This window comes from Pseudomonas sp. N040, assembly GCF_015637705.1.
Taxonomy (GTDB): Bacteria; Pseudomonadota; Gammaproteobacteria; order Pseudomonadales; family Pseudomonadaceae; genus Aquipseudomonas.
Map to the genome: position 1 here is coordinate 1 of NZ_JADOBE010000002.1, position 57,061 is coordinate 57,061.

55 protein-coding genes and 1 pseudogene are annotated in these 57,061 nt (G+C 64.6%); 50 read left to right on the plus strand and 6 right to left on the minus strand.

Features of this window, described 5'->3' with window-relative positions:
- The 13 genes from ISX93_RS02860 to ISX93_RS02920 all read left to right on the plus strand — a co-directional run.
- Positions 1 to 1,008 (plus strand): cbb3-type cytochrome c oxidase subunit I (locus ISX93_RS02860; protein WP_195777204.1); only part of this gene is annotated, 1,008 nt, incomplete at its 5' end.
- Positions 1,008 to 1,619 (plus strand): cytochrome-c oxidase, cbb3-type subunit II, encoded by a 612-nt coding sequence (ccoO, locus tag ISX93_RS02865; protein WP_195777205.1) that lies wholly within the window; start codon positions 1,008 to 1,010, stop codon positions 1,617 to 1,619. The genes ISX93_RS02860 and ccoO, both read left to right, overlap by 1 nt.
- Before the next feature lie 5 nt (positions 1,620 to 1,624).
- Entirely contained in the window at positions 1,625 to 1,810 is a 186-nt protein-coding gene (locus ISX93_RS02870) for a cbb3-type cytochrome oxidase subunit 3 (protein WP_195777206.1), read from the plus strand.
- A complete protein-coding gene (gene ccoP, locus ISX93_RS02875; protein ID WP_195777207.1) occupies positions 1,807 to 2,736 on the plus strand; it encodes a cytochrome-c oxidase, cbb3-type subunit III in 930 nt (309 codons plus the stop codon). The genes ISX93_RS02870 and ccoP overlap by 4 nt, the downstream gene beginning before the upstream one ends.
- Before the next feature lie 207 nt (positions 2,737 to 2,943).
- A complete protein-coding gene (gene ccoG, locus ISX93_RS02880; RefSeq protein WP_195777208.1) occupies positions 2,944 to 4,359 on the plus strand; it encodes a cytochrome c oxidase accessory protein CcoG in 1,416 nt (471 codons plus the stop codon).
- A 14-nt stretch (positions 4,360 to 4,373) separates the two neighbouring features.
- Positions 4,374 to 4,874 (plus strand): FixH family protein, encoded by a 501-nt coding sequence (locus tag ISX93_RS02885; protein WP_195777209.1) that lies wholly within the window; start codon positions 4,374 to 4,376, stop codon positions 4,872 to 4,874.
- 7 nt (positions 4,875 to 4,881) lie between these two features.
- Complete coding sequence (locus tag ISX93_RS02890; protein ID WP_195777210.1) at positions 4,882 to 7,290, plus strand: heavy metal translocating P-type ATPase; 2,409 nt, start codon at positions 4,882 to 4,884, stop codon at positions 7,288 to 7,290.
- A 16-nt stretch (positions 7,291 to 7,306) separates the two neighbouring features.
- On the plus strand, positions 7,307 to 7,513 hold the full coding sequence (ccoS, locus tag ISX93_RS02895) for a cbb3-type cytochrome oxidase assembly protein CcoS (RefSeq protein WP_195777211.1): 207 nt from the start codon (positions 7,307 to 7,309) through the stop codon (positions 7,511 to 7,513).
- Positions 7,506 to 8,189, plus strand: coding sequence for a sulfite exporter TauE/SafE family protein (locus tag ISX93_RS02900; protein WP_195777212.1), 684 nt, complete (start codon positions 7,506 to 7,508; stop codon positions 8,187 to 8,189). Before ccoS ends, ISX93_RS02900 begins: the two co-directional genes overlap by 8 nt.
- 147 nt (positions 8,190 to 8,336) lie before the next feature.
- Positions 8,337 to 9,719 carry an oxygen-independent coproporphyrinogen III oxidase gene (gene hemN, locus ISX93_RS02905; RefSeq protein WP_195777213.1) on the plus strand — a complete coding sequence of 461 codons (1,383 nt, stop codon included), beginning with the start codon at positions 8,337 to 8,339 and terminating at the stop codon, positions 9,717 to 9,719.
- Positions 9,720 to 9,858: 139 nt separating this feature from the next.
- Positions 9,859 to 10,593, plus strand: a complete 735-nt coding sequence (gene fnr / locus ISX93_RS02910) for a fumarate/nitrate reduction transcriptional regulator Fnr (RefSeq protein ID WP_195777214.1) — start codon at positions 9,859 to 9,861, stop codon at positions 10,591 to 10,593.
- A 31-nt stretch (positions 10,594 to 10,624) separates the two neighbouring features.
- Positions 10,625 to 11,173, plus strand: a complete 549-nt coding sequence (locus ISX93_RS02915) for an adenine phosphoribosyltransferase (RefSeq protein WP_195777215.1) — start codon at positions 10,625 to 10,627, stop codon at positions 11,171 to 11,173.
- Positions 11,174 to 11,330: 157 nt separating this feature from the next.
- Entirely contained in the window at positions 11,331 to 11,885 is a 555-nt protein-coding gene (locus ISX93_RS02920; RefSeq protein ID WP_308705281.1) for an RBBP9/YdeN family alpha/beta hydrolase, read from the plus strand.
- 800 nt (positions 11,886 to 12,685) lie between these two features.
- Here the strand turns inward: ISX93_RS02920 and ISX93_RS02925 are convergent.
- A complete protein-coding gene (locus tag ISX93_RS02925) occupies positions 12,686 to 13,714 on the minus strand; it encodes an AraC family transcriptional regulator (protein ID WP_195777217.1) in 1,029 nt (342 codons plus the stop codon).
- Between the two features lie 257 nt (positions 13,715 to 13,971).
- Between ISX93_RS02925 and ISX93_RS02930 the strand changes: the two genes are divergently transcribed.
- The 21 genes from ISX93_RS02930 (at position 13,972) to ISX93_RS03030 (ending at position 34,556) form a co-directional block, all read left to right on the plus strand.
- Positions 13,972 to 14,820, plus strand: coding sequence for a TauD/TfdA dioxygenase family protein (locus ISX93_RS02930; RefSeq protein ID WP_195777218.1), 849 nt, complete (start codon positions 13,972 to 13,974; stop codon positions 14,818 to 14,820).
- A gap of 47 nt (positions 14,821 to 14,867) precedes the next feature.
- A complete protein-coding gene (locus tag ISX93_RS02935) occupies positions 14,868 to 15,923 on the plus strand; it encodes a 3-keto-5-aminohexanoate cleavage protein (RefSeq protein WP_195777219.1) in 1,056 nt (351 codons plus the stop codon).
- 285 nt (positions 15,924 to 16,208) lie between these two features.
- Complete coding sequence (locus ISX93_RS02940) at positions 16,209 to 17,189, plus strand: quinone oxidoreductase family protein (RefSeq protein ID WP_195777220.1); 981 nt, start codon at positions 16,209 to 16,211, stop codon at positions 17,187 to 17,189.
- A gap of 11 nt (positions 17,190 to 17,200) precedes the next feature.
- The gene (locus tag ISX93_RS02945) at positions 17,201 to 18,049 is read left to right on the plus strand and encodes a TauD/TfdA dioxygenase family protein (protein ID WP_195777221.1); all 849 of its coding nucleotides are present in this window, start codon (positions 17,201 to 17,203) and stop codon (positions 18,047 to 18,049) included.
- A gap of 52 nt (positions 18,050 to 18,101) precedes the next feature.
- Positions 18,102 to 19,151, plus strand: a complete 1,050-nt coding sequence (locus tag ISX93_RS02950; protein WP_195777222.1) for a 3-keto-5-aminohexanoate cleavage protein — start codon at positions 18,102 to 18,104, stop codon at positions 19,149 to 19,151.
- 128 nt (positions 19,152 to 19,279) lie between these two features.
- The gene (locus ISX93_RS02955) at positions 19,280 to 20,611 is read left to right on the plus strand and encodes an MFS transporter (RefSeq protein ID WP_195777223.1); all 1,332 of its coding nucleotides are present in this window, start codon (positions 19,280 to 19,282) and stop codon (positions 20,609 to 20,611) included.
- On the plus strand, positions 20,608 to 21,270 hold the full coding sequence (locus ISX93_RS02960; protein WP_195777224.1) for a DsbA family oxidoreductase: 663 nt from the start codon (positions 20,608 to 20,610) through the stop codon (positions 21,268 to 21,270). Before ISX93_RS02955 ends, ISX93_RS02960 begins: the two co-directional genes overlap by 4 nt.
- Positions 21,267 to 21,602: a Rieske (2Fe-2S) protein gene (locus tag ISX93_RS02965; RefSeq protein ID WP_195777225.1), complete on the plus strand. Its 336-nt coding sequence runs from the start codon at positions 21,267 to 21,269 to the stop codon at positions 21,600 to 21,602. The genes ISX93_RS02960 and ISX93_RS02965 overlap by 4 nt, the downstream gene beginning before the upstream one ends.
- Positions 21,603 to 21,806: 204 nt before the next feature.
- Entirely contained in the window at positions 21,807 to 22,817 is a 1,011-nt protein-coding gene (locus ISX93_RS02970) for a YeiH family protein (protein WP_195777226.1), read from the plus strand.
- A gap of 215 nt (positions 22,818 to 23,032) precedes the next feature.
- On the plus strand, positions 23,033 to 23,815 hold the full coding sequence (gene phaZ, locus ISX93_RS02975; protein WP_374987650.1) for a poly(3-hydroxyalkanoate) depolymerase: 783 nt from the start codon (positions 23,033 to 23,035) through the stop codon (positions 23,813 to 23,815).
- Positions 23,816 to 23,822: 7 nt separating this feature from the next.
- Positions 23,823 to 24,305, plus strand: a complete 483-nt coding sequence (locus tag ISX93_RS02980; protein WP_229732030.1) for a MaoC family dehydratase — start codon at positions 23,823 to 23,825, stop codon at positions 24,303 to 24,305.
- Between the two features lie 13 nt (positions 24,306 to 24,318).
- The gene (locus ISX93_RS02985) at positions 24,319 to 26,223 is read left to right on the plus strand and encodes an alpha/beta fold hydrolase (RefSeq protein ID WP_195777228.1); all 1,905 of its coding nucleotides are present in this window, start codon (positions 24,319 to 24,321) and stop codon (positions 26,221 to 26,223) included.
- 231 nt (positions 26,224 to 26,454) lie between these two features.
- Positions 26,455 to 27,447 (plus strand): quinone oxidoreductase family protein, encoded by a 993-nt coding sequence (locus tag ISX93_RS02990; protein WP_195777229.1) that lies wholly within the window; start codon positions 26,455 to 26,457, stop codon positions 27,445 to 27,447.
- Positions 27,448 to 27,567: 120 nt separating this feature from the next.
- Positions 27,568 to 28,263, plus strand: a complete 696-nt coding sequence (locus tag ISX93_RS02995; RefSeq protein WP_195777230.1) for a CoA transferase subunit A — start codon at positions 27,568 to 27,570, stop codon at positions 28,261 to 28,263.
- A 2-nt stretch (positions 28,264 to 28,265) separates the two neighbouring features.
- Entirely contained in the window at positions 28,266 to 28,598 is a 333-nt protein-coding gene (locus ISX93_RS03000; protein ID WP_195777231.1) for a hypothetical protein, read from the plus strand.
- Positions 28,599 to 28,600: 2 nt separating this feature from the next.
- Positions 28,601 to 29,230, plus strand: a complete 630-nt coding sequence (locus tag ISX93_RS03005; RefSeq protein ID WP_195777232.1) for a CoA transferase subunit B — start codon at positions 28,601 to 28,603, stop codon at positions 29,228 to 29,230.
- A 147-nt stretch (positions 29,231 to 29,377) separates the two neighbouring features.
- Positions 29,378 to 30,616, plus strand: a complete 1,239-nt coding sequence (locus ISX93_RS03010) for a multidrug effflux MFS transporter (protein WP_219840981.1) — start codon at positions 29,378 to 29,380, stop codon at positions 30,614 to 30,616.
- The gene (locus tag ISX93_RS03015; protein ID WP_195777233.1) at positions 30,613 to 31,452 is read left to right on the plus strand and encodes an SDR family NAD(P)-dependent oxidoreductase; all 840 of its coding nucleotides are present in this window, start codon (positions 30,613 to 30,615) and stop codon (positions 31,450 to 31,452) included. Before ISX93_RS03010 ends, ISX93_RS03015 begins: the two co-directional genes overlap by 4 nt.
- 222 nt (positions 31,453 to 31,674) lie before the next feature.
- Positions 31,675 to 32,511 (plus strand): SDR family NAD(P)-dependent oxidoreductase, encoded by an 837-nt coding sequence (locus ISX93_RS03020; RefSeq protein ID WP_195777234.1) that lies wholly within the window; start codon positions 31,675 to 31,677, stop codon positions 32,509 to 32,511.
- 101 nt (positions 32,512 to 32,612) lie between these two features.
- On the plus strand, positions 32,613 to 33,092 hold the full coding sequence (locus ISX93_RS03025) for a DUF1499 domain-containing protein (protein ID WP_195777235.1): 480 nt from the start codon (positions 32,613 to 32,615) through the stop codon (positions 33,090 to 33,092).
- A gap of 171 nt (positions 33,093 to 33,263) precedes the next feature.
- Positions 33,264 to 34,556 carry a serine hydrolase domain-containing protein gene (locus ISX93_RS03030; RefSeq protein ID WP_195777236.1) on the plus strand — a complete coding sequence of 431 codons (1,293 nt, stop codon included), beginning with the start codon at positions 33,264 to 33,266 and terminating at the stop codon, positions 34,554 to 34,556.
- Positions 34,557 to 34,966: 410 nt separating this feature from the next.
- Here ISX93_RS03030 and ISX93_RS03035 read toward each other — a convergent pair whose 3' ends face one another.
- Positions 34,967 to 35,785, minus strand: a complete 819-nt coding sequence (locus ISX93_RS03035; protein ID WP_195777237.1) for a sigma-54-dependent transcriptional regulator — start codon at positions 35,783 to 35,785, stop codon at positions 34,967 to 34,969.
- A 46-nt stretch (positions 35,786 to 35,831) separates the two neighbouring features.
- Positions 35,832 to 36,413: an RBBP9/YdeN family alpha/beta hydrolase gene (locus tag ISX93_RS03040; protein WP_195777238.1), complete on the minus strand. Its 582-nt coding sequence runs from the start codon at positions 36,411 to 36,413 to the stop codon at positions 35,832 to 35,834.
- Positions 36,414 to 36,657: 244 nt separating this feature from the next.
- Between ISX93_RS03040 and oscA the strand changes: the two genes are divergently transcribed.
- The 7 genes from oscA (at position 36,658) to ISX93_RS03075 (ending at position 43,156) form a co-directional block, all read left to right on the plus strand.
- Positions 36,658 to 36,843, plus strand: coding sequence for a sulfur starvation response protein OscA (gene oscA, locus ISX93_RS03045; RefSeq protein ID WP_195777239.1), 186 nt, complete (start codon positions 36,658 to 36,660; stop codon positions 36,841 to 36,843).
- A gap of 205 nt (positions 36,844 to 37,048) precedes the next feature.
- A complete protein-coding gene (locus ISX93_RS03050) occupies positions 37,049 to 38,047 on the plus strand; it encodes a sulfate ABC transporter substrate-binding protein (RefSeq protein ID WP_195777240.1) in 999 nt (332 codons plus the stop codon).
- 162 nt (positions 38,048 to 38,209) lie between these two features.
- Positions 38,210 to 39,028, plus strand: a complete 819-nt coding sequence (gene cysT, locus ISX93_RS03055; RefSeq protein ID WP_195777241.1) for a sulfate ABC transporter permease subunit CysT — start codon at positions 38,210 to 38,212, stop codon at positions 39,026 to 39,028.
- Positions 39,029 to 39,038: 10 nt separating this feature from the next.
- The gene (gene cysW / locus ISX93_RS03060; protein WP_195777242.1) at positions 39,039 to 39,911 is read left to right on the plus strand and encodes a sulfate ABC transporter permease subunit CysW; all 873 of its coding nucleotides are present in this window, start codon (positions 39,039 to 39,041) and stop codon (positions 39,909 to 39,911) included.
- 270 nt (positions 39,912 to 40,181) lie between these two features.
- Positions 40,182 to 41,171 (plus strand): sulfate/molybdate ABC transporter ATP-binding protein, encoded by a 990-nt coding sequence (locus tag ISX93_RS03065; RefSeq protein WP_195777243.1) that lies wholly within the window; start codon positions 40,182 to 40,184, stop codon positions 41,169 to 41,171.
- A 94-nt stretch (positions 41,172 to 41,265) separates the two neighbouring features.
- On the plus strand, positions 41,266 to 41,640 hold the full coding sequence (locus tag ISX93_RS03070; protein ID WP_195777244.1) for a DUF2784 domain-containing protein: 375 nt from the start codon (positions 41,266 to 41,268) through the stop codon (positions 41,638 to 41,640).
- 298 nt (positions 41,641 to 41,938) lie between these two features.
- A complete protein-coding gene (locus ISX93_RS03075) occupies positions 41,939 to 43,156 on the plus strand; it encodes an MFS transporter (RefSeq protein ID WP_195777245.1) in 1,218 nt (405 codons plus the stop codon).
- A gap of 20 nt (positions 43,157 to 43,176) precedes the next feature.
- Here ISX93_RS03075 and ISX93_RS03080 read toward each other — a convergent pair whose 3' ends face one another.
- Positions 43,177 to 45,795 carry a LuxR C-terminal-related transcriptional regulator gene (locus ISX93_RS03080; protein WP_195777246.1) on the minus strand — a complete coding sequence of 873 codons (2,619 nt, stop codon included), beginning with the start codon at positions 45,793 to 45,795 and terminating at the stop codon, positions 43,177 to 43,179.
- A gap of 400 nt (positions 45,796 to 46,195) precedes the next feature.
- On the opposite strand from ISX93_RS03080, the gene ISX93_RS03085 reads away from it, so the two are divergent.
- The 8 genes and pseudogenes from ISX93_RS03085 to ISX93_RS17275 all read left to right on the plus strand — a co-directional run.
- Positions 46,196 to 47,137 carry a TauD/TfdA dioxygenase family protein gene (locus ISX93_RS03085; RefSeq protein ID WP_195777247.1) on the plus strand — a complete coding sequence of 314 codons (942 nt, stop codon included), beginning with the start codon at positions 46,196 to 46,198 and terminating at the stop codon, positions 47,135 to 47,137.
- An 86-nt stretch (positions 47,138 to 47,223) separates the two neighbouring features.
- A complete protein-coding gene (locus tag ISX93_RS03090; protein WP_195777248.1) occupies positions 47,224 to 48,096 on the plus strand; it encodes a sulfurtransferase in 873 nt (290 codons plus the stop codon).
- Between the two features lie 98 nt (positions 48,097 to 48,194).
- Positions 48,195 to 49,133: a glutathione S-transferase family protein gene (locus ISX93_RS03095; RefSeq protein ID WP_195777249.1), complete on the plus strand. Its 939-nt coding sequence runs from the start codon at positions 48,195 to 48,197 to the stop codon at positions 49,131 to 49,133.
- 114 nt (positions 49,134 to 49,247) lie between these two features.
- Positions 49,248 to 49,865, plus strand: a complete 618-nt coding sequence (locus tag ISX93_RS03100) for a glutathione S-transferase N-terminal domain-containing protein (RefSeq protein ID WP_195777250.1) — start codon at positions 49,248 to 49,250, stop codon at positions 49,863 to 49,865.
- 86 nt (positions 49,866 to 49,951) lie between these two features.
- The gene (gorA, locus tag ISX93_RS03105; RefSeq protein WP_195777251.1) at positions 49,952 to 51,310 is read left to right on the plus strand and encodes a glutathione-disulfide reductase; all 1,359 of its coding nucleotides are present in this window, start codon (positions 49,952 to 49,954) and stop codon (positions 51,308 to 51,310) included.
- A 268-nt stretch (positions 51,311 to 51,578) separates the two neighbouring features.
- Positions 51,579 to 52,967 (plus strand): oxygen-independent coproporphyrinogen III oxidase, encoded by a 1,389-nt coding sequence (gene hemN / locus ISX93_RS03110; RefSeq protein WP_195777252.1) that lies wholly within the window; start codon positions 51,579 to 51,581, stop codon positions 52,965 to 52,967.
- Positions 52,968 to 52,977: 10 nt separating this feature from the next.
- Positions 52,978 to 53,421 (plus strand): hypothetical protein, encoded by a 444-nt coding sequence (locus tag ISX93_RS03115; RefSeq protein WP_195777253.1) that lies wholly within the window; start codon positions 52,978 to 52,980, stop codon positions 53,419 to 53,421.
- Between the two features lie 147 nt (positions 53,422 to 53,568).
- Positions 53,569 to 53,861: pseudogene (locus tag ISX93_RS17275) on the plus strand (acyl-CoA dehydrogenase family protein); the annotation flags it as partial.
- Between the two features lie 60 nt (positions 53,862 to 53,921).
- Here the strand turns inward: ISX93_RS17275 and ISX93_RS03125 are convergent.
- Entirely contained in the window at positions 53,922 to 54,818 is an 897-nt protein-coding gene (locus tag ISX93_RS03125; protein WP_195777254.1) for a LysR family transcriptional regulator, read from the minus strand.
- A 105-nt stretch (positions 54,819 to 54,923) separates the two neighbouring features.
- Between ISX93_RS03125 and ISX93_RS03130 the strand changes: the two genes are divergently transcribed.
- Entirely contained in the window at positions 54,924 to 55,880 is a 957-nt protein-coding gene (locus ISX93_RS03130) for a DMT family transporter (protein ID WP_195777255.1), read from the plus strand.
- Here the strand turns inward: ISX93_RS03130 and ISX93_RS17280 are convergent.
- Positions 55,856 to 56,851, minus strand: a complete 996-nt coding sequence (locus tag ISX93_RS17280) for a GlxA family transcriptional regulator (protein ID WP_195777256.1) — start codon at positions 56,849 to 56,851, stop codon at positions 55,856 to 55,858. The genes ISX93_RS03130 and ISX93_RS17280 overlap by 25 nt on opposite strands.
- Positions 56,852 to 57,061: the final 210 nt, after the last annotated feature.

A 57,061-nucleotide genomic window follows, 5' to 3' on the forward strand; every position in this document is an offset into this window, starting at 1 on the left:
GTCTTCTTCGGCACCGTGATGCAGCGCAAGACCAAGCACATTTATGTGGGCAACTGGTTCTTCGGCGGCTTCATCCTGACCGTGGCGCTGCTGCACATCGTCAACAACATCGAACTGCCGGTCAGCCTGACCAAGTCCTACTCGGTCTATGCCGGCGCCACCGACGCGATGATCCAGTGGTGGTACGGCCACAACGCCGTGGGCTTCTTCCTGACCGCCGGCTTCCTCGGCATGATGTACTACTTCGTGCCCAAGCAGGCCGGACGCCCGGTGTACTCCTATCGCCTGTCGATCGTGCACTTCTGGGCCCTGATCGCCGTGTACATCTGGGCCGGTCCGCACCACCTGCACTACACCGCGCTGCCGGACTGGGCGCAGTCGCTGGGCATGGTGATGTCGCTGATCCTGCTGGCACCCAGCTGGGGCGGCATGATCAACGGCATGATGACCCTCTCCGGCGCCTGGCATAAGCTGCGTACCGACCCGATCCTGCGCTTCCTGGTGGTCTCGCTGGCCTTCTACGGCATGTCCACCTTCGAAGGCCCGATGATGGCGATCAAGACCGTCAACGCCCTGTCCCACTACACCGACTGGACCATCGGCCACGTACACGCCGGCGCCCTCGGCTGGGTCGCCATGGTCTCGATGGGCGCGCTCTACCACCTGATTCCGAAGGTCTTCGGTCGCGAGCAGATGTACAGCGTCGGCCTGATCAACACGCACTTCTGGATGGCCACCATCGGCACCGTGCTCTACATCGCCTCGATGTGGGTCAACGGCATCGCCCAGGGCCTGATGTGGCGTGCAGTCAACACCGACGGCACCCTCACCTACTCCTTTGTCGAGGCACTGGAAGCCAGTCACCCGGGCTTCGTGGTGCGCATGATCGGCGGTGCCATCTTCTTCACCGGCATGCTGGTCATGGCCTACAACACCTACCGCACCGTGCGCGCAGCCAATCCTGCCGAATATGAAGCCGATGCGCGGATTCCCGAGGTAGCTCACTGATGAAAAAGCACGAAATCCTTGAGAAGAACATCGGCCTGATGGCCCTGTTCATGGTTCTGGCAGTGAGCATCGGCGGTCTGGTACAGATCGTCCCGCTGTTCTTCCAGGACGTCACCAACACCCCGGTCGAGGGCATGAAGCCGCGCACCGCCCTGGAAATGGAAGGCCGCGACATCTTCATCCGCGAGGGCTGCGTCGGTTGCCACTCGCAGATGATCCGTCCGTTCCGCGCCGAGACCGAGCGTTATGGTCACTACTCGGTCGCCGGTGAAAGCGTCTGGGATCACCCGTTCCTGTGGGGCTCCAAGCGTACCGGCCCGGACCTGGCCCGCGTCGGTGGCCGTTACTCGGATGACTGGCACCGCGCGCACCTGTACAACCCGCGCAACGTGGTGCCCGAGTCGATCATGCCGGCTTATCCGTGGCTGGTGGAGAACACCCTCGACGGCAAGCTGACCGGCGCCAAGCTGCAGGCCATGCAGACGCTCGGGGTGCCGTATACCGACGCCGACATCGCCGGTGCCGGCGATGCCGTCAAGGGCAAGACCGAAATGGATGCACTGGTCGCCTACCTGCAGGGGCTGGGTACCAGCCTCAAGAACAAGCGGTAAGCGCGATGGACATCGGAACCCTGCGCGGACTCGGCACCTTGCTGGTGCTGGTCGCCTTCGTCAGCGTGACCCTCTGGGCCTACAGCGGCAGGAACAAGGCGCGCTTCGACGAAGCGGCCAACCTGCCCTTCGCCGATGAAGCCGCGCACGGACAGCACGTCGAACAATTCTCTAGGAGTAACAACCAATGACCACGTTCTGGAGTTGGTACATCACCATCCTGACACTGGGCACCATTGTCGCGCTGGTTTGGCTGATCATGGCAACCCGCAAGGGCCAGCGTAGCGACACGACCGAGCAGACCGTCGGTCATGCGTTCGATGGCATCGAGGAGTTCGACAACCCGCTGCCCAAGTGGTGGTTCATGCTGTTTGTCAGCACCATCGTGTTCGGCCTTGGCTACCTGGCGCTCTACCCCGGGCTGGGTACCTGGACTGGCGTGCTGCCTGGCTATGAAGGTGGCTGGACGCAAAACAAGCAGTACGACAAGGAAATGCAGAAGGCGCAGAGCGAATACGGTCCGATCTTTGCCAAATATGCGGCAATGCCCATCGAGGAAGTCGCCAAGGATCCGCAGGCACTCAAGATCGGCGGTCGCCTGTTCGCTTCCAACTGCTCGGTATGCCACGGTTCGGATGCCAAGGGCACCCACGGCTTCCCCAACCTGACCGACCACATCTGGCGCTGGGGCGGCGAGCCTGAAGCGATTCAGGCCACCCTCCTCAACGGTCGCCAGGCTGCCATGCCCGCCTGGGGCACGATTCTTGGCAGCACCGGGGTGAAGAACGTTGCCGCCTATGTGCTGAATGACCTGGCCGGGCGCAAGCTGCCGGAAAATGCCAAGGTTGACCTGGCTGCTGGCAAAGCGACTTTCGCCACCAACTGCGCTGCCTGCCACGGCGCGCAGGGTCAGGGCAATGTCGCCATGGGGGCACCGGACCTGACCCAGCCAGCCGGCTACATCTACGGCACCAGCCTGGCGCAAGTCGAGCAGACCCTCAACTATGGCCGCAACGGCAAGATGCCGGCACAGGAAGCGTTCCTCGGCAAGGACAAGGTACATGTCCTGGCTGCATACGTGTACAGCCTGTCGCAAGGCAAGCCAGCTGCAGAATAAGCCTATTGCGTGCAGTTCTATTGAGCGGCGTCAGGGGAAACCCGGCGCCGTTTTGCTTTAATCCTGTCTGGATCGGTCAGTAGCCGGCGACCAAAGGTCGCAGACTGGCAGATGGTCTGACGGCGTATCATTGGGCCGCAGTCTCCTTGCGCAGACCCTGGTCGTTGATATCGCCGGGGTCATCCCTCACTGACGTGGTAAGCAGTAATGAGCGAACAGATACCAGTAAAGGATGTAACCCCGGTTAAAGCCAAAGCAACCGAGTACACCGACCTCTATGCCAGCCGGGAAAAGATCTACACCCGCTCGTTCACTGGCCTGTTCCGCAACCTGCGCATTTCCGGTGGAGCGCTGCTCTTCGTCCTCTATTTCGGCACGCTGTGGCTGAACTGGGGTGAGCGTCAGGCCGTCCTGTGGGATCTGCCCGGCCGCAAGTTCTACATTTTCGGCGCGACCTTCTGGCCGCAGGACTTTGTCCTGCTGTCCTGGAGCCTGATCATCTGCGCCTTCGGCCTGTTCTTCATCACGGTGTTCGCGGGCCGCGTCTGGTGCGGCTATACCTGCCCGCAAAGCGTCTTCACCTGGGTGTTCATGTGGTGTGAACGGATCACCGAGGGTGACCGCAACCAGCGCATGAAACTCGACAAGCAGCCCATGAGCGGTGCCAAGTTTCTGCGCAAATTTGCCAAGCACGGCCTGTGGCTGTCGATCGGACTGGTGACCGGCCTGACCTTCGTCGGCTACTTCACCCCGATCCGCGAGTTGCTTCCCAGCTTGGTCAATGGCACTGCCGATGCCTGGGCATATTTCTGGATCGGCTTCTTTACCCTGGCCACCTATGGCAATGCCGGCTGGCTGCGGGAAAACGTCTGCATCTACATGTGTCCTTATGCTCGCTTCCAGAGCGTGATGTTCGACAAAGACACGCTGATCGTCTCCTACGACCCGCGGCGCGGCGAAAAGCGCGGCCCGCGCAAGCGTGATGCCGACTACAAGGCTGAGGGCCTGGGCGATTGCATCGACTGCAAGATGTGCGTGCATGTCTGCCCGACCGGCATCGATATCCGCGACGGCCTGCAAATCGAGTGCATCGGCTGCGCCGCCTGTGTCGATGCCTGCGACAGCATCATGGATAAAATGGGCTATCCGAAAGGGCTGATCAGCTACACCACCGAACACAACCTCTCGGGCCAGCAGACCCACCTGGTGCGACCGCGCCTGATCGGTTACGCGATCGCCCTGGTGACAATGGCCGGCCTGCTGGCCTACGCCATCTCCATCCGTTCGTTGGCAGAGCTGGACGTACTCAAGGACCGCGTGCTCTACCGCGAGAATGATGAAGGGCGGATTGAAAACGTCTATGTCCTGAAAATCATGAACAAGGCGCAGCGCGACCTCACCTTCACGATCAAGGCCGATGGCTTGGAAGGCCTTGTTTACGAGGGCAAGCCAGAGATAGTCGCCGCCGAAGGGGAAATCCTCACCGTACCGGTCGAACTGTCGATCGATCCGGAGAAGCTGCCGTCCAGCACCAATGACGTGCGTTTCAGCATTCAGGCGATCGAAGACCCGAGTATAAAATCCGAATCCGAAAGCCGCTTCATCGGCCCGGCAGTCCGCTAATCCAAAGGAACTCCATGCACAGCGATAGCCCTGTTCAACCCTGGTACAAAGAGTTCTGGGTCTGGTTCATCCTCGCCATCCTGGCGATGGCTGTGGTACTGGGCCTGTCGCTCGCCTTCATCGCCGTGCAGACAGCCGACACGCTGGTGGTGAGCAATTACTACGACGCCGGCAAGGGCATCAACCAGAGTCTTGAGCGCGAGCGTCTGGCGGAGCGCCTGAGCATTCGTGGCCAGTTGACCCTCGACAACCAGACCGGCACGGCTGAGCTGCGGCTAAGCGGCAACAGTGCCCCACAGTTACTGACCCTCAACCTGATTTCGCCCACCCAGGCCGAGAAGGATCGCCGCATCGTGCTGCAACCGGGCGTCGGCCAGGTCTATCGCGGGTTGTTGCCGGACGCGATTGGCGGCCGTCGCTTCGTCGAGGTTCTCGGCATGGAAGGCGGTCAGGAATGGCGCCTGTTCGAAGAGGAAGAACTGGTCTCCGGCCAGGTGATCCTCCTCGGTAACTGAACCAGCCGTGGCGACGCCCCAGCCCTGCTTCCACTGCGGCCTGCCGGTTCCACCCGGCGCGCCGTTCCGCACTCTCGTGCTCGGCGAGATGCGCGAGATGTGCTGCCCCGGCTGCCAGGCCGTTGCCGAGGCCATCGTCAGTGGCGGTCTGGAAGGCTACTACCGGTACCGCAGCGAAAGTGCCGCCAATCCAGACTCGCTGACCCGTGCCCTGCCGGACGAGCTTGAGCTGCTGGATCGGCAGGACGTGCAACAACCCTTTGTCCAGCACCAGGGCGAACTGGCCGAAACCTGCCTGCTGATCGAAGGCATCAGTTGCGCCGCCTGTGGCTGGCTGATCGAGAAGCACTTGCGCAGCCTGCCGGCCGTCGCCGAGGCCAGCCTCAATCTGTCCAGCCATCGCCTGCAGGTCCGCTGGCTCGACAGCCAGCTACCACTCAGCCAGCTACTCGCCAGCCTGCGCCGGATCGGCTATGCCGCGCACCCTTACCAGGCGGATCGCGCCGCCGCGCAATTGCAGCGGGAGAACCGCCGGGCCATCCGCCAGCTGGGCGTGGCCGGCCTGCTGTGGATGCAGGTAATGATGGCCAGCATGGCCACCTGGCCAGAGTTCAACCTCGACCTGTCTGCGGAGCTCGACCAGATCCTGCGCTGGGTCAGCCTGTTCCTCACCACACCGATTGTCTTCTACTGCTGCACCGACTTCTTCAAGGGCGCATTGCGCGACCTGCGCAGCCGCCACCTGACCATGGACGTCTCGGTGTCGCTGGCCATCGGCGGTGCCTATCTGGCCGGTATCTGGTCTACCGTCAGCCGCAGTGGCGAACTGTATTTCGATGCGGTCGGCATGTTTGCCCTGTTCCTGCTGGCCGGCCGCTACCTGGAACGCCGGGCCCGTGAGCGCACGGCCGCTGCCACCGCGCAGCTGGTACAACTGCTGCCGGCGTCCTGCCTGCGCCTGCAGGCGGACGGGCACAGCGAACGCATCCTGCTCAGCGAACTGGCCCTGGGGGATCGGGTGCTGGTACCGCCGGGCGCCTTGCTACCGGCCGATGGGCGGATCATCCAGGGCCAGTCGAGCATCGACGAGTCCCTGCTTACCGGCGAATACCTGCCACTGCCGCGGGCTGCCGGGGATGCCGTCACCGCCGGGACCCTGAATGTCGAGGGTCCGCTGACCGTCGAAGTCCTCGCGTTGGGCCAGGACACCCGGCTGTCCGCCATCGTGCGCCTGCTCGAGCGCGCCCAGAGCGAAAAACCCCGGCTGGCCGAGCTGGCCGATCGCGTGGCCCAGTGGTTCCTGCTGGTGGTGCTGCTCACTGCTGCGGGGGTGGGCCTGGTCTGGTGGCAGCTCGACGCCTCACGCGCCTTCTGGATCGTGCTCGCCCTGCTGGTCGCGACCTGTCCCTGCGCGCTGTCGCTGGCCACGCCCACGGCGCTGACCACGGCCACCGGCAGCCTGCACCGCATGGGCCTGCTGCTGACCCGCGGCCACGTACTGGAAAGCCTGGGGCGGATCGACACGGTGATCTTCGACAAGACCGGTACCCTGACCGAGGGCCGTCTGACCCTGCGCGAAATCCGCCCGCTGGGTGAACTGGATGCAGACAACTGCCTGGCACTGGCCGCGGCACTGGAAAATCGCTCCGAACACCCGATCGCCAAAGCCTTCGGTCGCGCGGCGCAGGCCGCCGAGGATGTCCAGGTCACCGCGGGCAAGGGCCTGCAGGGCATGATCGGCGCACGGCTGGTGCGCATCGGCCAGCCGGACTATGTCGCGCAACTGAGCCACCAGGCGCCGCCGGTCATGCCCGCCGAGCACGGCCAGTGGCTGCTGCTCGGCGATCAGGCTGGCCCGCTGGCCTGGCTGGTGCTGGATGATCACCTGCGCGTCGATGCCCCCGCCCTGATCAATGCCTGCCACCAGCGCGGCTGGCGCACGCTGCTGCTCTCTGGCGACAGTTCGCCGATGGTCGCCGAGGTCGCCGCCCGGTTGGGCATTGCCGACGTGCGCGGCGGCCTGACGCCGGGCGACAAGCTCGAAGTCCTGCGCCAGTTGCACCAGCAGGGCCATCGGGTACTGATGCTCGGCGATGGCGTCAATGATGTGCCGGTACTGGCCGCCGCCGACATCAGCGTGGCCATGGGCAGCGCGACCGACCTGGCGAAGACCACCGCGGATGCCGTGCTGCTGTCCAACCGTCTGGACAGCCTGGTGCAGGCGTTTGTCATGGCCCGCCGCACCCGGCGCATCATCATCGAGAACCTGCTGTGGGCCACGCTGTACAATGGCCTGGTACTGCCCTTCGCCGCCATGGGCTGGGTAACCCCGGTCTGGGCGGCGCTGGGCATGTCACTCAGTTCGCTGCTGGTGGTGCTGAACGCCCTGCGCCTGACCCGGCACCCACCGGCCTAACCGTTTTGGAGCCTGCATGCCCGCGCTCTACGTAATGATTCCAATCGCCATCATCATCGTTGCCCTGGCGATCTGGCTGTTCTTCTGGGCTGTCGACAGCGGTCAGTACGACGACCTCGACGGCCCGGCCAACAGCATCCTGTTCGATGACGAAGATCCTGCGCACAAGGCGGCCATCCGCGAGGCCGAAGGCCAGCCGGACAAGGATCGCCGCGGTGACTGAGCTGCTGCCGATGCTGCTTTCTGCACTGATTCTCGGCCTGCTCGGCGGCGGCCACTGCCTGGGCATGTGCGGCGGTCTGATGGGCGCGCTGACCATGGCGATTCCCGTCGAACAACGTGGCAAACGCCTGCGCCTGCTGCTCGCCTACAATGTCGGCCGGATTCTCAGCTACGCCGTGGCCGGCCTGCTGGTCGGGCTGGCGGGCTGGGCCGTGGGCCACAGCCCGGCGGCCATGCTGCTGCGCATCGCCGCGGGAGTGCTGCTGATCTGCATGGGGCTGTACCTGGCCGGCTGGTGGAGCGGGCTGACCCGCATCGAAGCCATCGGCCGCCACCTCTGGCGTCACCTGCAACCGCTGACCCGCCGCCTGCTGCCGGTCACCTCGCTGCCGCGCGCGCTCTGCCTGGGCGCCATCTGGGGCTGGCTGCCCTGCGGACTGGTCTACAGCACCCTGCTGTGGGCGGCCAGCCAGGGCTCGGCGCTGGACAGCGGCTTGCTGATGCTGGCTTTCGGCCTCGGTACGTTGCCGGTCCTGCTCGCCACCGGCTTGGCCGCCGAGCGCCTGCTCGGCCTGCTGCGCCAGCGCGGCGTGCGCATGGCCGGCGGCCTGCTGGTCATGCTGTTCGGCCTCTGGACCTTGCCCGGCCCGCACCAGCAGTGGCTGATGGGGCACTGAACAAGCACGGACTAGCAGGGCGGGTTAGACGCGGCGCGGCCTGCCCATCCTGCGCACTCACCACGGCCCTCGTTGATGCAGATCAAAACGCCACGCGTACTCCTTCCCTAGACTCCGGCCATTGCCTGCCAAACCGGACCTGCCAGCATGCTCGACGCCATTCGTTGGGATAACGACCTCATCCGCCGCTACGACTGCGCCGGCCCGCGCTATACCTCCTACCCGACTGCCGTGCAGTTCAACAACCAGATCGGCCCCTTCGACCTGCTGCACGCACTGCGCGACAGCCGCAAAGCCAATCGCCCCCTCTCGCTGTATGTGCACGTGCCGTTCTGCGCCAACATCTGCTACTACTGCGCCTGCAACAAGGTCATCACCAAGGACCGGGGCCGCGCCCAGGCCTATCTCGAGAGCCTGGCCCGGGAGATCAAGCAGATCGCCCACCACCTGGGCCCCGGCCAGATAGTCGAGCAGCTGCACTTTGGCGGCGGCACCCCGACCTTCCTCAGCCACGACGAACTGCGCTGGCTGATGCAGGAAATCCGCCAGAGCTTCAACCTGCTGGCCGATGACAGCGGTGACTACAGCATCGAGATCGACCCGCGCGAGGCGGACTGGGCGACCATGGGCCTGCTGCGCGAGCTGGGCTTCAACCGGGTCAGCCTCGGCGTGCAGGATCTCGACCCCGAGGTGCAGCGCGCGGTCAACCGCCTGCAGAGCCTGGAACAGACGCGCGCCGTGCTGGACGCCGCACACACTCTGCAGTTCCGCTCGGTGAACATCGACCTGATCTATGGACTGCCGAAGCAGACGCCGGAGAGCTTCGCCCGCACCGTCACCGAAATCATTGCCCTGCAGCCTGACCGGCTGTCGGTGTTCAACTATGCGCACCTGCCCGAGCGCTTCCTGCCGCAGCGGCGGATCAATGCCGACGACCTGCCCAGCCCGGGCGACAAGCTGCTCATGCTGCAAAACAGCATCGAGCAACTGACCACGGCCGGCTATCGCTACATCGGCATGGATCACTTCGCGCTGCCCGACGACGAACTGGCCAGCGCCCAGGAAGATGGCACCCTGCAGCGCAATTTTCAGGGTTACACCACCCACGGCCATTGCGACCTGGTCGGCCTCGGGGTGTCCGCGATCAGCCAGATCGGCGACCTCTACTGCCAGAACAGCAGCGACATCAACACCTACCAGGCCAGCCTGGACAGCGGCGAGCTGTCGACCACGCGCGGCCTGCAGTGCAACGACGATGACCGTATCCGGCGGGCAGTGATCCAGCAGCTGATCTGCTCCTTCAGCCTGGATTTCGCCAGCATCGAGAACTGCTTCAATATCGATTTCCGCGCCTATTTCGCCGAGTGCTGGCCGGACCTGCAGCAGATGGCCAAGGACCGCCTGATCAACCTGACCCCACAGGGCATCGATATCCTCCCGGCCGGCCGGTTGCTCGCGCGCTCGGTGTGCATGCTGTTCGATCACTACCTGAACGAGCAGTCCCGGCAGCGCTTCTCGCGGGTCATCTGATCTGGAAACGTCCGGAAAATGACCGGATCAGCCGCTTCCCCGGCCTTATCTGACGGAACCTCAGGCAAAGGTCTAACTGGCCTGAACTCGCGCTGTACGGTAACCTTCGCGCATCGTTATTCCGCGAAGGTTTTTCTCCATGCCTGAATCACTCAAGGCGCGCAGCCCGCATCAAGCCCACTGCAACGACTGCAGCCTGTCCTCACTGTGCCTGCCGATTTCTCTTGAGTTCGATGACGTCGACGCCCTTGACCAGATCGTCAAGCGCGGCCGGCCACTGAAGAAAGGCGATTTCCTGTTTCGCCAGGGTGACCCCTTCGAGTCGGTGTTTGCCGTGCGTTCCGGCGCCATCAAGACCTTCAGCCTGAGCGACAACGGTGAAGAACAGATCACCGGCTTCCACTTTCCCAGCGAACTGGTGGGCCTGTCCGGCATGGATACCGAAGCCTTCCCGGTGTCGGCGCAGGCACTGGAAAGCACCTCGGTCTGCGAGATTCCCTTCGATCGCCTCGAAGACCTGTCCATGCAACTGCCGCAATTGCGCCGCCAGCTGATGCGCGTGATGAGCCGCGAGATTCGCGACGATCAGCAAATGATGCTGCTGCTGTCGAAAAAGACCGCCGACGAGCGAATCGCCGCCTTCCTGGTCAACCTGTCCGCACGCTTTCGCGCGCGCGGTTTTTCCGCCAACCAGTTCCGCCTGTCGATGTCGCGCAATGAAGTCGGCAACTACCTCGGCCTGGCAGTGGAAACCGTGTCGCGGGTCTTCACCCGCTTCCAGCAGAACGGCCTGATCGAAGCCGAAGGCAAGGAAGTGCACATCCTCAAGTCGCTCGAGCTCTGCGCGCTGGCCGGTGGCAATCTGGATCTCTGAGCAGCATTCCCGAACACCCGAGGTTGCGCACATGCCGAGCGACCCGTTCAGCATCAAAAGCCTGATCCGCCCGGTTCCCGACTTCCCCAAGCCGGGCGTGATGTTTCGCGACATCACCCCGCTGCTGCAGTCGCCACGGGCGTTTCGCCTGGTCTGCGACAGCCTGGCGCAACGCTATGTCGAGGCGGACATCAGCCATGTCGGGGCACTCGACGCGCGCGGCTTCCTGCTCGGCTCGGTGCTGGCCTACACCCTCAACAAGCCGCTGGTGCTGTTCCGCAAAGCCGGCAAGCTGCCGGCGCAGGTACTCGGCGAAACCTACCAGACCGAGTACGGCAGCGCGCAACTGGAAGTGCAGAGCGACAGCCTGTGCGAAGGCGACAGCCTGTTGCTGCTGGATGACCTGATCGCGACCGGCGGCACCCTGCTGGCTGCTGCCCGCCTGGCGCATCGCCTGGGGGCCCGCATTCACGAAGCGGCAGCCATCGTCGACCTGCCGGAGCTCGGCGGTTCACGCCGGCTGGAAGAAATCGGCATCCGCACCTACAGCCTCTGCACCTTCGCCCTCGGCGAAAACTGAGCAGTGCTTGCCGCGCCGCATCGCGCACGGCTCCGCGTCATCAATTGAAAAGCCGCTGTCACCCATTGCGAAGCAGGCAGATGCTGCCCGCGGCAAGATGCACGACGAACCGCACGCCCGGCGTGCCACTGACTCGTCCCCTGCAAGGAACCCCGCCGTGTCCACTACTTCCTTCCTGATCGTTCCCGGTTTGCGTGACCACGTCGCCGACCACTGGCAGACCCTGCTGGCGGCCAAACTGCCACGGGTACACACGGTAGCGCCGCTGGAAACCGACAAGCTCAGCTGCGCCGCCCGTGTCGAGGCGCTCCAGGCTGCCCTGCAGCAGATCGACGGCCCGGTGATCCTGGTCGCGCACAGCGCCGGGGTGATGATGGTGGCGCACTGGGCGCAGAAGTATGCACGGCCGATCAAGGGCGCACTGCTGGCGACCCCGGCCGATGTCGAGTCGCCCTTCCCCGCGGGCTATCCAACCACCGCGGCCCTGCAGGCCAATGGCTGGCTGCCGGTGCCGCGTCAGCCGCTGCCCTTCCCGAGCATCCTCGCCGCCAGCCGCAACGACCCGCTGGCCAGCTTCGAGCGCCTCGAACAACTGGCGAGTGACTGGCACAGTGAACTGCTCGACCTCGGCGCGGTCGGCCATCTCAACCCGGCAGCAGGCTTCGGCGAGTGGCCGCAGGCCGAAGAACTGCTGCGCCGGCTCGACCGCTGAGCATGGCGCCCCGCCGCTGGTGCGGTAACAGCCTGATCAACTAAGGATTGGATATCCGCTGCTGTTAGGCCCATATGCCGGGCTGATTATCGAGGTTGCTTGATGGCTTCGGTTGCGCCCCGCCGGGCGCCTCACTTTTCTTTGCTTGTGCAAAGAAAAGTAAGCAAAAGAAACACCCCCCGGCATCCGGGTCTTCGCTGCGCTCAGACTCCCCTCGCTCCGGCACTGCTCCGAGGGTCGTCGCGAAGGGCCATCCATGGCCCATCGCGCCTCATTTGGCATCCCTGCCAAATGCCCCTCTGCCCAGTACCTGCACTCGGCCTGCTGACGGGGACTTGGGTGGCCACCGTATCGCTTGTGTAGTGTGGAAAACGCCGCTTGCGGCTTTTCCACCGAGCGCGGTTTTGGTGGATAACGCTGTGCGGTTATCCGCCCTACGAATGTCGTTCAATCCCGCACGGACTGACAGTCCCGTCAGGAGGGTGAGCGGAATCGGTGTGCAAGGGGTTGAGCGGCATGGATGCCGCGAAAGCTGCGCTGGGCCATGGACGGCCCATCGCAGCGGGCCTCTGGAGCGCCGATGGAGCGAACGCACCCGGCACATCGCGCAGCGAAGTGCCGGGCCGGATGCCGGGGGCGCTTTCTCTTTGCTTACTTTCTCTTTGCGCAAACAAAGAGAAAGTGAGGCGTCGTGCAGGACGCAACCTGTAGCCCTAAGCCGAGGAAAGTGCTGCGGTCAGGCTCGAAGCCTGCGCCCGTCAGAAAATCTGCAGCGGATTTCCAATCCGCTGGAAATCCCGTTATTCCCGCCCTTCCACACTGCTGCCCCTTTTCCGCCATTCCTGCCGCCAGGCCGCCGGAGCCAGGCCGAACTGCGTGGTGAACCAGCGGGTGAAGGAACTGGGTACCGAATAACCGAGTAGTTCGGCGATGCGTCCCAGCGAATAGCGCGGATTGCCCATGTAGCGCAGCACCAGGTCGCGGCGCACCTCGTTGATCAGCTCGGAAAAAGTCACGCCTTCCTCCTCCAGCCGACGCTGCAGGGTGCGCAGGTTGATGCCCTGGGCCTGCGCCACCTGTTCGATGGTCGCGCGCCCCATCGGCAGCAGAATGTAGATCGCCTTGCGCACATCCAGCACCAGCGAATGCTCGCTGACCCCCGGCAGGGAGTCGATGAAGCGCTCGGCGTGCCGGGCCATCACCGGGTCGGCCAGCGGGTTGGGCTTGTCCAGGTCGATGGCGGAGAAAATGAAGCCATTGAACTCGCTGCCGAACTCCAGCTTGCAGCCGAACAGGCGGCGATAGTCCTGCTGGTCGGGCACCGCCTCATAGGTGAAGTTGACGCTGAGCGGATGCCAGTTCTGCCCGAGCAGGCCGCTGCACAGGCGAAACAGCGCGCCGAGGGCCAGGTCGGTGGCCTGGCGCGCCGGGATCGGACGGTCGGTGACCACTTCCTCGCGGACGATCACCGTCTTGCCGACTTCCTCGATAAACAGCGCCAGCGCCTCGTTGAGCAGATGCCGGTACTGCACGGTGGTCTGCAATGCCTCGCGCAGGGTGCGCTGATGGTTGAGCAGCAGGCTGACCGGGCCGAAATCGGCCATCTGCCGCGCCTCGGCCATGCGCAGGCCGAAGGTGCTGCAGCCGCTTTCGCGGGCCGACTCCTCGAGCAGCGTCACCGCCGTATCGGCGGCAAGCAGCTGGTCCGGGTTTTCCAGCATGGCCTGGGTCAGGCCGAGGCGGCGCAGCAGCGGTTGCGGGTTCAGCCCGACCTGCCGGGCAACCCCGAAGTACTTGGTGAGAACGGCGGCACGTACCAGAGTCGTCATGGTCAGCTGATCGCAAAGGCAGGGAATGGAGTTAGGCGCCGATAAAACTGATCCAGATCAACGTTTCACCGCATGCCCGGGAAATATAGCCAGTTTAGTCACGTAAAGAAAACTGACTGTCATTTATTGCGAAGTTGATCCACGCCAGCGGCCATAAATTCACTCCAGACCCGACACGGTCCTACCGCAATGGCTCTTGGCGCCCGGCGCCCAGGATGCCCTGCAGAACACTGGCTAGCACTGAGGAAAACAACAACATGCGCGTCGAACAACTGACCTGCAGCATCGGAGCCGAACTGAGCGGCCTCGACCTCGCCAAGGCCGTCCATGACGATGGCCTGTTCCATGAAATCAAGGCCCTGCTGCTGGAGCACAAGGTGCTGTTCCTGCGCGACCAGGACCTCTCGCGGCCGGATCACGTGGCCTTCGCTTCCCGCCTCGGCCAGCTGGAAGACCACCCGATGGCCCCCAGCCACCCGGAGGCGCCCGGTCTGGTGCAGATCTACAAGCGCCCCGATCAGCCGATCGACCGCTACGAAAACGCCTGGCACAGCGACGGCAGCTGGCGTGCAACGCCAGCCATGGGCTGCGTGCTGCGCTGCGTGGAATGCCCGCCGGTGGGCGGCGATACCATGTGGGCCAATATGGCGCTGGCCTACGAGCGCCTGCCAGAGGCAATCAAACTGCAGATCGCCGACCTGCGCGCCAACCACAGTTTCGAGTCGTCCTTCGCCGCGGCCATGCCGCTCGACAAGCGCCTGGCGATGAAGGTGCAGTACCCGGACGCCGAGCACCCGGTGGTGCGCACCCACCCGGACACCGGCGAGAAGATTCTCTACGTCAACGCCTTCACCACCCACTTCACCAACTACCACACCCCGGCGCAGGTGCGCTTCGGCCAGGACGCCAACCCCGGCGCCAACGACCTGCTGCGCTTGCTGGTCAGCCAGGCGTTCATTCCGGAGTACCAGGTGCGCTGGCGCTGGCAACCCAACAGCATGGCGATCTGGGACAACCGCAGCACCCAGCACTACGCCGTGATGGATTACCCGGCCTGCCACCGCAAGATGGAACGCGCCGCGATCATCGGCGACCAGCCCTTCTGAACCTGCAACGCCCACACCACCCCCTACTTCATCCCGAGGAATACGCCATGAACTTCAACGATGGTTCACTGTTTGTCGAAAACATGCAGAAACTGGTCATCACCGCCGCCCCCTATGGCCCGGAATGGATGCCCGAAGATTTCCCGGAAGACATTCCGGTCAGCATGGAAGCCCAGATCCAGAAGGCGGTTGACTGCTACAACGCCGGCGCCACCGTGCTCCATGTGCACGTCCGCGAAGCCGACGGCAAGGGCTCCAAGCGCCTGTCCAAGTTCAACGAACTGCTCGCCGGCATCCGCGCCGCCTGCCCGGGCATGGTGCTGCAGGTCGGCGGCTCGATCTCCTTCGCGCCGGAAAGCGAAGGGGATGCCGCCAAGTGGCTGTCCGATGACACCCGGCACATGCTCGCCGAGCTGAAGCCGACCCCGGACCAGGTGACCATTGCCATCAACACCAACCAGATGAACGTCTGCGAGCAGATGACCGCCAAGGATGTCGCCGGCACCTCGCTGGCCGACCCGGCGCTGATGCACGCCTACCGCGAGATGACCATCCCGGCCGGCCCGGCCTGGGTCGAGGAACACATCAAGCGCCTGAGTGCCAACAAGATCCAGACGCACTTCCAGCTCGCCAGCATCAACCAGCTGGAAACCGTCGAGCGCATGATGCGCCGCGGCGTGTGCAACGTGCCGCTGATCCTCACCTGGGTGGCCATCGGTGGCGGCTTCGATGCGCCGAACCTCTACAACCTGGCCAACTTCGTGCGCGGCTGCCCGGACGGCTCGGTGCTGACCCTGGAAACCAGCATGCGCAACGTACTGCCGCTGAACATGCAAGCCATCGCGCTCGGCCTGCACGTGCGCTGCGGCATCGAGGACAACATCTGGAACCAGAAGCAGACCGCCAAGATGGGCACCGTGGCGCAGATCGAGCAACTGGTGCGTATCGCCCGCGAGTTCGGCCGCGACGTGGCCAACGGCGATGAAGCCCGGCAGATCTACAAGATCGGCACCTTCTACAAGGACGCCGACGAGACCCTGGCGAAGAACGGCTTTGCGCCAAACCGCGTGCCTGGGCAAGTAGGTTTCCTCCAGCACGCCTGACGCCAGCACACGTAGGGTGGGTTAGGCCGCCGGCCGTAACCCACCAACCAGCCGTCAGGCTGGTCGCTGCCGATATCTTTCGGCAGCGATGCTGGGTTACGCCGCTTTGCGGCTAACCCACCCTACGCAATCTTTACGGCTGAACATCCGCCCGCCTGTCATGTAATGAAAAGTCGATGTCGTGCGATGTGAAGCATGGCCAGTCCTGCTGACCTAAAGTCATCTCACCCACGATGGTAACCACCCGGCTACCACGACGACTGATCAGCACACTGGAGAACAGGCATGGCCAAAGCCGTACGCTTCTACGAAACAGGTGGTCCCGAAGTTCTGCGCCTCGAAGAGGTCGACGTCGGCCAGCCCGGCCCCGGCCAGGTCCGCCTGCGCCACGAGGCGGTCGGCCTGAACTTCGCCGACACCTACTTCCGTAACGGCACCTACCCGATCCCGCTGCCGAACGGCATGGGCGTGGAAGCCGCCGGCGTGGTCGAAGCCATCGGCGAAGGCGTGAGCAACGTCGCGGTCGGCGACAAGGTCAGCTACACCGGCTTCATCAACACCCTCGGCGCCTACTCGAGCGAACGCCTGATCGCCGCCGCGCCGCTGATCAAGCTGCCCGCCGGCATCGACTGCGCCACCGCCGCGGCCATGACCATGCGCGGCCTGACTTCGGCTTACCTGATGCGGCGCATCTATGACTTCAAGCCCGGCGACAGCATTCTGCTGCACGCCGCCGCCGGCGGTGTCGGTCTGATCGTGTCGCAGTGGGCCAAGCTGCTCGGCCTGAACGTGATCGGCACCGTGTCCAGCGAGGCCAAGGCCGCAGCGGCGCGCGCCCATGGTTGCGCCCACACGATCAACTACAGCCATGAAGACGTCGCCCAGCGCGTGCGTGAACTGACCGATGGCGTCGGCGTCAACGTGGTGTTCGACAGCGTCGGCAAGGACACCTTCCTCGGCTCGCTGGATTCGCTCAAGCGCCGCGGCCTGATGGTCTGTGTCGGCACCGCCTCCGGCCCGATCGAAGGGTTCAACCCGCAGATCCTGGCGATGAAAGGCTCGCTCTACCTGACCCGCCCGGCGCTGGCCGACTACATCGCCGACCCGGCCGAGAAGACCGCCCTGGCCGACGAGATCTTCGGCCACGTCGCCGCCGGCCGCATCAAGATCGAGATCAACCAGCGCTACGCGCTGGAAGACGCGGTGCAGGCGCACCGCGATCTGGAAGCGCGCAAGACCACCGGCTCGTCGATCTTCGTCATCTGAGGGGGTTTGCCATGCACGTCGAACAACTCACCTGCAACATCGGCGCCGAGCTGAGCGGCATCAACATCGCCGACGCCATCCACGATGACGGCCTGTTCAGCGAGATCCGCAGCCTGCTGCTCCAGCACAAGGTGCTGTTCCTGCGCGACCAGGACATCACCCGCGGCGAGCATGTGGCCTTCGCCGAGCGTTTCGGCCAGCTGGAAAGCCATCCGGTGGCCGGCAGCCACCCGGACTACCCGGGCCTGGTGCAGATCTACAAGAACCCCGACAGCCCGATCGACCGCTACGAGAACGCCTGGCACTCCGATGCCAGCTGGCGCGAGGCACCGCCGTTCGGCTGCGTGCTGCGCTGCGTGGAGTGCCCGCCGGTCGGTGGCGACACCATGTGGGCCAATATGGTGGTGGCCTACGAGCGTCTGCCCGAGCACATCAAGCAACAGATCGAGGGGTTGCGTGCGCGGCACAGCATCGAGGCCAGCTTCGGCGCGGTGATGCCGATCGACAAACGCCTGGCGCTCAAGGCGCAGTATCCGGACGCCGAGCACCCGGTGGTGCGCACCCATCCGGACACCGGCGAGAAGATCCTCTACGTCAATGCCTTCACCACCCACTTCAGCAACTTCCACACCCCGGAGCGGGTGCGTTTCGGCCAGGACGCCAACCCCGGCGGTTCAGACCTGCTGCGCTACCTGATCAGCCAGGCGTACATCCCCGAATACCAGGTGCGCTGGCGCTGGAAGCCGAACAGCATCGCCATCTGGGACAACCGCTGCACCCAGCACTACGCGGTGATGGACTACCCGCCCTGCCATCGCAAGATGGAACGCGCCGGGATCGTTGGCGACAAGCCCTACTGAGTCAAAGCACCCTAGTTGAACCGCTCACTTTCACTTTTTTGAGGTAACAGACATGAATTTTCTCGACGGCGCGCTCTTCCCCGAAAACCAGGACAAGCTGGTCATCACCGCCGCCCCCTACGGCCCTGAATGGTTCCCCTCCGACTACCCGGAAGACATCGCGGTGACCATGGAGGAGCAGATCCAGAAGGCCGTCGACTGCTACGCAGCCGGCGCCTCGGTACTTCACCTGCATGTGCGCGAGCTGGACGGCAAGGGCTCCAAGCGCCTGGAGAAGTTCAACGAGCTGATCGCCGGCGTGCGCCAGGCGGTGCCGGACATGATCATCCAGGTCGGCGGCTCCATCTCCTTCGCGCCTCCGGAAGACGGCGCGGCGGCGAAGTGGCTGCATGACGATACCCGGCACATGCTCGCCGAACTCGATCCCAAGCCCGACCAGGTCACGGTGACGGTGAACACCACGCAGATGAACGTCATCGAGCAGATGGATGTGCGCGACTACGCCGGCACCTCCATGGGCGGCGACACCTACGAAGCCTACCGCGAGATGATCGTACCCTCCGGCCCCGGCTTCATCGAGGAGCACGTCAAGCGCCTCAGCGCTGCCGGTATCCAGAGTGCCTTCCAGTTCTACAACATCAACAGCTACGAGTCGGTGGAGCGCCTGATCCGTCGCGGCGTCTACAAGGGGCCGCTGGTGTGCAACTGGGTGGCAATTGGCGGTGGCATGGACCAGCCGCATATCTACAGCATGGCCAACTTCCTGCGCGCCATCCCCGACGGCACCATGCTGACGGTGGAAAGCACCATGCTCAACACCCTGCCGATCAACCTGATGGGCATGGCGATGGGCCTGCATGTGCGCTGCGGCATCGAGGACAACATCTGGACCCAGGATCGTTCGCGCAAGATGACCTCCGTCGAGCAGATCGAGCAGTTGGTGCGCATCGCCAAAGAAATCGGCCGTCCGGTTGCCAACGGCAAGGAAGCCCGGGAAATCCTCAAGATCGGTGTGTTCTACAACACGGTCGAAGAAACCCTGGCCGCCAACGGCTTCGCCCCGAACCCGAAGGGCGGCCAGCAGGGCTTCCTGCGCAAATGATTCACCCGCAGGCGTAGGGTGGGCGTAGGGTGGGCTTCAGCCCACCGATATCAGCCAGCGCCGTTGGTGGGCTGAAGCCCACCCTGCATGACTGACCCGATACAGCGTGAAGACAACCAGGAGGCAGCATGGCCTATCACCACAGCACGGCGAATGACGAAGTCGATACGTCCATCGGCATTCCCCGCAGTTACGCCTGGATCGTCTTTGCGCTGACCTTTGGTCTGCTGATTTCCGACTACATGTCGCGGCAAGTGCTCAATGCCGTGTTTCCCATGCTCAAGGGCGAATGGGCGCTGACCGACAGCCAGCTGGGCCTGCTCAGCGGCATCGTCGCGCTGATGGTCGGCCTGCTGACCTTCCCACTGTCGCTGCTCGCCGACCGTTTCGGCCGGGTCCGCAGCCTGGCGCTGATGGCCTTCCTCTGGAGCCTGGCCACACTCGGTTGTGCGCTGGCGGAGAACTATCAGCAGATGTTCGTCGCACGCTTCCTGGTCGGTGTCGGTGAGGCTGCCTACGGCAGTGTCGGCATCGCCGTGGTGGTGTCGGTGTTTCCGCGCAACATGCGCGCCACCCTCTCCGGGGCCTTCATCTCCGGCGGCATGTTCGGCTCGGTGCTGGGCATGGCCACCGGCGGCCTGCTGGCCGAATGGCTGGGCTGGCGCTGGGCGTTTGCCGGCATGGCGATCTTCGGCCTAGTGCTGTCGGCGCTGTATCCGGTGGTGGTCAGGGAATCACGGATTGCGCAAAAGCACGTGGTCAACGCCGCCAGTATCGCCGCCGACAAGCTCAGCCGGCCGTTGCGCACCCTCTATTCCAGCCGTTCGGTGCTGTCCGCCTACGTCGGCAGCGGTCTGCAGCTATTCGTTGGTGGCACGGTGATCGTCTGGATGCCCAGCTACCTGAACCGCTTCTACCACATGCCAACCGACAAGGCCGGCGCGGTGGCCGCGATCATCGTGCTGTGTAGCGGCGCCGGCATGGTGCTGTGCGGCATGCTCAGCGACCGTATGTGCCGCAACCGGCCCGACCGCAAGATCAGCCTGGCCATCGCCTACTGCCTGGGCAGCTGCCTGCTGCTGTCGCTGGCCTTTGCCCTGCCGTTCGGCATGCCGCAGCTGGTACTGATCTGCCTGGGCATGCTGATCGCGGCCGGCACCTCCGGCCCGGCCGGCGCCATGGTGGCCAACCTGACCCACTACAAGGTGCACGGCACCGCCTTCGCCACCCTGACCCTGGCCAACAACCTGCTGGGGCTGGCCCCGGGGCCGTACATCACCGGCCGGGTGTCGGACATCATCGGCCTGGATGCAGCCTTCCAGCTGGTGCCGCTGATCAGCATTGCCTCGGCGGCGGTGTTCTTCTACGCCAAGCGGCACTACCACAACGACATGGCCCGCCTGAATGGCGCTGGCGTTACCGAAAAAGCCACGGAAGCCCTGGTGGAGGTGCAATCGTGAACCGTCCGCTGCACATCAGCGTGTACTTCGACTTCATCTGCCCGTGGTGCCTGATCGGCAAGCGCAATCTGAGTCAGGCCCTGCAACTGCTGGCCCGTCAGCAGCCGCAGACGCCCGTTGAGCTGGACTGGATCGGCGTGCAGTTGCTGCCCGACCTGCCCGCCAGCGGCGTGCCCTTTGCCGAGTTCTACCTGAACCGCCTGGGCAGCACGCAAGCGGTGCGCCAGCGCCAGGCCCAGGTGCAGGCTGCCGCCGCCCGCGCCGGACTGGACATCGACCTGCAACGCATCCCGCGCATGCCCAACAGCGCCGATGCCCATCGCCTGCTGGTCCACGCCAGCGCGCTGGGCAGCGCCGCGCAGCTGGATGCATTGCTGGAACGCTTGTTCGCTGCCTACTTCATGCGTGGCGAAGACCTCGGCGACAGCGCCACCCTGCTGCAGATTGCCGCCGAGTGCGGCTACCCGGCCGCACAACTGGCCAATTCCCTGCGCGGCGACGGCTCCCCGTTCTACGGCCCGGGGGCCCACAGCAGCGGCGGCGTGCCGACCTTCGTGATCAACCAGCGCCTGGCGCTGTCCGGGGCGCAGCCGCCGGAAGTGCTGCTCGGCGCCCTGCTGCGCGCCATCGAACAGGCACCGCAGGGGAGCCCGGCATGACCCGCCGTATCGAGATCCCGGCCGGCCAGCTGCCGGCCAGCGGGGCGCGCGCCGCCCTGCAGATCGAGGACAAGCACCTGGCGCTGTTCAACGTCGACGGCAGCCTGTTTGCCATCGATGACAGCTGCCCGCACCAGGGCGCTTCACTGCTCGGCGGTGACCTGCAGGGCCGCATCATCCAGTGTCGCGCCCACGGCCTGCGCTTCGACCTGGCCAGCGGTTGCATGCCCAACGTGACCAACTTCGGTGTTGCCGCCTATCCGCTGGACATCACCGAAGGCAGGACCTTCATCCTGCTTCCCGACCGCCCCAGCCGGGAGTCCGCCCAATGAGCGCCACTGCTTGCAGCGCGTCGAGCGCTCCGCTGGCGGGGCAAAGCCTGCCCAGCTCCTGAGCATGTTCAGAGCGGTGATACTGGCAACCCAACTCACAAATGAACACTTGTGTTCAATTTTGATCTTGATAATATATTCAACCAACAGATGCTCTGATGGTTTTCAGCCCGACCCCATCAGTTCATCCCAGGAGTCTGCCCAATGAGTGCCACTGCCTTCACCGCACTTAACAGCCGTGGCCGCGAACTGTTGCCCGGCTTCATCGTCAGCCTGATAGTCGCTGCGGCGGCGACCTTTCTCTCCGAGCACTACGGCGCGCCGGTGATGCTGTTCGCCCTGCTGCTGGGCATGGCGCTGAACTTTCTCTCCGGCGACAGCAAGTGCAAGCCCGGCATCGAGTTCACCGCCCGCGAAGTGCTGCGCATTGGCGTGGCCCTGCTGGGCATGCGCATCACCCTCGGGCAGATCGCCGCGCTGGGCTGGGAGCCGGTGGCGCTGATCATCGTCTCGGTGGCCGCGACCATTCTGCTGTCCATGCTGGTGGCGCGCCTGATGGGCTTCCAGAGCCTGTTCGGCCTGCTCAGCGGCGGCGCCACGGCAATCTGCGGAGCCTCCGCGGCGATGGCCATCTCCGCCGCCCTGCCCGGCCATCCCGGCAAGGAAAAGGCCACCCTGTTCACCGTGATCGGCGTGTCCGCGCTGTCGACCCTGGCGATGATCAGCTACCCGATGATCGCCAACTTCTTCGGCCTCTCGGCCAGCGAGGCCGGGATCTTCCTCGGCGCCACCATCCATGACGTGGCCCAGGTGGTTGGTGCCGGCTACAGCATGTCGCCGGAGACCGGCGATACCGCCACGGTGGTCAAGCTGCTGCGCGTGGCCATGCTCCTGCCGGTGATCCTCTGCGCCGCCATGATCACCCGCATGCGCGGTGCCGCGGCCGGCGACAAACGCCCGCCACTGCTGCCCTGGTTCGCCGTTGGCTTCATCGTGCTGGCCAGCATCAACAGCACCGGGCTGGTGCCGGCGCTGGTGCAGACGACGGGCAACGAACTGTCACGCTGGTTCCTGGTGATCGCCATCAGCGCGCTGGGCATGAAGACCCAGCTCAAGGAACTGGCCGCCGTGGGAATCAAGCCGATCCTGCTGATGTTCGGCGAAACCCTGTTCCTCATGCTGCTGGTGCTGGCCGCCCTGCGCTGGTGGCTGTGATGCTGGCGCTGGCCACCCCAATGCGATAAACAGACAAGCCAGGCCAATCCAGGCCTGGCAACAGCCTGCCAGCCAGTGCGCGCCAATATTCGTCAGCGGAGGCCGGGAGCTACCGCGATACCAGGAGAAACACCGACATGGCCAGTTCGAGCACCACCACCAGGGCATTGTCGCGGGAACCCAAACCGCCGGCGGTGAAAGGCTTTCTGTTTGAAATGATCAAGGTCGGCAACCAGCGCCTGCGCGTCGGTATCCGCCACAGCCGCAAGGGCGGCATCCCGCTGTTGCTGTTCAACGGCATCGGCGGCAATGCCGAGCTGCTGCAACCGTTTGTCGATGCCCTGCCCGAGCGCACCGTGATCACCTTCGACATTCCCGGGGTCGGCCACTCGCCGATGCCTGCGCGCCCCTACCGCCTGTCCGGCATCGCCCGCCTGGCGCACCTGCTGCTGCAGCAACTGGGCCACCTGCAGGTCGATGTGCTGGGCATTTCCTGGGGCGGCACGCTGGCCCAGCAGTTCGCCCGCAACTACCCGCGCCAGTGCCGCAAGCTGATCCTGGCCGCCACCACGCCGGGGGTGATCATGTTTCCCGGCAAGCTGAGCACCATCCTGAAAATGTCCACGCCGCGCCGCTACTTCGACGCCGAGTACGCGCGGCGTATCGTCGGCGACATCTACGGCGGGGCCTTCCGCCGCAACCCCAACCTCGGCCGCGAGCATTTCCAGCATGTACGCTGGCAGTCCCGGCTGGGCTACTACCTGCAGCTGTTCGCCCTCTCCGGCTGGAGCAGCCTGCCCTGGCTGCACAAGCTCCAGCAACCGACGCTGATCATGGTCGGCGAGGATGACCCGATCACCCCGCCGGCCAACGGCCGGCTGATGCACGTGCTGATGCCCAACGCCCAGCTCTGGCACAGCCATTGCGGCCACCTGTTCCTGGTCACCGAAGCCGAAGCCTCTGCGGCGGCGGTGCATACATTTTTGCAGCAACCCTGAGAAAACCATGACCAACAGCAGCCCCACCATCAGCCCGGCAGAGAAACTGGCCGCCCTCGCCCTGCGCATCGGCGAAGAGCTCGGCAAATCGGACTGGATCAGCATCGACCAGGGCCGTATCGATGACTTCGCCAAAGCCACCGACGACCACCAGTGGATCCATGTCGACCCCGCCCGCGCGGCCAGCGAAGGCCCCTTCGGCGGCACCATCGGCCATGGCTTCCTCAGCCTGGCGCTGATCGCACCTACCCTGTTCGAAGTACTGATCGACCCGTTGCAGGTGCGCCAGGCCATCAACTACGGCCTCGAGCAGGTGCGTTTCATCGCCCCGGTAAAGGCCGGCAAGCGGGTGCGCAACTGCATCACCCTGCTCGCGGTGCAAGACCGCGGTCGCGGGCGCTGGATGGTGACCACCCAGAACAGTTTCGAAATCGAAGGTGAGGGCAAGCCGGCACTGACCGCGCAGAACCTCGTGTTGCTCAGCGTCTGAAGAGGAAATTTGCATGCAACAGACAGCCACCCCCGTCCCGACCGACTCCGCGCCGCCGCCCGGCGCCCGCCCGGCCAAGGCCAAGCCCGCCAGCCGCGCCAAGCGCCCGCCGGCTAGCACAGCCAGGCCTGCCGCCCAGCCGGCGGCCAGCAAGGCCGTCAGCAGCACCCGCCAGAAGCGCCGACCGGCGACGGCGGCCGCGCCGCGTGAAGGCAAGGCCATGGCGCGCACCGCGCAGGCTGTCGATCTGGTGGCCGATGTGGCCAATCACACCCTGGCCGCCAACCCGCTGATCGGCCTGCGCGCCGCCGACGTGGCCAGCGCCGCTGGCAGTTTGCTGCAGGCCGTGCGCAAGGCGCCGAAGAAGGCTGGCGGGCACTTGCTCAGCTACGGCAAGTCCCTGGCCCGGATCGTCAAGGGCGACTCCGAGATCGCCCCCCACCCGCGCGACAAGCGCTTTGCCGACCCGGCCTGGCAGGGCAATTTCCTCCTGCACCGGATCATGCAGGGCTATCTGGCCAGCAACGACGAGCTGAAGCGCTTTATCGACGAATCCGGCCTCGACAGCATGGCCAAGGGCCGCGCGCAATTCATCGCCGCGCTGGTGATGGACGCCCTGTCGCCGAACAACAACCCGCTGTTCAACCCGCTGGCACTGCGCAAGATCATCGACACCGGTGGCCAGAACCTGGTCACCGGCGTCCAGCAGTTCGTGCAGGATGTGCGCGCCAACAAGGGACTGCCCAGCCAGGTGGACAGTTCGGGCTTCAAGCTCGGCGAGAACATCGCCACCGCCAAGGGCGAGGTGGTGTTCCGCAACGAGATGTTCGAACTGCTGCAGTACGCCCCCACCACCGCCAAGGTCTATGGCCGGCCGCTGGTGATGTCGCCACCGCAGATCAACAAGTACTACGCCGTCGACCTGTCGCCGGAGAAGAGCCTGATCAAGTGGATCCAGGACAGCGGCGTGCAGCTGTTCGTCATCAGCTGGCGCAACCCCACCGCCGAGCACCGCCACTGGGGCTTGTCCGAATACGTGCTGTGCCTCGACCAGGCGGTCGAGGTGGCGCGCGAGATCACCGGCAGTGCGGACGTGAACATGTGGGGTTCCTGTTCCGGCGGCATGACCCTGGCCGCCTACCTGGGCTGGCTGGCCGCGCGCAACGACATCCGGAAAGTCGCCAACACCAGCTGGGCGGTCTGCGTGCTCAACACCAGTGCCTCGCTGGATGGCACCACCCTCGGCCTGTTCACCACCACCCAGACGCTGCATGCGGCCCGCGCGCAATCGCGGCGCAACGGCGTGCTCACCGGCGAGGAAATGGCGCGCATGTTCGCCTGGATGCGCCCCAACGACCTGATCTGGAACTACTGGGTCAACAACTACCTGCTCGGCAACAAGCCGCCGGCCTTCGACATCCTCGCCTGGAATGCCGACACCACCAACCTGCCGGCGCAACTGCACGCGGACTACCTCGACCTGGTGGAACTCAACCCCTTCATCAACCCCGACAGCATGCAGGTCGCCGGCGAGTGGATCGACATGCGCAAGGTCAAGGTCGGGGCCTACGTGATCGCCGGCACCACCGACCACATCACCCCGTGGAAGGGCTGCTACGGCACCGCGCGGCTGCTCGGCGAGGACAGCACCTTCGTGCTGGCCAATGCCGGCCACCTGCAGTGCTTCATCAATCCGCCGGGCGGCAAGAAATCCTTCTACTACGCCGGCACGGCCAAGCAGGGCGACCCGCGCAAATGGCTGGAGAGCGCCGGTGAGCAGCGCGAAGGCAGCTGGTGGCCGCACTGGCGCAGCTGGATCCAGCAGCGCTCAGGCGCCGAAAAGGACGCCCCGAAGAAAGCCGGCTCGCGCCGCCACCCCGCGCTGTGCGCCGCCCCCGGCACCTACGTGCTGGAATAAGCGAGGGCGGCTCTGTAGGAGCGAGCTTGCTCGCGATCTTGCCTAAATACCGCTGATCGCGAGCAAGCCCGCCCCTACACCACCCCACCCTACATCGGCGTCAGTCTGTCATGTAATGAAAAGCCGCTGTCACCTGATGAGAAGCACGCGGCACTGCGGTAACCTACAGTCGCTACCTGTTGAAGACGGCGTCCGCCGCACCCAATGATTCACACCCAGTGGAGACAATCAATGGCCAAGGCCGTGCGCTTCTATGAAATCGGTGCACCAGACGTCATGCGTCTGGAAGAGGTCGAAGTCGGCCAGCCCGGCCCGGGCCAGGTGCGTCTGCGCCATGAGGCGATCGGCCTCAATTATGCCGACACCTATTTCCGCAACGGCACCTACCCGATCCCGCTGCCTGCCGGTATCGGTGCGGGCATCGGCGTGGAAGCCGCCGGGGTGATCGAGGCCCTCGGCGCAGGCGTGGACAACCTTGCGGTCGGCGACCGGGTCAGCTACACCGGCTACCTCGACACCCTCGGCGCCTACAGCACGGAGCGCCTGATCAACGCAGCGCCGCTGATCAAGCTGCCGCAAGGCATCGACTCGCAGACTGCCGCCGCCATGACCATTCGCGGCCTCACCAGCGCCTACCTGCTGCGCCGCATTCACCCCTTCCAGCCCGGCGACACCATCCTGCTGCACGCCGCGGCCGGCGGCGTCGGCCTGATCCTCTCGCAATGGGCCAAGCTGCTCGGGCTGACGGTGATCGGCAGCGTGTCGAGCGAGGCCAAGGCCGAACTGGCGCGCGCCCACGGTTGCGACCACGTGATCAACTACAGCCACGAGGACATCCCCAAGCGCGTGCGCGAACTGACTGATGGCGTCGGCGTCGACGTGGTCTTCGACAGTGTCGGCAAGACCACCTTCATGGGCTCGCTCGACTCGCTCAAGCGCCGCGGCCTGATGGTCTGTGTCGGTACCGCTTCCGGCCAGATCGAGCCGTTCAACCCGCAGATCCTGGCGTTCAAGGGCTCGCTGTTCCTGACCCGTCCGGCCCTGGCGGATTACCTGGCCGACCCGGCCGACAAGGCCGCCCTGGCCGGGGAGCTGTTTGACCACGTCCTCAGCGGCCGGATCAAGATCGAGATCAACCAGCGCTATGCCCTGGAAGACGCCGTGCAGGCGCACCGCGACCTGGAAGCGCGCAAGACCACCGGCTCGTCGATCTTCGTGATCTGAGCCAAGCGGCTCAAACCGCACGGCCATCGCCAGGCCGTGCAGCCACCACCGCTCAACCCGCGGCACCGACACGACCAGCGCGTGCCGCTGCCGCCCCGTGCACATCAACCGGAGAAATGCATGAACAAGCTTTACCCCGACGCCCAGACAGCCCTTGAAGGGCTGGTGGCGGATGACATGACCCTGGCCGTCGGCGGCTTTGGCCTGTGCGGCATTCCCGAAGCCCTTATCGACGCGCTGAAGGACACCGGCAAGACCGACCTCACCATCATCAGCAACAACTGCGGCGTCGACGATTTCGGCCTCGGCCAGCTGCTGCACACCCGGCAGATCAAAAAGATGATTTCGTCCTATGTCGGCGGCAACAAGGAGTTCGAGCGCCAGTACCTGTCCGGTGAACTGGAGCTGGAATTCACCCCGCAAGGCACCCTGGCCGAGAAGCTGCGCGCCGGCGGCGCCGGCATCCCGGCGTTCTACACCCGGACCGGCTACGGCACGCTGGTCGCCGAAGGCAAGGAAACCCGCCAGTTCGATGGCGAGTGGTACGTCATGGAGCGCTCGCTGACCGCCGACGTGGCGCTGATCAAGGGCGCCAAGGCGGACAAGGCCGGCAACCTGATGTTCAACAAGACCGCGCGCAACTTCAATCCGGCCGCGGCCAAGGCTGGTCGGGTGTGCGTCGCCGAGGTCGAGGAGATCGTCGAGATCGGCGAACTCTCTGCCGATGAAATTCACCTGCCCGGCATCTATGTGCAACGCCTGGTACTCAACAACAACCCGGAAAAACGCATCGAAGTGCGTACGGTAAGGAACTGATCATGACCCCGATTCTGCAAGCCCACACCCATGTCCACCTGAGCACCGGCCCATCCGAACTGGTCGCCAGCTTTGTTCCCGATGGCATGAACGCCTGGTACGAGCGCAGCAACCAGTTGCGTGGCAACACACCCGACGCGGCTGCACGCACCCTCGCCATCCTGCCGCTGGCGGATAACCAGGTGTTTACCGGCACCCTCGGACTGGCTTTCTGCAATCCGCTGAGCGACGGCATCAAAGCCCTCAACCCGCTGGAAGCTGCCGATGGCAGCAATCTGCACCAGCCGGGCATATACACCCAGCGCCTGGTGATCAGCAGCCGCGAGGACCACTGAAGATGGCCTGGTCGCGTGAAGAAATGGCGCAACGCGCCGCCCATGAGCTGCAGGATGGCTTCTATGTGAACCTCGGCATCGGCTTGCCGACCCTGGTCGCCAACTATATTCCAGCCGGCATGGATGTCTGGCTGCAGAGCGAGAACGGCCTGCTCGGCATCGGCCCGTTCCCGACCGAGGAAGAGATCGACCCGGACCTGATCAACGCCGGCAAGCAGACCATCACCACCCTGCCCGGCAGCAGCTTCTTCGACAGCGCCGAAAGCTTCGGCATGATCCGCGGCGGCCATATCAACCTGGCCCTGCTCGGCGCCATGCAGGTCTCCGAGCACGGCGACCTGGCCAACTGGATGATCCCCGGCAAGCTGGTCAAGGGCATGGGCGGCGCGATGGACCTGGTGGCCGGCGTCCGCCGCGTGGTGGTGCTGATGGAGCACACGGCCAAGGGCGGCGCGCACAAGATCCTCGAGCGCTGCGACCTGCCACTGACCGGCGTCGGCGTGGTCAACCGCATCATCAGCGATCTGGCGGTGCTGGATGTGACCAAGCACGGCCTGCAGCTGGTCGAACTGGCGCCCGATGTCAGCTTTGAGGAACTGCAAGCCAGCACCGGCTGCGCCATTCACCGGTAAAGCAGCGGCACGTGTAGGAGCGAGCTTGCTCGCGATGCTTGCACCGAGTCAGGATCGCCAGCAAGCTGGCTCCTACAGGGGACTGTACGCATCTATGAGTACAGCGCCTTTTATACATCCAGCGCCCCGTGCGCGAGATTTTCCCGCATGACGACAACGCCCCCAATGGCCGGCAAGATGCCCCCGCCCTTGCTGTTCGTCAGCCTGATCGCCGCCCTGGCGGCCCTCGGGCAGTTCGCCATCGCCACCTACCTGCCGGCGTTCGACGACATCGCCCGGTCGCTGCAGGCCAGTCCGCTGCAGGTGCAGCAGACGCTCACTGCCTATCTGGTGCCCTTCGCCCTGACCATCCTCTGGCACGGTGCCATCTCCGACGCCATCGGCCGGCGCAACTTCATTCTGGTCGGCCTGCTGCTGTTCCTCGCGGCCTCGCTGCTCTGCACCTTCGCCGGCAGCATCGAGCAGCTGTATGCCGGCCGCGTACTGCAGGGGCTCAGCGCGGGGATCGGTATCGTGGTCGGGCGCGCCATGGTGCGCGACTGCTTCGAGGGCAGCGCGGCACTCAAGCAGATGGCCATGGTCTCCATCCTGTTCGCCCTGGCACCCGCCGTGGCGCCGGTCTGCGGTGGCTTGCTGCTGCTGTGGAGCGGCTGGCGCAGCATCTTCGCCTTCCTCAGCCTGATCACCGCCGGCCTGCTGCTGGCCTGCTGGCTCTGGCTGCCCGAGACCCTGGCGCCGGCGCGGCGTCACCCGCTGCACCCGGCGGCACTTGGCAAGGCCTATGTCGGGCTGCTGGCAGACCGGCGCTTCATGCTGATCTCGCTGGCCAACGCTGCCGTGAATTCAGCCATCTACATCTACGTGCTGAGTGCGCCGACTTTCGTCACCCGTCACCTCGGCCTCGGCCAGCAGTCGTTCGGCTGGCTGTTCATCCCGATAGTCGGCGGCATGCTCTGCGGTTCTCTGGTCGCGCTGCGCGTCGCCGGACGCATGGTGCCGGCGGCCAGCGTGATGCTCGGACATGCCCTGATGTTCGGCGCCAACCTGCTCAATATCGCTATCGCCATGAGCCTGCCGCCCGGCCTGCCCTGGTCGATCGTCGCCCTGCCACTGTTCGCCCTCGGCATGGTGCTGACCCAGCCGGGGCTGCAGCTACTGGCTCTGGACCGCTTCCCGGCACGCCGCGGCCTGGCCTCCAGCGGCTATGTCACGGTGCAGCAGGCCAGCAACGCACTGTCTTCGGCATTGCTGATTCCATTGCTGCTGGGCAGCACGCTGAGCCTCGCGCTGGGCGTGGCCGCCCTGCAATTTGCCGCGTTGCTGGCCTTCTGGCTGTCGCAGCGCCCCCCCGAGCCCCTTCCAGCCAAACAGGAACACACCCCATGAAGCCACATGTACTGATCACCGGCACTTCCTCCGGCATCGGCCTGGACTGCGCCCGCCTGCTGATCGAAAACGGCTTCCAGGTCATCGGCACGGTGCGCCAGGCCGCCGATGGCGAACGCGTGCGCGAACAGCTGGGTAGCGCCTTTACCCCGCTGCTGCTGGACGTGACCGACCTGGCCGGCATCCCCGCCGCCATTGCCGAAGTCAGCGCGCTGGTCGGCGACAACGGTCTGGCCGCCCTGGTCAACAACGCCGGCATCGCCTCGCCCAATGCGCCCCTGGGCTGGCAACCGATCGCCGAGGTGCGCGCCATGTTCGAGGTCAACGTGCTCGGCCTGCTGGCCATGACCCAGGCCTGCCTGCCGCTGCTCGGCGCCCGTCGCGGGGCACCCCGGCCGGGGCGCATCGTCAACATCGGCTCGACCTCCGGCGCCATCGCCACGCCGATGGCCGGCAGCTACGCGATCAGCAAGTTTGCCGTCGAGGCGCTCAGCGACAGCCTGCGCCGCGAACTGTCGATCTACGGCATCCAGGTTGCCGTGATCGAGCCCGGCCCGATCAGGACACCGATCTGGGGCAAGGCCGAGGGTGACCAGCGCTTTGCGCAGGGCGACTTCGCCCCGGCCATGCAGGCCCTGTCCAGCCTGGCCGCAAAGATGGCCACGCAAGGCGCGCCAGTGGCCTCGGTCAGCAGCGCGGTACTGCACGCCATCAGCCGCCCGCGGGCCAGGCCGCGTTACCCGCTCAACCCGATGTGGTGGCTCAACCGCCTGTTGCCGACCCGCCTGTTCGACCGCCTGCTCTGCGCCAGGTTCGGGTTGCGCCGCCTCGGCTGAACGGTCGCGGCTCGCTGCGCTGCTGCGCAACACAGCGCGGCCACGCCGGGCTGGCGCCGGGTTATTCGAGACGAATGAAAACGGGCTGCGCAAAACCGTGACTGTTTGGTAAAACCGTTCTGGAACTCAGTGGCCAGCGGGTGCACTCTTGCTGGCGCGCAATGTTTCGTTTGCTGGCCTCGCCCACAATAAAAACAGCCACCATTTCACGGGATGCCGTTCATGCAGTCATTCAACTACAAAGTTGCCGCCATCACTGGCGCCGGTTCCGGTATCGGCCGCGCCCTCGCCTATGCCCTGGCGCGCCGCGGTTGCGATCTGGCGCTGTCGGATATCAACGACGCTGGCCTGGCCGAAACCGCCAGCCAGGCCAGGAAGCTCGGCGTCAAGGCCAGCGAAACCCTGGTCGATGTCAGCGACCGCGCCGCCATGCATGCCTGGGCCGACAAGGTGGTGGCCGAGCATGGCAAGGTCAACCTGATCTTCAACAACGCCGGCGTGGCCCATTGCGGCACGGTGGCCGCTACCCAATACAGCGACTACGAGTGGTTGCTGGGCATCAACCTGTGGGGCGTGATCCACGGCACCAAGGCCTTCCTGCCGTACCTGCAGGCCAGTGGCGAAGGCCATGTGATCAATATTTCCAGTGTCTTCGGGCTGTTCGCCCAGCCGACGCAGAGCGTCTACAACACCAGCAAGTTTGCCGTACGCGGCTTTACCGAGTCGCTGCGCCAGGAGCTCGACCTGAGTGACTGCGGCGTCTCGGCCAGCTGCGTGCACCCGGGCGGGATCAAGACCAACATCGCCCAGGCGGCGCGCTTCACCGACAGCGGCGGCGAAATGCTCGGCAAGAACTCCGACCTGAGCCGCCAGGCCTTCAACGACAACATGCTGCGCACCTCACCGGACAAGGCGGCGGAAATCATCCTGCGCGGCGTCGAACGCAACCGCCGGCGCATCATCGTCGGCCTGGATGCCCGCCTGGCCGACTGGATCCAGCGCATCCTGCCCGCCGCCTACCAGCGCCTGGTCGTGACCCTGACCCGCTGGAGCCGCTGAACCGCGGCTCTGGAGCAGCAGCCCCGCCCTGCGTGGTTTGTTGTCTGATAACAGCCGCAAACCGGCAGCCCGCCGGGGCAGATGTCACAGGGGAGCAGCCGATGAAATACCTCTATTCGCTCGCCGCCATACTGCTGCTGGGCGCCCTCGGCCTGCTGGTTGCCGGCCAGGCCGGCCTGTTCGCCGGCACGCCGCCGCAGAACCTGGGCGTCAGTGCCGGCCGGCTGCTGCCGCCGTCCACCACGCCGAACAGCGTGAGCAGTCAGGCCGGCCTTTACCCGGATCACCCGCAGCGGGACTATGCGGCGATCGCCCCGCTGCGCTACCGCGGAGATGGCGAAGCCGCCATGCAGAAACTGGCCGGCGTGCTCGCCAGCAGCCCGGGCACGCGGATCATCACGCAGCGCGCCGATTACATTTACGCGCAAAGCCGCACCACCTGGCTGGGTTTCACCGATGACCTGGAATTCTGGCTGGACCGCGAAGCCGGGGTCATCCAGCTGCGCTCGGCCAGCCGGCTGGGACGCAAGGATTTCGGCAAGAATCGGGCGCGGATCGAGGCCATACGCGCCAGATTCTGAATCCTGCCCCCCGGTGCAGCTTTTTGCCGTGCCCCGGGCCAGCCCCGGCGGGCCATCCGGGTCGCTAAATGCCGTCCACTTTGCCCGCCCAATGCTGGAAAAAGTGCTTTGAAAAACCCCGGGGGGGATGGAAACTCGAAGTTTATTCGCGCATTGACTGAGAGGCTTTTGATGGAATTGCTACGCAAGCGGGTTCTGCACCTGAGCGCCATACCGCGCGACCTTGATTCGGTCATTTCGATCGATACGAAGAAGGAAGTCGACCCGCGCGAGGTCGGCATGCTGCCCGCCGACATCGAGAAGATCTGGGACAACGTCATCAAGGTCTACAAGACCGGCGTACACCCGGCTATCACCGTCAGCCTGCGCCGCCAGGGCAAGGTCATCCTGTCCCGCGCCATCGGCCATGCCCGCGGCAACGGCCCGGATGACGACGCCGGCACCCCGAAAGTCCTCGCCACTACCGATACCCCGGTCTGCCTGTTCTCCACCTCGAAAGCGGTGACCGCCGTGCTGATGCACTTCCTGGTGGAAGACGGCCTGATCAACGTGATGGATCCGGTGTCGTTCTACGCCCCGGAATTCGCCCGCAAGGGCAAGGGCAACATCACCATCCACCAGATCCTCGCCCACCGTGGCGGCATCCCCGGCCTGCCGAAGAACGTTGCACTGGATGTCCTGTGGGACGAAGACGCCACCTGGGAACTGCTCTGCAATGCCGAGCCGATCATGACCGATGGTTCCAAGCTGGCCTATCACGCGATCACCGGCGGCTTCGTCCTCGAGCGGGTGATCCGCAAGGTCACCGGCGCCAACATCAACGCCTATATCGACCGCAAGATCCGCCAGCCGATGGGCATGCGCCACTTCACCTACGGCATGCCCGCCGAACAGTTGCCGGAACTGGCGCTGCACTACGCCACCGGCCCGCGCCCCGGCCCGCTGCTCGGCGCCTTCATCAAGCGCGCCCTGGGTACCGACATCGTCTCGGTGGCCAACATTTGCAACGACCCGCGCTTCCACCAGGCAATCATCCCCGCCGGCAATCTGGTGGCCAGCGTCGATGAGGTCTCGGCGTTCTTCCAGATGCTGCTCAACGGCGGCAAGTGGGGACGCAAGCGCATCTGCGCGGAAAGTACCGTGGTCCGCGCCGTGCAGGAATTCGGCAAGCGCAAGCTGGACCAGACCCTGATGATTCCGATGCGCTACAGCGCCGGCCTGATGCTCGGCGACGAGCCTTTCGGCATCTGGGGCCCGCACAGTTCCCAGGCCTTCGGCCATGCCGGACTGATCAACAAGTTCGCCTGGGCCGATCCGCAGCGGGAACTCTCCGCCGCGATCCTGACCACCGGCATCCCGGTGGTCGCCCACCACATCCTGCCGCTGGCCAACCTGATCCGCAGCATCGGCAACCTGACGCCGCGCTCGGAGGACAACCCGCCCCTGGCCCTGCAGTTCAAGTAATCCCGGCGGACCGCAGCAGCAGGCGCGGACTCACCTCCGCGCCTTTTTTTGGCTGTGTCCGCGTTACGGGTTGAATCCTCGCAGTCGCAGGGTGGGCTTCAGCCCAGTAAAAGCAGCGGTGCAATAAGGTTGAGCGGCAGGTTGGCAGCGGTGGACCAAGGCCCACCCTGCGGTTGATGGTTGGCACGTGAGCCGCAGGGGCGAGCTCGATTGGGGGCGCAGGGGGCGCTGTGGATTAGCCGCGCAGCGGCGCAACCCACAACAACAGCACGTTCAACCACCAACGTGGACAGAGCCTCTATTGCTCCGACCGGCGCTGCAGCGCGGGTGGAGCCCACCCTGCACGTTCGGCGCAGAATGTTTGCAACCGCGCGCCGTGCCAGCCGGCATGTCGCCTGGCGCTCCGGGGTCTAATAACCCCGGATCTGCAGGTCGTCGGCGCGGATGCTCTGGCCCTGGCTGACCAGCAGGGCAAAGTGCACGACATTCTCCAGTTCGCGCGTGTTGCCCGGCCAGTGATAGGCCTGCAGTGCCGCCTCGGCGGCTTCGCTGAGCAGCGGCAAGGGCAGCTCCAGGCGCTGGGAATAGACCCCGAGAAAGTACTCGGCCAGCGCCAGGATATCCCCGGGCCGCTGGCGCAGCGCCGGCAGATCGACCTGGCCGGCCTGCAGCAGCTCGAACAGCGCCGCATTGAACTTGCCTGCGCGTACCGCCAGCGCCAGATCCAAGCTGCTGGCAGCGATCAGGCGCACATCCACCGCTTGTGCCTGGCTCGCACCCTCGCGCCACACCGCGCCCTGTTGCAGTACTTCGAGCAGGCGCTGTTGCAGGCTCAGCGGCAGATCGGCGATCTCGTCCAGATACAGCGTGCCGCCCTGCGCCGAACCCAGCCAGCCGGCGCGACTGCTTGGGCCAGCCGGATAGCCGGCACTATGGCCAAACAACTCAGCGGCGCCATGTGCCTTGCTCAGTGCACCGCCATTCACGGCAACAAACAGTCCCGAACGCTCGCTGTGCTTGTGTACATGGCGCGCCAGCAACTCCTTGCCGGTGCCGCTTTCACCGCGGATCAACAAGGGTTGTCTGGCAGGTGCCAGGCTTTCCACCTGGTCGCGGAGCTGTCGTGAACGGGGATCGATAAACACCAGCGCACGGGCGCGGATACTCAGCGGACTGCGATCGGTTTCACTGAAACTGAGCAGCCCGGCAGGATGAAACTGTGCAGGCATATATCCCCCAGCCGCCAGGCGGCGAACCCTTACGATTGAATGCGCATCAGGCGCTCTGGCGTGCCTGTCGCTCGCTGCGCCCTTGCAGGCGGTAGAGCCAGGCAAAGCCTTGCTCCCACAGCCGATGGCCGGATTTCACATTGATATGCCCGGCTCCCGGCAAAATGACCACTTCACTGCCCCAGCAGTTGGCCAGCCACTGCGCGCGCACAGGCGTTGCCGCCGAATCGTTGCTCGACCCCACCAGCAGGCTTGGGAAAGGCAGACCCTGAACAGCCAAAGGCGCGAAATTCTCCAGCGCCTGTGGGCAATCCGCACGCTCGACGTCTGCCGGCGCGACCAGCAAGGCCGCGCGAACCTTGGCCAGCGTCTGCGCATCAGCCTGCGCCGCCCAATGCGCAATGGTGACGCAGCCCAGGCTGTGGCCGATCAGAATCACCGGTGCCGGGGCTTCTTCGATGGCGCGTTGCACGGCGGCAATCCAGTCGCCCTTCTGCGGCTGCAGCCAATCCGTTGGTTGTATCCGCGAAGCGGAGGGCAACACGCTCTGCCAGTGGGATTGCCAGTGCGCGTCGGGTGAGCCCTGCCAACCGGGAACAATCAGGTAATGCAAAGCTGAATCGGTCATGCAGCATCTCCGCCTGGGTACTTTTGGCGGAGTCTAGGCACAGCGAGTTAGTTCTCAAAAGAATATAAAACTATTTGCTTATACAAATATGTTCATTCGTTCAACGCAGCAATATCGACTTCTTCATATTCTATTAGGTTCTAATCTAATCAATAAATAGTATTTTTAAGTATTACAAAACGCGACCTACTATGCGCTCCACGCCGACAGCTGCCCTGTCAGCGGTGACGAACTGGAGAGAATCATGAGCGCCCCGCATGAGCATCCTGCGGACGATCAGGACGAAAACAGCATTCTGCGCGAGATAGTTCGCGCACTGCAGGGTCTGCGCTTTGGTGCGGTGGAAATCACCGTACACAACAGCCAGATCGTCCAGATCGAACGCAAGGAAAAGATACGCCTGCAAGCGGCGCCAAACCGCCAGGCCTGAACAACAGCCCGACTGGACCACCAGAGGGCGTGCAATGAACCGAGCCAACTACTGGAAGAGCCCGACCATGAACACGCACCTCAACACTGCTCCCCATCTGTGCCGATGTTTCCGGCGAATGTGTCGCTAGACACCCTCGCACCAAATACATCGCAAGCCCCATACAGATGAAACGTACCCGCAGCGGTACGCCAAGGAGTAACACATGTCCATTCGCAAACTGAGCCTGTCGCTGATCACCGCCGCCCTGTTCGCCGCGCCGGCACTGGCTGAAACCACCCTGCTCAACGTGTCCTACGACCCGACCCGCGAGCTGTACAGCGAATACAACGCTGCCTTCAACAAACACTGGACCGCCGCTGGTAACGAAGCCGTGAAAGTCCAGCAATCCCACGGCGGCTCGGGCAAACAGGCCCGCGCCGTGATCGATGGCCTGCAGGCTGACGTAGTGACGCTGGCCCTGGCTGGCGACATCGATGAGCTGCACAAGATCGGCAAGCTGATCCCGGAAAACTGGCAGACCCGCCTGCCGCAAGCCAGCACGCCTTACACCTCGACCATCGTGTTTCTGGTGCGCAAGGGCAACCCCAAAGGCATCAAAGACTGGGGTGATCTGACCAAGGAAGGCGTGGAAGTGATCACGCCGAACCCGAAAACCTCCGGTGGTGCACGCTGGAACTTCCTCGCTGCCTGGGCCTGGGCCCAGCAGCATTACGGCAGCGAAGCCAAGGCCCAGGAGTACGTGAAAGCGCTCTACCAGCACGTCCCTGTTCTGGATACCGGCGCCCGTGGCTCGACCATCACCTTCGTCAACAACAACATTGGTGACGTGCTGCTGGCCTGGGAAAACGAAGCCTTCCTCGCGCTTAAAGAAGAAGGTGGCAAGAACTTCGAAATCGTCGCGCCAAGCCTGTCCATCCTGGCTGAGCCGCCGGTGACTGTCGTCGACAAGAACGTTGAGAAGCATGGCACCCGCAAAGTCGCTGAAGCCTATCTGCAGTACCTGTACAGCGATGAAGGCCAGACGATCGCCGCGAAGCACTTCTACCGTCCGCGCAACGAGAAGGTCGCTGCACAGTTCAGCAAGCAATTCCCGGAGATCAAGCTGGTCACCATCGACAAGGATTTCGGCGGCTGGAAAACCGCGCAACCGAAGTTCTTCAATGATGGTGGTGTGTTCGACCAGATTTACGCCGCGCAGTAAGGCATGGAGCAACCGTAGGAGCCAGCCCGTAGGGTGGATCACGCTTCACCGATCCACCATCGACCTCTCAGAGGGCGCCGTTGGTGGAAGTGCAAAGCGACTTCCACCCTACAGCTGACTTGCCCGGTCATTGAGCGTTCCAACGCAGATTAAGGACAGACAATGTCGCGCCGTATTTCCCCCGTCATACCCGGCTTCGGGCTGACACTGGGCTACACGCTGGTGTACCTCAGTCTGCTGGTGCTGATCCCCCTCGGCGCCCTGTTTCTTAAAACCAGCGAGCTGAGCTGGGAACAGTTCCTCACGGTAATCAGTTCCCCGCGGGTACTCGCCGCCCTCAAATTAAGTTTCAGTACCGCCCTGTACGCCGCCCTGCTCAATGGCCTGATCGGCACGTTGCTGGCCTGGGTGCTGGTGCGTTACACCTTCCCCGGCCGCAAGATCATCGACGCCATGATCGACCTGCCGTTTGCCCTGCCCACCGCGGTGGCCGGTATCGCCCTCACCGCCCTGTATGCCCCCAGTGGGCTGGTTGGCCAGTTTGCCACCGACCTCGGTTTCAAGATCGCCTACACCCCGCTGGGCATCACCCTGGCGCTGACCTTCGTCACCCTGCCCTTTGTGGTGCGCACCGTGCAGCCGGTACTGGCCGACATCCCGCGTGAAGTCGAAGAAGCCGCGGCCTGTTTGGGCGCCAAACCGCTGCAGGTATTCCGCCACGTGCTGATGCCAGCCCTGTTGCCCGCTTGGCTGACCGGTTTTGCGCTGGCCTTTGCCCGCGGCGTCGGCGAGTACGGTTCGGTGATTTTCATCGCCGGCAACATGCCGATGAAGACCGAGATCCTGCCCCTGCTGATCATGGTCAAGCTCGACCAGTACGACTACACCGGCGCCACCAGCATCGGTGTACTGATGCTGGTGGTCTCCTTCATTTTGCTGCTGCTGATCAACCTGCTGCAGCGACGCATCGAAACCCCTTGAGGAGGCTGGTATGACCACTGCAACCCTGACTGCCAGCGCTGCGGCCAACGAAGCCCGTCGCGGCAACATCATCGCCCGCCGCGTGCTGATCGCCAGTGCCTGGCTGGCCTTCGCGCTGTTTCTGCTGCTGCCGTTGTACATCGTGCTGTATGAAGCCCTGCAGAAAGGCGTTGGCACCTTCTTCAGTGCCATCATCGAGCCGGACACCATCTCGGCGCTGAAGCTTACGCTGCTCGCCGTTGGCATCTCGGTGCCACTCAACCTGGTATTCGGCGTGTCCGCTGCCTGGTGTGTGAGCAAGTACGAATTCACCGGCAAGAGCCTGCTGGTAACCCTGATTGACCTGCCGTTCTCGGTCTCGCCGGTAATCGCCGGCCTGATCTATGTGCTGCTGTTCGGCGCCCAGGGCTACTTCGGCCCCTGGCTGCAGGAACACGATATCCAGATCATCTTTGCCGTACCCGGCATCGTGCTGGCCACCATCTTTGTCACCGTGCCCTTTGTTGCTCGTGAGCTGATTCCGCTGATGCAGGAACAAGGCACCCAGGAAGAAGAAGCCGCGCGCCTGCTCGGTGCCAACGGCTGGCAGATGTTCTGGCACGTCACGCTGCCGAACATCAAGTGGGGCCTGATCTACGGCGTGGTGCTGTGTACGGCGCGGGCCATGGGCGAGTTTGGCGCGGTGTCAGTGGTGTCCGGGCACATCCGCGGCCTGACCAACACCCTGCCGCTGCAAGTCGAGATTCTCTACAACGAATACAACCACGTCGCTGCCTTCAGCGTCGCCAGCCTGCTGCTGATCCTGGCGCTGTTCATCCTGCTGCTCAAGCAGTGGAGCGAAGAACGTTTGTCCCGCCTGAAGTCAGCCGGGGATGAGGAATAGGAGCCTACCCTTTGGATAAATCGCGTCTGCGCCGGAGACCATTTTTGCGCAGGGCAATGAAGGCGGAGTGAGGTTTGGTTACTCCAAATAAACGACAACTGACGCAGCCATGCGGAAAAATGGACCCGGCCCTTCGGGTTGCGCCCCAAAGCACGCCATGCGGCGTTGCGGGGTTTGATAAGGGAATGACCATTACCTGCACCCCGCGCCTTGCCTGGCGTGCTTTGGGGCAGCAACGCAAACGCGATTTATCCAAAGGGTAGGCTCTTCATGTCGATCGAAGTCCGCAACATCAGCAAGAACTTCCACGCCTTCCGCGCACTGGACAACATCAATCTGGATATCCGCAGTGGCGAACTGGTGGCCCTGCTCGGCCCGTCCGGCTGCGGCAAGACCACCCTGCTGCGCATCATCGCCGGGCTGGAAACGCCGGACGCCGGCAACATCGTGTTCCACGGCGAAGATGTCTCCGGGCATGACGTGCGCAACCGTAACGTCGGCTTTGTGTTCCAGCACTACGCACTGTTCCGCCACATGACGGTATTCGACAACGTCGCCTTCGGCCTGCGCATGAAACCGAAGAAGGAACGCCCGAGCGAAAAGGTGATTGCCGAACGTGTGCACGAACTGCTCAACATGGTGCAGCTCGACTGGCTGTCCGACCGCTATCCGGAGCAACTCTCCGGCGGCCAGCGCCAGCGTATCGCCTTGGCGCGCGCCCTCGCCGTGCAGCCAAAGGTGCTGCTGCTCGATGAACCGTTCGGTGCACTGGATGCCAAGGTGCGCAAGGAACTGCGCCGCTGGCTGGCCCGCCTGCACGAGGAAATCCATCTGACCTCGGTGTTCGTCACCCACGACCAGGAAGAAGCCATGGAAGTGGCCGACCGCATCGTGGTGATGAACAAGGGCGTGATCGAACAGATCGGCGCCCGCGGCGAGGTCTACGAGAAGCCGGCGAGCGATTTCGTCTACCACTTCTTGGGCGACTCCAACCGGCTGCACCTGGGCGACGACCAGCACATCCTGTTCCGTCCGCACGAGGTGTCACTGTCGCGCAGCGAGCTGGACGATCACCGTCTGGCCGAAGTACGCGACATCCGCCCGCTGGGCGCCATCACCCGGGTGACCCTCAAGGTCAAGGATCAGGACGAGCTGATCGAGGCCGAAGTGGTCAAGGACCACGACAGTCTGACCGGCCTGATCCGCGGCGAGAGCCTGTTCTTCAAGCCAAGGCCGAGTGTGCCCGGCGCGCTGCGCTGAGCGCTGGCACGCCAAACTGCTTTGCCGCGCTGCGGCTGGCATTCTGCGTGCTCCTCGGTTACACCTGCGGGAACTGGCTTACCCGGGGAAGCCCATGATTTTTCGCCTGGCCGCCGATGCAGTCCTGCTGCTGCACCTGCTCTTCATCCTGTTCGCCCTGTTCGGCGCGGCGCTGGCGGCCTGCTGGCGCTGGATGCCGCTGCTTCATCTGCCGGCGGCGGCCTGGGGCTGCTTCGTCGAGCTGAGCGGGCGGGTCTGCCCGCTCACGCCCTGGGAGAATGCGCTGCGCAGCAGGGCGGGCCAGTCCGGTTATACCGAGAGTTTCATCGAGCACTACCTGCTGGGTGTCATCTACCCGGCCGGCCTCACCCGGGATATCCAGCTGCTGCTGGCCGGTGTGGTGCTGGCGGTCAACCTGCTGCTGTATGGCTGGTTGCTGTGGCGTGGGCGCAGCCGCATGCGGCGCTAGACGCCCGCAGCCGCATGGCTGGCGCCACTCGACCCATCCTGCAAGCTGCTTGCCGGCCCGCCAGTTGTTAGCCATAGCTGGCCTGGCGCCCCCCCCCTACTCCGCTGGAGTGGGTGGCGTTGAAAGCTCAGCGGTATAGGATCCAGCCTTCCAGCATTGCGCGAACTGCTGAACACACCGCAGCATCCCCCTCTCTCTCCATGGAGAACTCGTGGCCATTCCAGTCCCCCTTGCCAACGATCCGACCGATTGCGGTGCCTACCCCGTAAGCCGCCGCTATGCATTCATAGTGCTGGCCATGACCTTTGCATTGATGATGTCCGATTACCTGTCGCGCCAGGTCATCAATGCGATTTTCCCGTTCCTCAAGGCGGACTGGGGGCTCAGTGACACTCAACTCGGCTCCCTGGTGAGTGTCGTGGCCCTCACGGTCGGCCTGATGAGCGTTCCCATCGCGCTGATGGCCGATCGCATCGGGCGGGTTAAAAGCGCCACCCTGATGGCGTTGGTCTGGGGCAGCGCCACCATCGCCTGCGGACTCTCCGAAGGCTTCATCATGCTGCTGGTCTCGCGGGCCCTGGTTGGTCTGGGCGAGGCAGGCTATGCCAGCGCCGGCAGTGCGATCCTGGTCTCGGTATTTCCCGCACGCCTGCACGCCACCGTCATCGGCACCTTCCTTGCCGCCGGAATGATCGGCTCGGTACTGGGGGTCATGCTCGGCGGGGTGCTTGCCCAGCATCTGGGCTGGCAAATGGCCTTTATCCTGGTCGGCGGTTTCGGCCTGGCGCTGGCGATTGCCTTCCCCATGGTGGTCAAGGAGCCTGCCAAGACTGCCAGCCACGAGGAGGATCAGCCGATCGCCCTGGGCCGGCTGTTCAAGGGCCTGTTCGGCACACCGACGTTCGTCTTCACCTTTCTTGCCGGTGGCTTCGGCATGTTCGTGCAGGGCTCCATGCTGGCCTGGATCCCCAGTTACCTGAACCGCTATTACGGCCTCGAACCTTCGACCGCCGGCATGGCCAGCGGCGCCCTGGTCCTTTGCGCCGGCGTGGGCATGATTATCGGAGGCCGGCTGGTCGACTTGTTCAGTGTGCGCAACAAGGTCAACCGCTTGCGCATCTCGATGGCCTACGGCCTGTTTTCGGCAGTTACCTTCCTGCTGGCCTTCAGCTGCCCGCCGGGCTGGCTGCAAATCGTGCTGATCGGACTCGGGCTGACCCTGTGCACCAGCTTCGTCGGCCCGGCATCGGCGGTGATCATCGATATCACCCCGCGGTCGATCCACGCGACCAGTTTTGCCGTACTCGCCCTGTCCTATTCCCTGATCGGCCTGGCGCCGGGTCCGTTCCTGACCGGCTGGCTGGGGGATCTGACCGAGCTTTCCACGGCCCTGCAGGTAGTGCCTGTTGCCGGGCTGATCTCGGCGCTGTTTTTCTTCCTGGCATCCAGAACCTACCACAAGGACACCGAGCGGACGCCCTACAGCCGCTACCAGCCGGCGGCCGAAGGCGTGTAGCCGATAGCCTGACTGAGCGCTCAGTCGATGATGCCGAGCAGCCGGGCGCGATCGATCAGGTGCTTGCGGCTGCCGGCATCCAGCTTTCCGAACAGTTTCTTCAGGTGCCACTTCACCGTTTGCACGCTCAGATCCAGCGCCACCGCGATTTCCTTGTTCGACATGTTGCGTGCCACCAGCCCGATGACTTCCCGCTCCTTGATGGTCAGCAGGATGCTCGGCGCAACCTTGGTTGAAGCGCTGGCCTTGGGCGCAGGCTGAGCCTCGCTACTCCAATCCCCATGCACGGCTGCCGGGGAGGCCGCGAGCAGGCGCTGAGCCCGGGGATCGTTACGCACCTGCAGGGCCCACGCGCTGAATTCAGGGTGTGTGTCGATCAGCAAGCGGCGCAGGCCAAGCGCATCGACGATATACAGCCCCTCGATAAACAGGCTTTCGCTGTCTTCGCCACAGTGCTTCGCCGCCAGCGCTTCCAGCAAGAGGATCTGCAGCCAGTCCCGGTTGCGCCGCAGCTGCTTGGTCAGCGGCTTGATGCTGGCCAGCACCTCGCGCACCTTCGGCCAGTCGCCCGAGGCTACATGGCTGTAGGCATGGGCCATGCCGACCTGGAGTTCGACCAGCGGCCGGAGCATGCCCCAGCCAGTGCTGTCGCCCTGTTTGATGAGCCGGTCAAGCCGTTCGAGATTGATGGCACAGGAGGTTTCCCGGCCCTGCAGGGCAGCGATACGAATCTGCTCCACCAGACTGAGAAGGCACAAGCGCGGCAGGCTACGGTTCTCGCCCAGCACAAAGAGCCTTTCCAGCAGGTCATAGAGCAGCCGATTGTCACCACCCAGGAGCGCCATTCGCGCCGCCGTCAGGTAGTTCAGGGCGATGCACTCGGGTGGCGTGGCGCGATCGACCAGCTCGCCGCGGCCGGCCAGCAGCGCAGCAATTTCAGCGGTCTCGCTGCGCTCCCACAGCGCTGCGGCGAGCGAGGCACCGATCATGGCGGCCAACGGACTGTGCCGCCCGGCAATCGACTCGGCTTCGGCCAGGGCGCTGCGCAGCAACTGTTCGGCGACCGCCACCTGCCCCTGCCACAAATAGCTGGTGGCAACCAGCCAGTCACGCCAGGTGCGCGCATAGGCTCCACCGGCCTCATCATCGCCGAGCGACTGGCTCAGGATGTAGCGCGCCTGTTCCGGTTGTCCCCGGTACAGCGCAAGAATTGCCTGCAGGTTGAGGAACACCAGCTGCTGCACCGCCGTCTTCGGCACGAAGTGTTCCGGCCAGCTTGAGATCAGCGCCTGGGCACGGTCAAAGTCGTCGGCAAATATCGCGGCAGCCGCCAGCAGCAACGCACTTTCGAAACGATCGCCGGCATCCGCCGCAGGGTCCTCCAGGATCGGCCCGATCAGGGCCTGCACCTCGGCATTGCGCGCTCCGTGCGCCAGCGTCCAGCCGAAGGCGATGCACAGCCGGGGCCTGCTGGCCAGCTCGGCGGCGGGAATGTGTTTTATCCATTCGGCCACCCGCGAGATCTGGCCGGTCACCAACACATCGTACAGGCAGCGCTCGGCCAACTCGTAGGACAGCTCATCCTGCCCGCACAGCCGGGCATGCCGCGCGGCTTCTTCATAGTGTTTGTGCGCGGCCAGCCAGCGGACTGCATTGCCCCGGTAGCCGGACTGCTCCACGGCGGGCAACGCCTCGAAATACTCGCGCAGAAAAGCCTTGGCCATGGGCTGGAGGCGCAGCCACGGGCTGTCGCTGCTCTGCATGAGCACGGGGATCTCATCGCAGAGGTGCGCCAGCATTCGGGCACTGTCCTGCCGGCCGGTGATGGCCTGGCACAGCTCGGGATGCAGCGCATCGACGAAGGAAATACAGACCAGAAAGCTGAACTCGTCTGCCGGCAAACCCTCGCTCAGGGATTCAACGAAGTACTGGCGGATATCGCCGGAACGTGATGCGCGACACTCGGCAATCGCCGCGCGCAGATTCGGGCGTTTCTCCAGGCTGGCCAGGATCAGCTGCAGGCCCAGCGGCCAGCCTTCGGTCAGCTGATAAATTTGTGCGCACAGATCGGCATCGATCTGCGTCTCGAAACGCGCCGTCAGGATGGCACTGGTCTCCTGCGGGTCCAGGCACAGGCTGGCGGCATCCACTGCGGCGAAACAGCCATGCGCTATCAGTTCCGTGACCGGAAACGCCAGGGGCTTGCGCGAGGCCAGGAGGACTCTCAGATTGGGCGGGGCATGCTGCAGCAGATAGGCCAACGAATTGGTGGCGGTTGCCGCCGGCAGGCTATGCACATCATCAAGGATCAGCACCACCTGGCCGGCAAAAGCCAGCACTTCCGCCAGCCAGCGGGACAGCCGCGCCTGTGGCTGGCTCTCCACCGCGGACAGATCGCCCGGCTCAGCCTTTTGCCGGCCGGTGGCCGACTGCAGGGCGACCTCCAGCCCCTCGGCCAACCGCGCATCGTCGTCCCACTGATCGACGTTCAACCAGGCCACCACTGCTCCGTGCGCCAGCGCTTCGCGGCGCCACTGACCAAGCAGTGCGGTTTTGCCAAAGCCGGTCGGGGCAATGACGGCGATAATGGATTTTTCGCAGAGACTCGGACTGGCCAGGCCAAGACGTTCACGAGGCAATAATGACTTGGGCAACCTTGGCGGCGTTGCCTTCAGCACCACCTGCGAATATGTACTTTCAGATCCCATCAGCGGCATGGCCCTTCGACTTTTTCGACATTCTATAGTTGCACCCGGCGACACAATACCCTGCCCATCCAGTGTTTGTTCGCCGGCCCGCAGCTAATTCCAGGCAAATACCTCGGTTTGAGCGGGTGCCGCGCATTGCCCCCGGCTGCAACCCGACGCGCAAGCAGGCAAGGGCCGTAGCCCGGCGCTGGTCAGCGCGCGTGCAGACCACTCCCCTATGGTTCGACACTACTCCTCCGGAGTGGCGACCGTCTGCCCATCCTTCCATATCCTCGAGACGTTGATCAGGGAAGCCAATCACGGCAAGCCCGAACCTGTTGAGAGAACCCGCATGGATAACTTTGCACTTGCAGCAATCCGGGCTTGGAACCAGAGACAGCGCCCGCAATTTCGCCTGATCGACGTCAAGCCGATCAACCCAACCCTCGGCGCCGAAATCTTCGGTGTCGATTTGTCTCAGGATATTTCTCCGGAACTGTTCGCCGAGATCAATGCCGCCCTGGTCGAATACCAGGTCATCGTGTTCCGCGACCAGCACTTGTCGCCGGAGCGCCACAAGGCTTTCGGCCGCCTGTTCGGCAAGCTGCACTCGCACCCGGGCCACAGCTACTACATGAAAGCCAAGGCTGACGGCGACCAGGAAGCCATCACGCGCTACAAACAGATCGGTTTGACCGACGATACGGAAATCCTCGCGATCGCTGCCGACGAGACCTCGAAGAACGTCGCCGGTGAAGGCTGGCATACCGACGCCACCTTCGAAGCAGAGCCGCCCATGGGCTCCCTGCTGTATATCACCGAACTGCCCGGCGAAGGCGGTGGCGCCACCCTGTTCATGAACAGCCACCTGGCCTACGAGACCCTCTCCGACAGCATGAAGGGTTATCTGGAAGGCCTGACTGCCGTGCACAGCGCCGCCGGACTGTACAACAAGTTCCTGCGCATCACCCCACCGGCCGGGGTCACCCATGAGTGCGAACATCCTATCGTGGTCCGTCACCCGGTCAGTGGTCGCAAGATGCTCTACGTCAACTTCGGCCTCACGTCGCATATCCCGCAACTGGCGCCCCATGAAAGCGACGCCCTGCTGCAGATGCTCTTCCGCCATTGCCAGACCATGGTCGAACTGCACTGCCGTGTGCAGTGGACACCCAACACCCTGACCTTCTGGGATAACCGTGCCACCCAGCACCACGCAGTCTGGGACTACTTCCCGAACAAGCGGGTTGGGCAGCGCGTATCGGTGCTCGGCGGATGGCGCCCAAGCGCCTGATGCAGGCTCCCCAGCCAAACGCTGCCAGGTTGCCCTGGCAGCAAAGCCTCCAGTTACCGCACACCAATCAACCCAGGAGATCCACCATGAAACTCCCTAGCCCCGCCGTCAGCACCCAGTGGCTGGCAGATAACCTCGACAACCCGAAGCTGCGCATTTTCGATTGCTCCCTCTACCTGACCCCCAACCCGGATGGTCCGGGCTACATCACCGAAAGTGGCGTGACCAAGTGGTCGCAGGCACACATTCCGGGCGCCGGCTTTCTCGACATGATGGGCGAGATGCTTGATACCTCGACACCGGCCGGCTTTGCCATGCTCCCGGCGGAGAAGTTCGCCCAGATCTGCGGCGAGAAAGGGATCGGCGACGACACCGCCGTGGTCTTCTACAGCGGCCAGAACATCATGTGGTCGGCACGCATGTGGTGGATGCTGCGCAGCATCGGCTTTGACAACGCCGCGGTCCTCGATGGCGGCCTGGAGAAGTGGGAACGCGAGCAGCGCCCGATGACGGCAGAGACCCGTCCCTACCCCAAGGCTACCCTGACCGCCAAGGCCAAGCCCGCCATGTGGGCCGACAAGGCCGATGTGCTGATGGCCATGCGCAGCCCCGCGGTGTGCACCATCAATGCCCTGCAGCCGGACATCTATGACGGCCAGATCAACCGTTACGGCCGTCACGGGCATATCCCCGGCAGCTTCAACGTCTACTACAGCAGCCTGATGAATCCGGAAGACGGCACCTTCCTGCCCCTGGAGCAGCTCAAGACGCGTTTCGAAGAGTCCGCACCCTTCGGCCGCCCGACCATTGTCTACTGCGGCGGCGGCGTTTCGGCGGCGATCGACGCACTGGCGCTGACCATGCTCAAGCACAACGATGTCGCCATCTACGACGGCTCGATGTTCGAGTGGGCATCCGATCCTGTGCTGCCGCTGGTACTGGGTACCGAGCCGGGCTAAGCCGGCCCGGGTAACGCTTCGCAACGCCGGCTGGGGAAGCTCCCGCCGGCGTTGCGGGCGACTTGAATCAAACTGCGCGCCAACCACAGGAACCCGCCATGTCAGAGCTCATCCTGCACCACTACCCCGAGTCGCTGTACTCGGAAAAAGTCCGCCTGATCCTGGGCATGAAGAACCTCAGCTGGAAATCCGTGCTGATTCCGATGGTCATGCCCAAGCCGGACCTGATGCCGCTGACCGGCGGCTATCGGCGCACGCCGATCCTGCAGATCGGCAATGACGTCTATTGCGATACCGCGCTGATTGCCGAGACCCTCGAGCGCCTGGCGCCGCAGCCCAGCCTCTACCCGCAAGGCCTGAAGGGCGTTGCCGAAAGCCTGGCGCAATGGGGCGACAACTACCTGTTCTGGGCCGCCATGGGTTACTTCTACCAGAGCGAAGGCATCAGCCAGGCCCTGTCCGCCCTGTCGCCAGAAATGGCCCAGAATTATGTCAACGACCGCGCCGCCCTGCTGGCCTCGCGGCCGCAGATCAGCCTCGCGGAGAACCACGCCGCCCTGCTGGTCTACCTGCAACGCCTGCAGCAGATGCTCGAAGGCGGCCAGCCTTTCCTGCTGGGTGCAAGCGCCTCGCTGGCCGATGTCTGCTGCTACCACCCGCTGTGGATCCTGCAAATGGTTCCGGCCACCGCTTGCCTGCTGCAGGGCTATCCGCTGGTACTGGCCTGGCTCGAGCGCGTCAAGGCTATCGGCCATGGTCAGCGCAGCGAACTGTCGGCCCTGGAAGCTCTGGCGATTGCCAAGCAGCACCCGGCAAGCAGCATCCACAGCCAGGCCAGCGACATCCCCGGGATTGCCCTCGGCGATCAGGTGCAGATCATGCCCAGCGACTATGGCCTGGACCCGGTACAGGGCGAGCTGGTGCTGGTGGAAAGCAACCACATGGCCGTCCGCCGTCACGACGAGCGCGCCGGCACCGTGGTCGTGCACTTCCCGCGCATCGGCTACCACATCAAGCACGTCGAGCAGGCGTCCTGATACCCGCTTGTGCAGGCGGCAACGCCATAGCACCCGGATGCCGCGCGCGGCATCCGGGTTTACCTGCTGAATTTCGCCCGCCTGTGCGGCACAGATGCAACGAGGTTGATTGTCATGATTGAGCTATTCAGCGCGGCCACGCCCAACGGCCACAAAGTTTCGATTGCCCTGGAAGAGCTGGGCCTGCCCTACAGCCTCCGTGAACTCAAGCTGCTCGAAGGGGAGCAGAAGCAGGACTGGTTCCTGGCGATCAACCCCAATGGCCGCATCCCCGCCATCATCGACCACGACGAAGACGATTTCGTGGTGTTCGAGTCCGGCGCCATCCTCATGTACCTGGCGGAAAAGACCGGCCAGCTGCTGCCCGGCGACATCAAGGGACGTTCCCGGGTGGTGCAGTGGCTGATGTTCCAGATGGGCGGACTGGGCCCGATGATGGGTCAGGCCAATGCCTTCTATCGCTACATGCCGGAAAAGATCCAGCCGGCCATCGAGCGCTTCCAGAACGAGACACGACGCTTGCTGATGGTGCTTGACGGGCAACTCAGGGATCATGAGTACCTGGCCGGTGATTATTCGATCGCCGACATTGCCAACTGGACCTGGGCCCGCCTGCATCAGGTGCCGGGGGTCGAGGCCGCTGACCTGATTCACCTGCAGCGCTGGATCGCCGCCATCGGTGCGCGGCCGGCCGTCCAGCGTGGTTTGCTGCAACCCGCCTCCTCGAATTGAGGCAGGAAAAGCGCCAGTACCTGCGTGTCACAGCACAACCTGGGAGCAGTCCGCTGCTGCCGGCCAATGATTGAATGGAGTTCTGCATGTTTGATTTTGATCTGTTCGTGATTGGCGCCGGCTCCGGTGGCGTGCGCGCCGCGCGCTTTGCCGCCGGCTTCGGTGCCCGCGTGGGCGTGGCGGAAAGCCGCTATCTGGGCGGCACCTGCGTCAACGTCGGCTGCGTGCCGAAGAAGCTGATGGTCTATGCCAGCCACGTGTCCGAGGAACTGGAGCAGGCTGGCAGCTTTGGCTGGGGCGTGCCACAGGGACGCTTCGACTGGCCGACCCTGATTGCCAACAAGGACCGCGAGATTGCCCGGCTGAACGATGTCTACCGCTCGCTGCTGCGCAACAGCGGGGTCAACCTGATCGAAGGCCACGCGCGGATTGTCGGGCCGCAGGAGGTCGAGGTCTCCGGCCAGCGCTTCAGCGCCAGGCACATCCTGATTGGCGTGGGCGGCTGGCCACAGGTGCCGGAAATCCCGGGCAAGGAACTGGCCATCACCTCCAATGAGGTGTTCCACCTGGCGCAACTGCCCAAGCGCGTGCTGGTGGTGGGTGGCGGCTACATCGCGGTGGAATTCGCCTCGATCTTCCACGGCATGGGCGCCAGGACCTCGCTGCTGTACCGCGGCGAGCTGTTCCTGCGCGGCTTCGACCAGGCCGTGCGCGAACACCTGCGCGATGAGCTGCTGAAAAAAGACCTCGACCTGCAATTCAACAGCAATATCGCCGCCCTCGAACGCCAGGCCGATGGCAGCCTGCTGGCCCGCCTGGAGGATGGCCGCATGCTGGAAACCGACTGCGTGCTGTTTGCCACCGGCCGCCGGCCGATGCTGGACAACCTCGGCCTGGAAAACGTCCGCGTGGCGTTGGACGAGCGCGGCTTCATCGCCGTCGACGAGCAGTACCAGACCAGCGAACCGAGCATCCTCGCGCTCGGCGACGTCATCGGCCGGGTCCAGCTGACCCCCGTCGCCCTGGCCGAAGGCATGGCCATCGCACGCCGGCTGTTCCGTCCCGAGGAATACCGGCCGGTCGATTACCAGATGATCCCGACCGCCGTCTTCAGCCTGCCGAACATCGGCACGGTGGGCATGAGCGAGGAGCAGGCGCGCGCCGCCGGGCATTCGCTGCGGATCTTCGAAAGCCGTTTCCGGCCGATGAAGCTGTCCCTGGGCGACAGCCAGGAACGCACGCTGATGAAGCTGGTGGTGGATGCCGAGACCGACCGCGTGCTGGGTTGCCATATGGTCGGCCCGGAGGCCGGGGAAATCCTCCAGGGGCTGGCGGTGGCGATAAAGGCCGGCGCGACCAAGGCAGTCTTCGACGAAACCATCGGCATCCACCCCAGCTCGGCCGAAGAGTTCGTCACCATGCGCACCCCGCGCAGTCCGAACTAGCCAGCCGGCTGCCGAGCGGCAGCAACGCAGGCCTTGTTGCAGCCACGGGCCTGCGCCCTCATGGCCAGCCTTGCGCGGCACGGCAGCCGGGCACTGCCAGCGGCCGCAACGAAACCGCTTGAATCCGCAGCACGTCGCCGGCGATGCTGGCGCCCTGACAACAGGACCCCTCCCGTTGCCCCGCGCACCCTGTGTGTGTCGGGGCAACTCCCTTTCGGAACGGCGCTGCAGCGGGTTGCAGCGCCAGACAAGCCCGCCGGTGACACGCATGGCCCCATCGCTCACGTTCAATCGCGCCCTGGTCGAGAAGTACGACCGCCCGGGACCGCGCTATACCTCCTACCCCACCGCGCCGCAGTTCCACCAGGCCTTTGCGCTGGACGACTACCGCAGCGCCGCCCAGGCCAGCAACCAGGCGAGCGCACCCAAGCCGCTGTCGCTGTACATCCACATCCCGTTCTGCCAGAGCCTGTGCTACTACTGCGCCTGCAACAAGATCATCACCCAGAAGACCCACCGCGCGGCCGAGTACCTGGAGTACCTCAAGCGCGAGATCGCCCTGCAGGCGGCGCTGTTCGACCGCACGCGCACCTTGCAGCAACTGCATCTGGGCGGCGGCACGCCGACCTACCTGAGCCGCGAACAACTGGCCGAGCTGATGGACTGCCTGCACCAGGCGTTCAATCTGGATGACAGCGACGCCCACGAGTTCTCCATCGAGGTCGACCCGCGCAGCATCAGCACCGGGCAGATCGAGCACCTGCGCCAGCTCGGCTTCAATCGCCTGAGTTTCGGCGTGCAGGACTTCGACCCGCAGGTGCAGGCGGCGGTCAACCGTGTACAGAGCGAGGAGCAGATCTACGCCCTGGTCGCCGCCGCGCGCCAGGCGCAGTTCAAGTCGGTCAGTGTCGACCTGATCTACGGCCTGCCCCTGCAGACCGTGGCCAGTTTCGACGTGACCCTGAGCAAGATCATCGCCCTGCGCCCGGACCGCATCGCCGCCTACAGCTATGCGCACCTGCCCGAACTGGTGCGCGCGCAGCGCCTGATCCTCCGCGAGGACATGCCGCCGCCGGAACGCAAGCTGGAGCTGCTGGAGCTGACCATCAGTCGCCTGACCGCCGCCGGCTACGTGTACATCGGCATGGACCACTTCGCCCTGCCCGACGACGAACTGGCCCTGGCCCGCGCCAACGGCACCCTGCAGCGCAACTTCCAGGGCTACTCGACCTTCGCCGAGTGCGACCTGATCGGCCTTGGCGTGTCGGCCATCGGCAAGGTCGGCGACACCTACAGCCAGAGCGTCAAGGAGCTGTCGCAGTACTACGCGCGGCTCGACCAGGGCCTGCTGCCGGTGCACCGCGGCTACCGCCTGAACGCCGACGATGTGCTGCGCCGCGAGGTGATCAGCGCGCTGATGTGCCACGGGCGCATCGACTTTGCCGGCATCGAGGCGCACCACGGAATCCGCTTCACGGAGTACTTCGCCGAGGCGCTGGCCCGGCTGCGAGAGCATGTCGCCGACCAGCTGGTGGAGATTCGCGACGATGCGCTGCTGCTGTTGCCGCAGGGTCAACTGATGCTGCGCAGCGTGGCCATGGCCTTTGATGCCTATCTCGGCGAGGCGCAGAAAGGCAATTTCTCGCGCACCGTCTGAGGAGGCCGGCATGAGCAGTTATGCGCTGTTGCACCTGTTGCACCTGCTGGCGGCGATCGGCTTCATCGGCACGCTGTTCTACGAGGTGATCATCCTCGCCAGGGTCAAGCCGCAGCTCGACCCTGGCCAGCTGGCCGTGCTCGAGCCGGCCCTCGCGGCGCGCACCCGCCGGGTGCTGCACGCGGTGGTGCTGCTGCTGTACGGTGCCGGCCTTGGCCTGGCCTGGCAGCATCGGCAGGCCTTGAGCGCGCCGCTGGCCAGCAGCTTTGCCAGCTTGCTGACGCTGAAGATCGTCCTCGCGCTGAGCGTGGTCGCCAGTTACGCCGCGGTGGCCATGCTGCTGCGCCGCGGGCGCATGACGCCGCGACTGTACCGCCGGCTGCACTGGGCCGTGCTCGCGCAGATGCTGGCCATCGTGGTGCTGGCAAAGGCGATGTTCTACCTGCACTGGTAGCCCGCCGCCGCGCCCGCCAGCAGGTGAGCCATCAGCAATGATCGCAATCAACTTTCGTCGGCCGTGACAGGCGCTGATTCAGGCCCTCGAATATCCTCGGCCTGGCAGGCTGGAGTGGCTATGGTGCAGGCCCATTGATCGCCAGCCTGCCCGGTGCGCAAAGTGTTCGGCAAATACCTGCACCAGTACCCCAATATCGGCGACTGAATCGCCGAATCGCGCAAGGAAATCGCCCAGATCAAGGCACTGGTGCCGGCCATGCACTGCCGGGTGGTCGACCGCGCCATCCGGTCTACGGCGCCATGGGCCTGACCCCGGACACGCCGCTGGCCGACATAGGGACCACCGGCCGCGCCCTGCGCTTTGCCGACGGCCCGGCTCAGATGCACCTGGCCTTGCGCTGGGCAACATCGGCACATTTGACGCCATCCGCGATCTGAAGGCCCGCAGCGCACCGGCAACCCGAGCCGCCAGCGCATTCCACCCGGCAGCGCCGGCCTTCAGCCCGCCAGCGGGTGGCCGATCAGGCAGGCGACCAGCTCGGCGGCAAACCCGGAGAGCAGTTCCCGCTTGCGCACGCAGACCTTCAGGTCCCGCTGTGCCCAGGGTTCTTCCAGCTCGACAACTGCCAGGGGCGGCCGGGGCGGTCCTTCCGCCACGGCGCTGCGGGGTACCAGACCGAGGCCGACGCCGGCGCTGACCATCCGGCAGACCGCCTCGAAACTGCGGACCTGGATGCGCACCTGCAGATGCCGGCCGAGCGCGGCAGCTGTATTCATCGTGAAGGTATGAATGGCCGATCCGGAATGCAGCATGACGAAGGGGTAATCCAGTACCTCGGCAAACTGGATGCTCGACCGCTGCGCGATCGGGTGATCGGCAGGCGCAATCAGTACCAGTTGATCCGCGCGGTAGGGAAGCAGCTCGACTTCGGCACCCTCCACTGCCTCCGCCACGACACCGACTTCCACCTCGCCGCGCGCCACGGCCATGACCACCTCTGGACTGGTGTGTTCCTCCAGGGAAATGCTCACTTGCGGATTGCGCTTGAGGAAGGCCGCGAGGCTGTCCGGCAGAAACGCATGGGTGGCGTGGGTGTTGGCCCACAGGCTGACATGTCCGCGCACCCCCTTGGCGTAGGGCGCGAGGTCGGCATGCAGCTGTTCGAGCTGGGCAAATACCTGGCGTGCATGGCGCAGCAGCGCATCGCCGGCCCGGGTCAGGCTGACGCCGCGCGGGGCGCGCAGCAGCAACGGGGTGCCGAGCGACTCCTCCAGCAGGCGCAGGCGATGACTGGCCGAAGACGGTGCCAGATGTACGCGGGCGGCTCCGCGGGTCAGGTTGCGCGCTTCGGCAATCGCCACGAAAAGCCGCAGATCGATCAGGTCATAGTGCATAGCGTTGGTTAAATCCGAACGTAGTGTTGCGAAAAGGCCAATTTTGCGCCGATCTTACACCCCTCATCATTCGTCTCAAGACAACTCTTCGAGTGCCAACCTGCCATGCCATGGAAAACCTGGTCAGCCGAACGCCTGGGTATCGCGCTTGCGGTGCTGGCCGCCTTCGGTTTTTCTTTCAAGGCGATTTTCGTCAAGCTGGCCTATGCCGCTGCGCCGGTAGACGCCGTTACGCTGCTGACGCTGCGCATGACCTTTGCCCTGCCCGTCATGCTCTGGGCCAGCCTCTGGCTGTGCCGCGCGGCGCCACCGCTGCAGCGCAGGGACTGGGGCCTGTTGCTCGCGCTGGGCCTGCTGGGCTACTACGGCGCCAGCATCCTCGACTTCATTGGCCTGCAATACATCTCGGCGGGACTCGAACGCTTGATTCTGTTCGTCTATCCGACCATTACCGTGCTGATCGGCGTATTCGCCCTGGGCAAGCACCTGGAACGCCGCCAGGTCGGTGCCCTGCTGCTGTCCTATGCCGGCATCGGCCTGGCGTTTGCCCACGACCTGCAGGTCGCCAGCGACATTCGCCCGGTGCTGATCGGCGCCGCCTTCGTCTTCGGCTCAGCGCTGTCCTATGCGCTGTATAGCGTTGGCGCCGAGATCGCCATTCATCGGATCGGCACCATCCGCTTTGCGGCGCTGGCGCTCATCGTGTCCGCCATCGCCACGCAGCTGCACTTCGTGCTCACGCAGCCCTTCTCCGCGTTGATCCAGCCGCTGCCGGTCTACGTCCATGCCGCGGCGATGGCGATCTTCTCCACCGTATTGCCAGTGTTCTGGCTGGCCGCCGCGGTGCAGCGCATCGGCGCAGCCCGCGCCGTGCTGATCGGCACCCTCGGCCCGATACTGACGATAGTGTTCGCCTGGCTGCTGCTCGCAGAACCCGTGTCGTTCCTGCAGTTGCTCGGCGCCGGCCTGGTGCTGGGCGGCGTCCTGCTGGTGGCCCGACGCAGCAGTCTGCGGCCAGCCCGGCCCGGCCGGCACGCTCAGGACGGCTCCGCAGGCAACTGAAAACGCCCGCGGTAGGCTGCCGGCGTGCACCCGAGCCGCTCGCGGAACAGGCGGGTGAAGGAACTGATGTCGCTGTAGCCGACGTACTGGGCGATCTGCGCGGTGGACAGGGCACCGGCCTCGAGCAGCGCGCGGGCGGTGTCGATGCGCAGGCCCTGCAGGTAGGCCAGCGGGGCCTGCTGCAGCGCGGCCTGGAAGCGGCGTACCAGGGTGCGCTCGCTGACCGCCAGCTGCCGGGCCAGATCGGCAATCTTCACCGCCTCGGCCATGTGTTCCTGCAACCAGCCCTGCGCCCGCTGCACCAGGGCATCGTGGTGCGCGCGCTCGGAACTCAACGGCAACAGCGGGGTCTGGGTGCTCTGGCTGAGGTCGATCAGCATGCTGCGGGCGCATTGCAGGGCAACCGCCTGGCCGACGAAATGGCTGAGCACGCGCACCGACTGCAACAGAAAGGTGGCGTGTGCGCCGCCGCACACCAGGCGCTCGGCTTCGGTCACCAGCGGGCGCAGCTGCAGATCGACCCGCGGGAAACGCGCACGGAAATGCGCTTCCAGCCACCAGGTGGTGGTCGCCAGGCGCTGGTCGAGCAGGCCGGTGTCGGCCAGCAGGAAAGTGCCGGTGCAGTTGGCCACCAGCCAGGCGCCCTGCTGCCACTGCCGGATCAGCCAGGCCCGCAGGGCCGTCTGCTGCTCGAGGAAGCGCTGGAACTCGTCCCAGCCGCGGTAATGCAGGCTGGGGATGAACACCAGGTCGAAACGCCGGTCCGCCGGCAGCGGCTGCATGGCCAGTTGCAGGCCGTTGCTGGCGCGCACCGGCTGGCCGCTGGCGGAAAGGAACTGCCAGTCGAACAGCTGCGCCGGCGTGGCGCCCTGCTTGCGCAGGTGCGCATTGGCCACCTGCAGCATGTCGGCATAACCGCCGAGCACCGAGGCGTAGACGTCATCAAAACCGAGTATCGCGGCGCTTGGCACAGGGCCTCCTGGGTTCCACAGCCTTTTAGTTGATCCAACCCGAACCAGCCAGGCAAACCGGGTTAAACCCCTCGGCAAGCTGGCGCCTACGCTAAAACAGGCAATGCGGGCCGGCTCTGTCGTGTGCACAAACGGCATTCTGTCGTAAATCGCACATTAATAGTCTTTTTTGCCAATTCAGCCCTGGCGCAACAGCCCCTAGAGTGGCGT

Coding starts and splice junctions, on each gene's coding strand:
- ISX93_RS02955 (WP_195777223.1), top strand. CDS start 19,280: ATGGCCTATCACCACAGCACGGCGAATGACGAAGTCGATACGTCCATC.
- ISX93_RS02985 (WP_195777228.1), top strand. CDS start 24,319: ATGCAACAGACAGCCACCCCCGTCCCGACCGACTCCGCGCCGCCGCCC.
- cysT (WP_195777241.1), top strand. CDS start 38,210: ATGTCGCGCCGTATTTCCCCCGTCATACCCGGCTTCGGGCTGACACTG.
- ISX93_RS03100 (WP_195777250.1), top strand. CDS start 49,248: ATGATTGAGCTATTCAGCGCGGCCACGCCCAACGGCCACAAAGTTTCG.
- ISX93_RS02870 (WP_195777206.1), top strand. CDS start 1,625: ATGGACATCGGAACCCTGCGCGGACTCGGCACCTTGCTGGTGCTGGTC.
- ISX93_RS03065 (WP_195777243.1), top strand. CDS start 40,182: ATGTCGATCGAAGTCCGCAACATCAGCAAGAACTTCCACGCCTTCCGC.
- cysW (WP_195777242.1), top strand. CDS start 39,039: ATGACCACTGCAACCCTGACTGCCAGCGCTGCGGCCAACGAAGCCCGT.
- ISX93_RS02950 (WP_195777222.1), top strand. CDS start 18,102: ATGAATTTTCTCGACGGCGCGCTCTTCCCCGAAAACCAGGACAAGCTG.
- ISX93_RS02935 (WP_195777219.1), top strand. CDS start 14,868: ATGAACTTCAACGATGGTTCACTGTTTGTCGAAAACATGCAGAAACTG.
- ccoO (WP_195777205.1), top strand. CDS start 1,008: ATGAAAAAGCACGAAATCCTTGAGAAGAACATCGGCCTGATGGCCCTG.
- ISX93_RS02940 (WP_195777220.1), top strand. CDS start 16,209: ATGGCCAAAGCCGTACGCTTCTACGAAACAGGTGGTCCCGAAGTTCTG.
- ISX93_RS02885 (WP_195777209.1), top strand. CDS start 4,374: ATGCACAGCGATAGCCCTGTTCAACCCTGGTACAAAGAGTTCTGGGTC.
- ISX93_RS03115 (WP_195777253.1), top strand. CDS start 52,978: ATGAGCAGTTATGCGCTGTTGCACCTGTTGCACCTGCTGGCGGCGATC.
- ISX93_RS02970 (WP_195777226.1), top strand. CDS start 21,807: ATGAGTGCCACTGCCTTCACCGCACTTAACAGCCGTGGCCGCGAACTG.
- ISX93_RS02930 (WP_195777218.1), top strand. CDS start 13,972: ATGCGCGTCGAACAACTGACCTGCAGCATCGGAGCCGAACTGAGCGGC.
- hemN (WP_195777213.1), top strand. CDS start 8,337: ATGCTCGACGCCATTCGTTGGGATAACGACCTCATCCGCCGCTACGAC.
- ISX93_RS03005 (WP_195777232.1), top strand. CDS start 28,601: ATGGCCTGGTCGCGTGAAGAAATGGCGCAACGCGCCGCCCATGAGCTG.
- ISX93_RS02980 (WP_229732030.1), top strand. CDS start 23,823: ATGACCAACAGCAGCCCCACCATCAGCCCGGCAGAGAAACTGGCCGCC.
- ISX93_RS03000 (WP_195777231.1), top strand. CDS start 28,266: ATGACCCCGATTCTGCAAGCCCACACCCATGTCCACCTGAGCACCGGC.
- ISX93_RS03040 (WP_195777238.1), bottom strand. CDS start 36,413: ATGACCGATTCAGCTTTGCATTACCTGATTGTTCCCGGTTGGCAGGGC.
- phaZ (WP_374987650.1), top strand. CDS start 23,033: ATGATCAAGGTCGGCAACCAGCGCCTGCGCGTCGGTATCCGCCACAGC.
- oscA (WP_195777239.1), top strand. CDS start 36,658: ATGAGCGCCCCGCATGAGCATCCTGCGGACGATCAGGACGAAAACAGC.
- gorA (WP_195777251.1), top strand. CDS start 49,952: ATGTTTGATTTTGATCTGTTCGTGATTGGCGCCGGCTCCGGTGGCGTG.
- ISX93_RS03085 (WP_195777247.1), top strand. CDS start 46,196: ATGGATAACTTTGCACTTGCAGCAATCCGGGCTTGGAACCAGAGACAG.
- ISX93_RS03130 (WP_195777255.1), top strand. CDS start 54,924: ATGCCATGGAAAACCTGGTCAGCCGAACGCCTGGGTATCGCGCTTGCG.
- ISX93_RS03125 (WP_195777254.1), bottom strand. CDS start 54,818: ATGCACTATGACCTGATCGATCTGCGGCTTTTCGTGGCGATTGCCGAA.
- ISX93_RS03075 (WP_195777245.1), top strand. CDS start 41,939: ATGACCTTTGCATTGATGATGTCCGATTACCTGTCGCGCCAGGTCATC.
- ISX93_RS03020 (WP_195777234.1), top strand. CDS start 31,675: ATGCAGTCATTCAACTACAAAGTTGCCGCCATCACTGGCGCCGGTTCC.
- hemN (WP_195777252.1), top strand. CDS start 51,579: ATGGCCCCATCGCTCACGTTCAATCGCGCCCTGGTCGAGAAGTACGAC.
- ISX93_RS02965 (WP_195777225.1), top strand. CDS start 21,267: ATGACCCGCCGTATCGAGATCCCGGCCGGCCAGCTGCCGGCCAGCGGG.
- ISX93_RS02915 (WP_195777215.1), top strand. CDS start 10,625: ATGCCGAGCGACCCGTTCAGCATCAAAAGCCTGATCCGCCCGGTTCCC.
- ISX93_RS02990 (WP_195777229.1), top strand. CDS start 26,455: ATGGCCAAGGCCGTGCGCTTCTATGAAATCGGTGCACCAGACGTCATG.
- ISX93_RS02945 (WP_195777221.1), top strand. CDS start 17,201: ATGCACGTCGAACAACTCACCTGCAACATCGGCGCCGAGCTGAGCGGC.
- ISX93_RS03010 (WP_219840981.1), top strand. CDS start 29,378: ATGACGACAACGCCCCCAATGGCCGGCAAGATGCCCCCGCCCTTGCTG.
- ISX93_RS03050 (WP_195777240.1), top strand. CDS start 37,049: ATGTCCATTCGCAAACTGAGCCTGTCGCTGATCACCGCCGCCCTGTTC.
- ISX93_RS03030 (WP_195777236.1), top strand. CDS start 33,264: ATGGAATTGCTACGCAAGCGGGTTCTGCACCTGAGCGCCATACCGCGC.
- ccoP (WP_195777207.1), top strand. CDS start 1,807: ATGACCACGTTCTGGAGTTGGTACATCACCATCCTGACACTGGGCACC.
- ccoS (WP_195777211.1), top strand. CDS start 7,307: ATGCCCGCGCTCTACGTAATGATTCCAATCGCCATCATCATCGTTGCC.
- ISX93_RS03095 (WP_195777249.1), top strand. CDS start 48,195: ATGTCAGAGCTCATCCTGCACCACTACCCCGAGTCGCTGTACTCGGAA.
- ISX93_RS02995 (WP_195777230.1), top strand. CDS start 27,568: ATGAACAAGCTTTACCCCGACGCCCAGACAGCCCTTGAAGGGCTGGTG.
- ISX93_RS02925 (WP_195777217.1), bottom strand. CDS start 13,714: ATGACGACTCTGGTACGTGCCGCCGTTCTCACCAAGTACTTCGGGGTT.
- ISX93_RS03015 (WP_195777233.1), top strand. CDS start 30,613: ATGAAGCCACATGTACTGATCACCGGCACTTCCTCCGGCATCGGCCTG.
- fnr (WP_195777214.1), top strand. CDS start 9,859: ATGCCTGAATCACTCAAGGCGCGCAGCCCGCATCAAGCCCACTGCAAC.
- ISX93_RS03035 (WP_195777237.1), bottom strand. CDS start 35,785: ATGCCTGCACAGTTTCATCCTGCCGGGCTGCTCAGTTTCAGTGAAACC.
- ccoG (WP_195777208.1), top strand. CDS start 2,944: ATGAGCGAACAGATACCAGTAAAGGATGTAACCCCGGTTAAAGCCAAA.
- ISX93_RS03090 (WP_195777248.1), top strand. CDS start 47,224: ATGAAACTCCCTAGCCCCGCCGTCAGCACCCAGTGGCTGGCAGATAAC.
- ISX93_RS03070 (WP_195777244.1), top strand. CDS start 41,266: ATGATTTTTCGCCTGGCCGCCGATGCAGTCCTGCTGCTGCACCTGCTC.
- ISX93_RS03025 (WP_195777235.1), top strand. CDS start 32,613: ATGAAATACCTCTATTCGCTCGCCGCCATACTGCTGCTGGGCGCCCTC.